48 protein-coding genes (1 of these 48 running past the window's edge) are annotated in these 57,005 nt (G+C 72.1%); 29 read left to right on the forward strand and 19 right to left on the reverse strand.

Translation table 11 applies throughout. The annotated features are described in order from the left end of the window. Nucleotides 1-4,596 (reverse strand): beta-ketoacyl synthase N-terminal-like domain-containing protein (locus ABZ919_RS00005; RefSeq protein WP_361240289.1); only part of this gene is annotated, 4,596 nt, incomplete at its 3' end. 433 nt (nucleotides 4,597-5,029) lie between these two features. Here ABZ919_RS00005 and ABZ919_RS00010 point away from each other — a divergent pair. Both ABZ919_RS00010 and ABZ919_RS00015 read left to right on the forward strand, forming a co-directional pair. Beyond that, nucleotides 5,030-6,130 carry a cytochrome P450 gene (locus ABZ919_RS00010; RefSeq protein WP_361240292.1) on the forward strand — a complete coding sequence of 367 codons (1,101 nt, stop codon included), beginning with the start codon at nucleotides 5,030-5,032 and terminating at the stop codon, nucleotides 6,128-6,130. Nucleotides 6,131-6,143: 13 nt separating this feature from the next. Continuing rightward, entirely contained in the window at nucleotides 6,144-6,332 is a 189-nt protein-coding gene (locus ABZ919_RS00015) for a ferredoxin (protein ID WP_361240295.1), read from the forward strand. 578 nt (nucleotides 6,333-6,910) lie between these two features. On the opposite strand, the gene ABZ919_RS00020 is transcribed toward ABZ919_RS00015, so the two are convergent. Both ABZ919_RS00020 and ABZ919_RS00025 read right to left on the reverse strand, forming a co-directional pair. Beyond that, on the reverse strand, nucleotides 6,911-8,161 hold the full coding sequence (locus ABZ919_RS00020) for a SpoIIE family protein phosphatase (RefSeq protein ID WP_361240298.1): 1,251 nt from the start codon (nucleotides 8,159-8,161) through the stop codon (nucleotides 6,911-6,913). Between the two features lie 423 nt (nucleotides 8,162-8,584). Then, nucleotides 8,585-9,190, reverse strand: a complete 606-nt coding sequence (locus tag ABZ919_RS00025) for a TetR/AcrR family transcriptional regulator (RefSeq protein ID WP_361240301.1) — start codon at nucleotides 9,188-9,190, stop codon at nucleotides 8,585-8,587. 126 nt (nucleotides 9,191-9,316) lie between these two features. On the opposite strand from ABZ919_RS00025, the gene ABZ919_RS00030 reads away from it, so the two are divergent. Both ABZ919_RS00030 and ABZ919_RS00035 read left to right on the forward strand, forming a co-directional pair. Further along, on the forward strand, nucleotides 9,317-9,775 hold the full coding sequence (locus ABZ919_RS00030; protein ID WP_361240305.1) for a cupin domain-containing protein: 459 nt from the start codon (nucleotides 9,317-9,319) through the stop codon (nucleotides 9,773-9,775). 70 nt (nucleotides 9,776-9,845) lie between these two features. After that, nucleotides 9,846-10,655 (forward strand): alpha/beta hydrolase, encoded by an 810-nt coding sequence (locus ABZ919_RS00035; protein ID WP_361240308.1) that lies wholly within the window; start codon nucleotides 9,846-9,848, stop codon nucleotides 10,653-10,655. Nucleotides 10,656-10,814: 159 nt separating this feature from the next. On the opposite strand, the gene ABZ919_RS00040 is transcribed toward ABZ919_RS00035, so the two are convergent. From ABZ919_RS00040 to ABZ919_RS00050, 3 genes are all read right to left on the reverse strand, one after another. Beyond that, nucleotides 10,815-11,657 carry an ATP-binding cassette domain-containing protein gene (locus tag ABZ919_RS00040; RefSeq protein ID WP_361240311.1) on the reverse strand — a complete coding sequence of 281 codons (843 nt, stop codon included), beginning with the start codon at nucleotides 11,655-11,657 and terminating at the stop codon, nucleotides 10,815-10,817. A gap of 95 nt (nucleotides 11,658-11,752) precedes the next feature. Continuing rightward, nucleotides 11,753-12,106 (reverse strand): hypothetical protein, encoded by a 354-nt coding sequence (locus ABZ919_RS00045; RefSeq protein WP_361240314.1) that lies wholly within the window; start codon nucleotides 12,104-12,106, stop codon nucleotides 11,753-11,755. Between the two features lie 73 nt (nucleotides 12,107-12,179). Beyond that, on the reverse strand, nucleotides 12,180-12,866 hold the full coding sequence (locus tag ABZ919_RS00050; RefSeq protein WP_361240317.1) for a TNT domain-containing protein: 687 nt from the start codon (nucleotides 12,864-12,866) through the stop codon (nucleotides 12,180-12,182). A gap of 833 nt (nucleotides 12,867-13,699) precedes the next feature. On the opposite strand from ABZ919_RS00050, the gene ABZ919_RS00055 reads away from it, so the two are divergent. Continuing rightward, complete coding sequence (locus ABZ919_RS00055) at nucleotides 13,700-15,670, forward strand: potassium transporter Kup (protein ID WP_361240320.1); 1,971 nt, start codon at nucleotides 13,700-13,702, stop codon at nucleotides 15,668-15,670. A 160-nt stretch (nucleotides 15,671-15,830) separates the two neighbouring features. Further along, complete coding sequence (locus ABZ919_RS00060; protein WP_361240323.1) at nucleotides 15,831-16,670, forward strand: SDR family oxidoreductase; 840 nt, start codon at nucleotides 15,831-15,833, stop codon at nucleotides 16,668-16,670. Nucleotides 16,671-16,837: 167 nt separating this feature from the next. On the opposite strand, the gene ABZ919_RS00065 is transcribed toward ABZ919_RS00060, so the two are convergent. After that, complete coding sequence (locus tag ABZ919_RS00065; RefSeq protein WP_361240326.1) at nucleotides 16,838-18,016, reverse strand: hypothetical protein; 1,179 nt, start codon at nucleotides 18,014-18,016, stop codon at nucleotides 16,838-16,840. Between the two features lie 840 nt (nucleotides 18,017-18,856). On the opposite strand from ABZ919_RS00065, the gene ABZ919_RS00070 reads away from it, so the two are divergent. The 5 genes from ABZ919_RS00070 to ABZ919_RS00090 all read left to right on the forward strand — a co-directional run bounded on the left by ABZ919_RS00070 (nucleotide 18,857) and on the right by ABZ919_RS00090 (nucleotide 25,090). Further along, nucleotides 18,857-22,606, forward strand: coding sequence for a family 78 glycoside hydrolase catalytic domain (locus tag ABZ919_RS00070; protein ID WP_361240329.1), 3,750 nt, complete (start codon nucleotides 18,857-18,859; stop codon nucleotides 22,604-22,606). Between the two features lie 107 nt (nucleotides 22,607-22,713). After that, nucleotides 22,714-23,202, forward strand: coding sequence for a MarR family transcriptional regulator (locus ABZ919_RS00075; RefSeq protein WP_361240332.1), 489 nt, complete (start codon nucleotides 22,714-22,716; stop codon nucleotides 23,200-23,202). Continuing rightward, nucleotides 23,199-23,654 carry a MarR family winged helix-turn-helix transcriptional regulator gene (locus ABZ919_RS00080; protein ID WP_361240335.1) on the forward strand — a complete coding sequence of 152 codons (456 nt, stop codon included), beginning with the start codon at nucleotides 23,199-23,201 and terminating at the stop codon, nucleotides 23,652-23,654. The genes ABZ919_RS00075 and ABZ919_RS00080 overlap by 4 nt, the downstream gene beginning before the upstream one ends. Nucleotides 23,655-23,760: 106 nt before the next feature. Beyond that, on the forward strand, nucleotides 23,761-24,108 hold the full coding sequence (locus ABZ919_RS00085) for a tetratricopeptide repeat protein (protein WP_361241750.1): 348 nt from the start codon (nucleotides 23,761-23,763) through the stop codon (nucleotides 24,106-24,108). A gap of 337 nt (nucleotides 24,109-24,445) precedes the next feature. After that, entirely contained in the window at nucleotides 24,446-25,090 is a 645-nt protein-coding gene (locus ABZ919_RS00090; protein ID WP_361240338.1) for a peptide deformylase, read from the forward strand. Nucleotides 25,091-25,098: 8 nt separating this feature from the next. Here the strand turns inward: ABZ919_RS00090 and ABZ919_RS00095 are convergent, their stop codons facing one another. Beyond that, nucleotides 25,099-26,529: an NAD(P)/FAD-dependent oxidoreductase gene (locus ABZ919_RS00095; RefSeq protein WP_361240341.1), complete on the reverse strand. Its 1,431-nt coding sequence runs from the start codon at nucleotides 26,527-26,529 to the stop codon at nucleotides 25,099-25,101. 141 nt (nucleotides 26,530-26,670) lie between these two features. On the opposite strand from ABZ919_RS00095, the gene trxA reads away from it, so the two are divergent. Next, a complete protein-coding gene (trxA, locus tag ABZ919_RS00100) occupies nucleotides 26,671-27,045 on the forward strand; it encodes a thioredoxin (RefSeq protein WP_361240344.1) in 375 nt (124 codons plus the stop codon). Nucleotides 27,046-27,049: 4 nt separating this feature from the next. On the opposite strand, the gene ABZ919_RS00105 is transcribed toward trxA, so the two are convergent. From ABZ919_RS00105 to ABZ919_RS00115, 3 genes are all read right to left on the reverse strand, one after another. After that, nucleotides 27,050-28,486 carry an aldehyde dehydrogenase family protein gene (locus tag ABZ919_RS00105; protein WP_361240347.1) on the reverse strand — a complete coding sequence of 479 codons (1,437 nt, stop codon included), beginning with the start codon at nucleotides 28,484-28,486 and terminating at the stop codon, nucleotides 27,050-27,052. A 752-nt stretch (nucleotides 28,487-29,238) separates the two neighbouring features. After that, nucleotides 29,239-30,252 carry a LacI family DNA-binding transcriptional regulator gene (locus tag ABZ919_RS00110; protein WP_361240349.1) on the reverse strand — a complete coding sequence of 338 codons (1,014 nt, stop codon included), beginning with the start codon at nucleotides 30,250-30,252 and terminating at the stop codon, nucleotides 29,239-29,241. Between the two features lie 203 nt (nucleotides 30,253-30,455). Next, complete coding sequence (locus ABZ919_RS00115; protein WP_361240352.1) at nucleotides 30,456-31,154, reverse strand: helix-turn-helix domain-containing protein; 699 nt, start codon at nucleotides 31,152-31,154, stop codon at nucleotides 30,456-30,458. 98 nt (nucleotides 31,155-31,252) lie between these two features. Here ABZ919_RS00115 and ABZ919_RS00120 point away from each other — a divergent pair, with 98 nt between their 5' ends. The 7 genes from ABZ919_RS00120 (at nucleotide 31,253) to ABZ919_RS00150 (ending at nucleotide 37,435) form a co-directional block, all read left to right on the forward strand. Further along, nucleotides 31,253-31,816, forward strand: a complete 564-nt coding sequence (locus ABZ919_RS00120) for an NAD(P)H-dependent oxidoreductase (RefSeq protein ID WP_361240355.1) — start codon at nucleotides 31,253-31,255, stop codon at nucleotides 31,814-31,816. Nucleotides 31,817-32,077: 261 nt separating this feature from the next. Further along, nucleotides 32,078-33,052 carry an alpha/beta hydrolase fold domain-containing protein gene (locus tag ABZ919_RS00125; RefSeq protein ID WP_361240358.1) on the forward strand — a complete coding sequence of 325 codons (975 nt, stop codon included), beginning with the start codon at nucleotides 32,078-32,080 and terminating at the stop codon, nucleotides 33,050-33,052. Between the two features lie 148 nt (nucleotides 33,053-33,200). Beyond that, entirely contained in the window at nucleotides 33,201-33,326 is a 126-nt protein-coding gene (locus tag ABZ919_RS00130) for a hypothetical protein (RefSeq protein WP_361240361.1), read from the forward strand. Then, complete coding sequence (locus ABZ919_RS00135) at nucleotides 33,326-33,577, forward strand: hypothetical protein (RefSeq protein ID WP_361240364.1); 252 nt, start codon at nucleotides 33,326-33,328, stop codon at nucleotides 33,575-33,577. The genes ABZ919_RS00130 and ABZ919_RS00135 overlap by 1 nt, the downstream gene beginning before the upstream one ends. Before the next feature lie 440 nt (nucleotides 33,578-34,017). Further along, nucleotides 34,018-34,719, forward strand: a complete 702-nt coding sequence (locus ABZ919_RS00140) for a LysM peptidoglycan-binding domain-containing protein (RefSeq protein ID WP_361240367.1) — start codon at nucleotides 34,018-34,020, stop codon at nucleotides 34,717-34,719. A 508-nt stretch (nucleotides 34,720-35,227) separates the two neighbouring features. Further along, nucleotides 35,228-36,649, forward strand: coding sequence for an amidase (locus tag ABZ919_RS00145; RefSeq protein ID WP_361240370.1), 1,422 nt, complete (start codon nucleotides 35,228-35,230; stop codon nucleotides 36,647-36,649). A 339-nt stretch (nucleotides 36,650-36,988) separates the two neighbouring features. Further along, nucleotides 36,989-37,435 (forward strand): type II toxin-antitoxin system PemK/MazF family toxin, encoded by a 447-nt coding sequence (locus ABZ919_RS00150; protein ID WP_361240373.1) that lies wholly within the window; start codon nucleotides 36,989-36,991, stop codon nucleotides 37,433-37,435. Here the strand turns inward: ABZ919_RS00150 and ABZ919_RS00155 are convergent. Further along, nucleotides 37,420-38,343: a TIGR02452 family protein gene (locus ABZ919_RS00155; RefSeq protein ID WP_361240376.1), complete on the reverse strand. Its 924-nt coding sequence runs from the start codon at nucleotides 38,341-38,343 to the stop codon at nucleotides 37,420-37,422. The two genes, ABZ919_RS00150 and ABZ919_RS00155, sit on opposite strands and share 16 nt — an antisense overlap. A gap of 277 nt (nucleotides 38,344-38,620) precedes the next feature. Here ABZ919_RS00155 and egtA point away from each other — a divergent pair, with 277 nt between their 5' ends. Genes egtA through egtD form a run of 4 tightly spaced genes read left to right on the forward strand, consistent with a single transcriptional unit; the run spans nucleotide 38,621 to nucleotide 43,042 of the window. Continuing rightward, complete coding sequence (gene egtA, locus ABZ919_RS00160; RefSeq protein ID WP_361240379.1) at nucleotides 38,621-39,973, forward strand: ergothioneine biosynthesis glutamate--cysteine ligase EgtA; 1,353 nt, start codon at nucleotides 38,621-38,623, stop codon at nucleotides 39,971-39,973. Next, nucleotides 39,970-41,307: an ergothioneine biosynthesis protein EgtB gene (gene egtB / locus ABZ919_RS00165; protein ID WP_361240382.1), complete on the forward strand. Its 1,338-nt coding sequence runs from the start codon at nucleotides 39,970-39,972 to the stop codon at nucleotides 41,305-41,307. Before egtA ends, egtB begins: the two co-directional genes overlap by 4 nt. After that, nucleotides 41,307-42,086, forward strand: coding sequence for an ergothioneine biosynthesis protein EgtC (gene egtC / locus ABZ919_RS00170; RefSeq protein ID WP_361240385.1), 780 nt, complete (start codon nucleotides 41,307-41,309; stop codon nucleotides 42,084-42,086). The genes egtB and egtC overlap by 1 nt, the downstream gene beginning before the upstream one ends. Continuing rightward, a complete protein-coding gene (egtD, locus tag ABZ919_RS00175) occupies nucleotides 42,083-43,042 on the forward strand; it encodes an L-histidine N(alpha)-methyltransferase (protein WP_361240388.1) in 960 nt (319 codons plus the stop codon). The genes egtC and egtD overlap by 4 nt, the downstream gene beginning before the upstream one ends. 78 nt (nucleotides 43,043-43,120) lie before the next feature. On the opposite strand, the gene fumC is transcribed toward egtD, so the two are convergent. The 3 genes from fumC to ABZ919_RS00190 form a co-directional block, all read right to left on the reverse strand. Then, complete coding sequence (gene fumC, locus ABZ919_RS00180) at nucleotides 43,121-44,602, reverse strand: class II fumarate hydratase (RefSeq protein ID WP_361240391.1); 1,482 nt, start codon at nucleotides 44,600-44,602, stop codon at nucleotides 43,121-43,123. Next, nucleotides 44,599-46,272 carry an NAD-dependent malic enzyme gene (locus ABZ919_RS00185; RefSeq protein WP_361240394.1) on the reverse strand — a complete coding sequence of 558 codons (1,674 nt, stop codon included), beginning with the start codon at nucleotides 46,270-46,272 and terminating at the stop codon, nucleotides 44,599-44,601. The genes fumC and ABZ919_RS00185 overlap by 4 nt, the downstream gene beginning before the upstream one ends. 493 nt (nucleotides 46,273-46,765) lie before the next feature. Beyond that, nucleotides 46,766-47,365, reverse strand: coding sequence for a helix-turn-helix domain-containing protein (locus ABZ919_RS00190; protein WP_361240397.1), 600 nt, complete (start codon nucleotides 47,363-47,365; stop codon nucleotides 46,766-46,768). Nucleotides 47,366-47,527: 162 nt separating this feature from the next. Between ABZ919_RS00190 and ABZ919_RS00195 the strand changes: the two genes are divergently transcribed. Both ABZ919_RS00195 and ABZ919_RS00200 read left to right on the forward strand, forming a co-directional pair. Beyond that, on the forward strand, nucleotides 47,528-48,487 hold the full coding sequence (locus tag ABZ919_RS00195; protein ID WP_361240400.1) for an SDR family NAD(P)-dependent oxidoreductase: 960 nt from the start codon (nucleotides 47,528-47,530) through the stop codon (nucleotides 48,485-48,487). A gap of 314 nt (nucleotides 48,488-48,801) precedes the next feature. After that, the gene (locus ABZ919_RS00200; RefSeq protein ID WP_361240403.1) at nucleotides 48,802-49,566 is read left to right on the forward strand and encodes an SDR family NAD(P)-dependent oxidoreductase; all 765 of its coding nucleotides are present in this window, start codon (nucleotides 48,802-48,804) and stop codon (nucleotides 49,564-49,566) included. A gap of 104 nt (nucleotides 49,567-49,670) precedes the next feature. Here the strand turns inward: ABZ919_RS00200 and ABZ919_RS00205 are convergent, their stop codons facing one another. Next, entirely contained in the window at nucleotides 49,671-50,717 is a 1,047-nt protein-coding gene (locus ABZ919_RS00205; protein WP_361240406.1) for an alpha/beta hydrolase, read from the reverse strand. A gap of 206 nt (nucleotides 50,718-50,923) precedes the next feature. Continuing rightward, complete coding sequence (locus ABZ919_RS00210) at nucleotides 50,924-52,177, reverse strand: extracellular solute-binding protein (protein ID WP_361240409.1); 1,254 nt, start codon at nucleotides 52,175-52,177, stop codon at nucleotides 50,924-50,926. A 216-nt stretch (nucleotides 52,178-52,393) separates the two neighbouring features. Here ABZ919_RS00210 and ABZ919_RS00215 point away from each other — a divergent pair, with 216 nt between their 5' ends. After that, a complete protein-coding gene (locus ABZ919_RS00215; RefSeq protein ID WP_361240412.1) occupies nucleotides 52,394-52,609 on the forward strand; it encodes a dodecin in 216 nt (71 codons plus the stop codon). A 12-nt stretch (nucleotides 52,610-52,621) separates the two neighbouring features. On the opposite strand, the gene ABZ919_RS00220 is transcribed toward ABZ919_RS00215, so the two are convergent. Beyond that, nucleotides 52,622-53,113, reverse strand: coding sequence for a hypothetical protein (locus ABZ919_RS00220; RefSeq protein ID WP_361240415.1), 492 nt, complete (start codon nucleotides 53,111-53,113; stop codon nucleotides 52,622-52,624). Nucleotides 53,114-53,178: 65 nt separating this feature from the next. On the opposite strand from ABZ919_RS00220, the gene ABZ919_RS00225 reads away from it, so the two are divergent. The 3 genes from ABZ919_RS00225 to ABZ919_RS00235 all read left to right on the forward strand — a co-directional run bounded on the left by ABZ919_RS00225 (nucleotide 53,179) and on the right by ABZ919_RS00235 (nucleotide 56,840). After that, nucleotides 53,179-54,186 (forward strand): LLM class flavin-dependent oxidoreductase, encoded by a 1,008-nt coding sequence (locus ABZ919_RS00225; protein WP_361240418.1) that lies wholly within the window; start codon nucleotides 53,179-53,181, stop codon nucleotides 54,184-54,186. Between the two features lie 72 nt (nucleotides 54,187-54,258). Beyond that, nucleotides 54,259-54,453 carry an antitoxin gene (locus ABZ919_RS00230; RefSeq protein WP_361240421.1) on the forward strand — a complete coding sequence of 65 codons (195 nt, stop codon included), beginning with the start codon at nucleotides 54,259-54,261 and terminating at the stop codon, nucleotides 54,451-54,453. A gap of 26 nt (nucleotides 54,454-54,479) precedes the next feature. Further along, on the forward strand, nucleotides 54,480-56,840 hold the full coding sequence (locus tag ABZ919_RS00235; protein ID WP_361240424.1) for an excinuclease ABC subunit UvrA: 2,361 nt from the start codon (nucleotides 54,480-54,482) through the stop codon (nucleotides 56,838-56,840). Between the two features lie 37 nt (nucleotides 56,841-56,877). On the opposite strand, the gene ABZ919_RS00240 is transcribed toward ABZ919_RS00235, so the two are convergent. Continuing rightward, on the reverse strand, nucleotides 56,878-57,005 hold the final stretch of the coding sequence (locus tag ABZ919_RS00240; RefSeq protein WP_361240427.1) for a hypothetical protein. It continues 379 nt past the right edge of the window; 128 of the gene's 507 nt are visible here — the last part of the coding sequence; the start codon falls outside the window, past its right edge; the stop codon is at nucleotides 56,878-56,880.

The following is a 57,005-nucleotide window of genomic DNA, read 5'->3' on the forward strand; positions in this document are numbered from 1 at the left end:
CAGGTAGGACAGCAGCCGGCCCGCCTGCTCCCGCAGCGCCACATCGCTCTTCGCCGACACCACCCACGGCACGACCCCACCCGAGGCCGGAGCCGAAGCCTCCTCCGCCACACCGGGTGCCTGCTCGACGATCACATGCGCGTTCGTGCCGCTGATGCCGAAGGAGGACACCGCCGCCCGGCGCGGCTGGTCACCCCCGGGCCACTCCACCGCCTCGGTCAGCAGTCGTACGCCGCTTGCCGACCAGTCCACATGTGGGGTCGGTTCGTCGACGTGCAGGGTCCGCGGGAGCACTCCGTGCCGCATCGCCATGACCATCTTGATCACGCCGGCCACGCCCGCCGCGGCCTGCGTGTGACCGATGTTCGACTTCAGCGAGCCCAGCCACAGCGGCCGGTCGCCGTCCCGTCCCTGGCCGTAGGCGGCGATGAGGGCTTCCGCCTCGATCGGGTCGCCGAGCCGCGTGCCCGTGCCGTGCGCCTCCACGGCGTCGACGTCCGCGGACGCGAGTGCGGCGGCCGCCAGGGCCTGGCGGATGACGCGCTGCTGGGAGGGGCCGTTGGGCGCGGTGAGCCCGTTGGACGCTCCGTCCTGGTTGACCGCGCTGCCCCGCACGACCGCGAGCACGCGGTGGCCGTTGCGCTCTGCGTCGCTGAGCCGCTCCACCAGGAGCATGCCGACGCCTTCGGCCCAGCCCGTGCCGTCCGCGCCCGCCGCGAACGCCTTGCACCGGCCGTCCGCCGACAGGCCGCGCTGGCGGCTGAACTCCACGAACATGCCGGGCGTGGACATCACGGTCACGCCGCCGGCCAGCGCCATCGTGCACTCGCCGCTCCGCAGCGACTGGACGGCCAGGTGCAGGGCCACCAAGGACGACGAGCAGGCCGTGTCCACCGTGACCGCGGGGCCTTCGAGGCCGAACGTGTAGGCCACGCGGCCCGAGGCGACACTGGTCGTCGTGCCGGTCAGCAGGTAGCCCTCGACTCCGTCGACCGGCTCGTGCAGCCGCGGGCCGTAGTCCTGTGCCGTCGCGCCGATGAACACGCCCGCCCGGCTCCCGCGCAGCGTGGCCGGGTCGATGCCGGCCCGCTCGAACGCCTCCCACGCGGTCTCCAGGACGAGCCGCTGCTGCGGGTCGATCGCGGCGGCCTCGCGGGGGCTGATGCCGAAGAAGCCGGCGTCGAACTCGGCCGCCCCGTGCAGGAAGCCGCCGTGCCGCGTCGAGGACTTGCCGGGCGTACCGGGCTCCGGGTCGTAGAGCGCTTCGAGGTCCCAGCCACGGTCCGTCGGGAATCCTGAGACGGCGTCGCCACCGGAGGCGAGCAGCCGCCACAGGTCCTCGGGGGAGCTCACGCCGCCGGGCAGGCGGCAGCTCATGGCCACGATGGCGATGGGTTCGTCGGGGTCGGCCACCGTCGCGGGCTCGGAGGCCGCCGTGCCCCCGCCGCCCTGGGACCGGGCGGCGAGGTGGCGGGCGAGCGCGGCAGGGGTCGGGTGGTCGAACAGCAGCCCGCTGGGCAGGCGCAGGCCGGTGGCCTCGCCGAGCTGGTTGCGCAGTTCCACCGAGCTCAGCGAGTCGAAGCCGAGGTCCTTGAACGTCCACTCTGTGTCGACCTGGCGGGCTTCGGCGTGGCCGAGGACGGCGGCGATGTGTGTGCGGACCAGGTCGAGCGCGGCCTCGGCGCGTTCGGTCTCGGGCAGTCCGGCCAGCCGCCGGCACAGAGGTCCGACGGGTGCACTGTCGGTCTCGGGTACGGCGTCCGGCTGCGGAGCCGCGGGAGTCCGGCCAGTGGCGACGACGGCGGGTGATGTGGTGTCGCCGTCCAGCCAGTACCGCTGCCGTTCGAACGCGTAGGTGGGGAGCGCGACCTTGCGGCGTGCGCCTCGCCCGCCGCCGAACAGGGCGTCCCAGTCCGGCTCCACGCCGTGGACGTGCAGCGAGGCGACCGCGGCCAGCAGCGCCTGCGGCTCGGGGCGGCGGGCGCGCAGGGCGGGGACGAACAGGGAGCCGCTGTCAGCGCCGGTGCGGGCCATGGAGGTGAGCACGCCACCGGGGCCGAGTTCCAGGTAGGCGCGGACGCCCAGCTGGTCGAGGCGGGCGACGCCGTCGGCGAAGCGGACCGCCTCGCGCACGTGGCGGACCCAGTACGCGGGCGTGCGCCCTTCGTACCCCGAGGGCTCCTGGGACAGCCGGCCCGTCACGTTGGAGACGATCGGGATGCGTGGGGCGTGGAAGGTGAGGCCCTCGGCCACGTCTCGGAACTCCGCCAGCATGGGTTCCATGTACGGGGAGTGGAAGGCGTGGCTGACCCGGAGCCGGCTGGTCCTGCGGCCCAGGGCGGCGAAGGCGTCGGCGATCTCGGTGACGAGGTTCTCGTCGCCGGAGACGACGACGGAGTCCGGGCCGTTCAGCGCGGCGATGCTCACGCGGTCCGTGCGGTCGCCGATGCGGCCACGGACCTCGTCCTCCGCGGCCTGGACTGCGATCATGGCGCCGCCGGCGGGCAGCGCCTGCATCAGGCGGCCGCGCGCGGCCACGAGGGCCGAGGCGTCGGCGAGCGAGAGCACACCGGCCACGTGCGCGGCGGCGAGTTCGCCGATGGAGTGGCCCATGAGTACGCCGGGGGTTACACCCCAGCTTTCCAGCAGCCGGAACAGGGCGACCTCGACGGCGAACAACGAGGTCTGCGTGTAGAGGGTCCGGTCGAGTTCGGCCGCTGCCCCGGTGCCTTCGGGGGCGAACATGACCTCGCGCAGCGGCCGCGTCAGCAGGGGGTCCAGGTGGGCGCACACCTCGTCCAGCGCGGTGGCGAACGCCGGGAAGGCCCCGGCCAGTTCGCGGCCCATGCCGGCTCGCTGGCTGCCCTGGCCGGAGAAGAGGAAGGCGAGCTCGCCGTGCGGACCGGTACGGCCCGTGGTGAGCGCGGCGTCGATGCCGCCGGTGGACAGCTCTCGCAGGGCGCGCAGGAAGTCGTCGCGGTCCTCGCCCACGACGACGGCCCGGTGGTCGAAGGCGGTGCGGCCGGTGGCCAGCGACCAGCCGACGTCGGGCAGGGCGAGTCCGGGGTACGCCTCCGCGTGTGCGAGCAGGGCGGCGGCCTGGGCGCGCAGCCCGGATGCGGTCTTGGCGGACAGCGGCCACAGGGTCGGAACCGCGCCCGTACCCGCCTTTCCCGCATCAGCGCCCGTACCCGCCTGCGCATCAGCGCCCGTACCCGCCTGCGCATCAGCGCTCGTACCCGCCGTCGCCCGGTGTTCCGCCAGTACGATGTGGCAGTTGGTGCCGCCCATGCCGAACGAGCTGACGCCGGCGAGCAGCGGGCGGCCGTCCTCGGCGGGCCATTCGCTGTGTTCGGTGTGCACCCGCAGGTTCAGCCGGTCCAGCGGGATCGCCGGGTTCGGCGTCTCGAAGTTGAGGCTCGCGGGCAGTTCACGGTGGTGGAGCGACAGGACCGCCTTGAGCAGGCCGGTGATGCCGGCGGCGCCCTCCAGGTGGCCGACGTTGGTCTTTGCCGAGCCGACCCGCAGCGGGCGGCCGGGTTCGCGTCCCGCACCGAGCACCGCGCCCAGCGCGGCCGCCTCGACGGGGTCGCCGACCTTGGTGCCGGTGCCGTGCAACTCGACGTAGCCGACGTGGGCGGGGTCGGTCCCGGCCCGTTCGTGGGCGAGCCGGAGCACCTGCTCCTGCCCGGACTGCAGGGGTACGGTCAGCCCGTCGCCGCCACCGTCGTTGTTGACGGCACTGCCGCGGATCACGCAGTAGACGGGGTCGCCGTCCGCGACGGCCCGGGCGAGAGGTTTGAGTACGACGATGCCGCCGCCCTCGCCGCGGACGTAGCCGTTCGCGCGGGCGTCGAAGGTGTAGCAGCGGCCGTCGGGGGACAGCCCGCCGAACTTGGCGGCGCCCAGGGTGCTCTCGGGGACGATGTTGAGGTTCACGCCGCCCGCGAGGGCGATCGTCGATTCGCCCTTGCGGAGGCTCTCGCAGGCCAGGTGGACCGAGACCAGGGAGGAGGACTGGCCGGAGTCCACGGTCAGGCTGGGGCCGTTCAGACCGAGGAAGTACGAGACCCGGTTGGCGATGATGCTGCGGTGCAGGCCGGTGACGGTGTGCGGGGAGATGGCCGTGAGTCCGGAGCGGTGGTGCAGGGTCGCGTAGTCGTCCCAGATGGCGCCGACGAACACTCCGGCGCGCGTGGAGCGGAGCGTCTCGGCGCGCACGTGCGCGTCCTCCAGCGCTTCCCAGGCCAGCTCCAGCACGAGCCGCTGCTGCGGGTCCATGGCGGCGGCCTCCTTGGGGGAGAGCCCGAAGAACCCGGCGTCGAAGTGGCCGATGCTCTCGAGGAATCCGCCCCGGCGGATGTCGGTCCTGCCGGGTGCGGACGGGTCGGCGTCACCCACCGCTGCCCCGTCCCACCGGTCCGCGGGGACGTCGGTGATCGCTTCCGCGCCCTCGCTGAGCAGCCGCCAGAAGGCAGCCGGGTCGGCGGCCCCCGGCAGCCGGCACGCCAGGCCGATGACGGCTATGCCATCGGCCGAGTCCGCCGAGGCCGAACCGGCCCGATTCCCCGATCCATTGAGCCCGGACTCGACCATATTGCGCTCCACCCACCCACACAGAGAATGAAAAGGCATCGCACCGCCGCGGCCACGGCACAGGGGATCTGCCCGGCCGGGCGGCAACAAGGTGCGGTGTGACCCCAGTTTCGGCCCCTCGGCCGCGCTGCGCCGCTGCGGCAGATCAGTTTTAGGGGAATCCCCAATGGTCGACGTGCACGAGCATGGAAGGCCGGGGACAGAGCATGGAAGGCCGGGGACATCTCTAAGGAGAACCCTAGGGACAGTTGTGGGAGAACTGCAGCTTATACAAGCCTCCCCCATTCTCTTCCGATGACGAGGTCCCAGGTCTTTCATGGTGGATTTACAAGCAGCCGATAATCAGTCGGCGCAGCCCTTTCCCACGGCGCGCCCCACAGGTTGTCCTTTCGACCCGCCTGCCGCCTTCACGCAAGCGCGCGAGGACTGGCCGATGACTCCGCTGCGGTATCCCGATGGGCACGTCGGCCACCTGGTGACCGGCCTGCAGACCGCGCGGTCCGTGCTCACCGACGCCCGGTTCAGCTCCTTGCCGGCCGGGAAGCGTTCTCCGGTGAAGGTGCCCGGCTCCGAGCTGAGCACCGACGCACTGCCCGCGGGCATGTTCGTCAATATGGACCCGCCCGAGCACACCCGTTACCGCCGGCTGCTGAGCAAGCACTTCACCATCCGTCGTGTACGCGAACTGCGCCCGCGCATCCAGGAGTTGGCGGATCGCCTGCTGGACGGGATGGCGAGCGGGGGCGGACCCGTCGATTTGGTACAGGCCTTCGCCAAGCCCCTGCCGACGCTGGTCACCTCGGAACTTCTCGGGCTGCCGGAGAGGGACCGTGCGCAGTTCGGGCATCACGTCGACGTTCTCTTCAGCCTCTCCAGCAGCGGAGAGGAGATGCAGCAGTCGATGACGGCCCTCGGCGGCATGCTCCACGCCCTGATCTCAGCCGCACGCAAGGATCCGGGCCCGGACATCCTCGGCAGGCTCACCGTGGAGACCGACCTGAACGACGAAGAGCTGCTCGGCATCACGATCGTTCTGCTCATCGCCGGGCTGGAGACCACCACCAACATGCTGGCGCTGGGCACGTACGCCCTGCTTCGCCACCCCGAGCAGCTGGCCGCTCTGCGCGCCGACTGGTCGCTGATCGACGACGCCGTCGAGGAGCTGCTGCGCTATCTCAGCGTGGTGCAGATCGGGCCGATCCGCGTCGCCGCCGAGGACTTCGCATTCGAAGGGCGGTCCATCCGCAAGGGCCAGGTCGTCACGGTGTCGCTGCCCGCGGCCAACCGTGACCCGCTGGGCTTCGAAGACCCCGACACCTTCGACATCCGTCGCGGCACGACCCGGCACGTGGCCTTCGGCAGCGGCCCCCACCAGTGCATGGGTCACCACTTGGCCCGCCTGGAACTCGCCATCGGCTACGAGTCGCTGCTCCGCCGCTTTCCCCGACTGGAGCTCGCCGTACCGGCCCAGGAGATCGGCACCCGGGAGATGATGGTGACGTACGGCGTCCTAGAGCTGCCCGTACGGTGGTGAGAGGACGCCGGTGATGAGGATCGAGATCGACAAGAACCTCTGCTGCGGCGCAGGCACCTGTGTGCTCGCCGCCCCTGCTGTCTTCGACCAGGACGACGACGGCACGGTGGTCCTGCTCCACGCCACCCCCGGCGCCGAGCAGCGGGCGGCGGTGCAGGAGGCCGCCGAGCGGTGCCCGACGGGGGCCATCACATACCTATGACCGCGGCGCTCTCGAAGGAGCTCTCGGCATCGCCGCCGCAGCCGCGCGCACGACCGGAGCGAGCACGGCACTGCAGGGCGTGGCCGACCGGATCCACGGGCCCACCTGCGCCTGCTGCCATGTGACGCCGTCTTCCCGGCGTCCGATGCCGACCTGTCGGTCGCGGCGTGCGAGATGCCCTCGTACCGCCGGTGACCCGGTCGCACGACTGCTCGCAGCCCGTGCAGGAACCGGCCGTCGGCGGGAGCGGGCAGGATCTGGCGGCGGACGGTCCCGCGGCCGCCACCAGGCCCGCGACACTGCACACGGTTGTCGAGGCCGCGCCCGGAATCGTCCGACCGGCCGGTCCGACGAGGGGGCCGAGAAGCGCCGGACGCACGGTTGCGTGCGCCGCACGGACGGTTCGGGCCGGCATCGTCGTCCTCAAGGTTGGTCGGCGGGACCACACCGCGAGGCAGTCGGCGTCGTACCTGTCCGCCGACGGCGACGGTCAGGCGGGCACGGCGACAGTCAGGGGGCGCTCACATACTCCTGGTCCACGGCGTGCACGCTCCTTGTCATCTCATCCCGGTGCGCGTTCAGAGCCGGGCGACGATCAGGGCGACGTCGTCGCGGCCGCCGCTGGCCACGCCGAGGCGCGCCAGAACGGTGTCGGCCAGCTGTTCGGTGTCAAGTTGAGCGCACTCGCCGATCACGTCGATCAGGCGGCCCAGGCCGGCGTCGATGTCCTCGCCCCGGCGTTCGATGAGCCCGTCGGTGTACAGCACGAGCGTGTCGCCGGGTCTGTAGGAGGCGCTCGCCTGGGGGCGGGGGACGTGCTGCGGACGGGTGCCGAGCGGTGGATCGGTGGCCTGGTCGAGCAGCTCCCTGTGGCCGTCGGGACTGACGAGCACCGGCGGTGGGTGGCCCGCACTGCTGTAGGTGATGAGACGGCTGCGGGTGTCGACGATCGCCTTGACGGCGGTGGTGCCGAGGGCCCCCTCGATGGACCGGGAGTACAGACCGAGCACTTCCAGAGCTTGGGCGGGTCGTTCCAGGGCGCGGATGGCGGCGGACAGGGCGCTGCGGAGCATGCCCATGACGGCTGCGGCTTCGAGGCCGTGGCCGATGACGTCGCCGACCGCGAGGGCGAGCCGGTCGGGCGGGATGTCGACGACGTCGTACCAGTCGCCGCACACGTTGAGGGAGCCGGTCGCGGGCAGGTAGCGCACCGCGACATCGCGGTGACGGGCCAGGTCAGGGGCATGCAGCATGGCCTGTTGCAGGGTGACGGCGACCTCTCGTTCGCGGGTGTGGGCCTGGCGCAGTTCGTCGTTCAGCCGCTGCAGCTCGCGTGCCCGGGCATACAGCTCGGCCTCGAGCACCTGGGTCTCGTCCAGGCGTTCGCTCACCAGAGCGGCGGCGGGGTGGGCGGCCCGGTGTGCCTTGACGAACGCGGTGACGTCCTCGACCCGGTGAATGATGTAGGTCACCTGGCCGTACGGGCCGAGAACCGGGGTGTTCACCGGGGACCACCAGCGCTCCTCGAACACCCCTGGCCTGCTCATGACGGGGATGTCGTACTTCTGCAACGCCATCGTGTCGGGCTCGTGCGTGGCGAGGACCCGGTGCAGGGAAGCGCCGAGGTTGCGGACCCCGTCGGCCTCCGGGTCGGCGGGGTTGTCGGGGAACGCGGCGAAGATGTGCCGGCCGAGCAGGTCCTCCCGGGTGCGGGCGGTGGCCGCCATATAGGCCTGGTTCACATCCACGATGACCAGGTCCGGACCCAGCACCAGGTAAGGGCTCGGTGTGGCGGCGAACAGCGCCGCGTGGTCGACCTGCAGCTCCACCGGCAGAACTCCCTTCCCGCCCCCAGGGCTCCATCCTCAATCTAGGCTCCGTCCTCCGGCCTCGCCCGCCCTCGCAGCCGCATCGACGGCGTGTGCCCGGCCGAGAGCCCGCGCCGGGGCCGGAGCCCTCCGCACGCCGTCGCGCCACACGGGCAGCCGTCCCACGTCCGAGCGCAGAGCGGCCTGCCCTCCGGGCGACTTCTCTCCCGCGCCTCGGGACCTGGCCGGGCTGGGTACCGGCGAGGACCGCCGGCGCAGCCGATTCGCCCGGTGTGGTACGCAAAGGGTCGGCGATCATGGCGCCTTGCCCGGGTGCGGTTCATTGCCCGAGTCCGGCTCCTCGCCCCAGTCCGGCTCCTCGCCCCAGTCCGGCCGGGCAGGCCGGTGGCCAAGCCGTCGGGCGGCCGGAGGCACGTCTGGCGACTACCCGACCCTTCGCACCGCGGCCTCGGTCAGGGTGGTCGCGGTGTGTACGGCGCTGGCGACGGCCTGCTCGGGATCGAGCCCGCACAGATCGGTCAGGGTGAAGAGCGCCTCGGCGCTCACCGCCACCGCGAGGTCCCGTTTGAGTTGGGTGAAACCGTCCGGATCCGCCGCCCCGAGGGTGCGTTCGAGCGGCAGGAGCGCATGGTCGATCAGGCCGAAGCGGATGCCCGGACGCGTGGACCCTGCCTCGGGCTGGGTGATGGTGGCCGCGATCATGGCTCGCACCGCGCCCTGGCGGGCGAGTATGCCCCGCAGCAGGAACTCGCAGGCGAAAGCGATCCGTTCGACGGGGTCGGCGGAATCGGCGACCGGCGCCAAGGCGTCGGCCGGCGGCGGCCAGACACCGGCCAGGGCCTCGCCGATCAGCGAAGGAAGGTCGGGGAAGTACCGGTAGGCGGTGGCTTCCGAGACCAGGGCCGCGCGGGCGACCCGAGGCATGGTCACCTCGGCGCCCGAGCCGATGAGCTCGCGCGCGGCCGCCACGATCGCCGTGCGCGTGCGCTGCTTCTGATTCGTGCGACCGGTGCCCGGCTGCGCCGCCATCCTGAGACCTCCCCATGTAAGCGCACCACCATATTAACACTTGGCTCTTTTCATGAGAGCGCACTTGCATGATGAGAGCATGACTGCATATCTTCATGAGAGTCAGCCCTCACGAAGGAGGCAGTCTTGAGTGACGTTTCCCTGGTCGGCCCCGACGACGGCGAGACCATCCGGCTGGGCCGCACGCGGATGCGCATCCTCGAGGACGGCAGCACCACCGAACACCGCCTCGGGATCGGGGAGATCACCCTCGCCCCGCACACCGAGGGCCCGCCACAGCACCGCCATGCCCAGCACGACGAAGGGTTCTACGTCGTCTCCGGCACCGTCCACTTCACCATCGGGGACACCACCCACGCGGCCCCGGCCGGCACGCTCGCGATGATCCCGCCCGGCGCACCGCACACCTTCGCCAACCTGGGCGACACGCCTGCGGTGATGCTGAACACCTTCACTCCCGACCTGTACGTGCAGTACTTCCGGGACCTGCGGGACATGATCGCCTCCGGCCGGGAACCGACCCCGGAGTCGACCGTCGCGGTGATGAGCCGCTACGCCACCGTTCCCGCCACCGACTTCGCCTGATGTCTCGTCCTGCGCCCCACCGCCCCCCTCCGACGTGGCCCGTGGCCACCTCCCCTTCCAGGAGCAGCGAATGACCGACAGCACCCACACCCTGGCGCTCGACCAGGGCGCGCTCGACATCTCCGTCGGCGTCGACGGTGAGCAGGGGCGTCCCTTCCTGCTCCTGCACGGAGGCGGCGGCCCGCAGACCGTCACCCCGTTCGCCGGACTCCTCGCCGATCAGCGGCCGGCCCGGGTGTTCACCCCCGTCCACCCCGGCTTCGGCGGCACCGCCCACCCCGACTGGCTGACCGACGTCCGCACCCTGGCCCAGGTCTACGCACGACTGCTCGACACGCTCGATCTGCGGGACGTGACCGTCGTGGGCAACTCCATCGGGGGCTGGATCGCCGCCGAACTGGCCGCACTGGGCAGCGACCGGATCAGCAGTGTCGTCCTGGTCAACGCAGTCGGGATCCGGGTCCCCGGCCACCCGATCGCCGACACGTTCTCCTTGACACCCGTGGAGTTGTCCCGGCTCTCCTTCCACGACCCCTCGAAGTTCCACTTCGACCCGAGCACGTTCACCGAGGCCCAGCGCGCGGTCATGGCCGCCAACCGTGCGGCGCTGCAGGTGTATGCGGGACCGCACGACATGGCTGATCCCACCCTCGTCGAACGCCTGGCCGAGATCACCCGCCCGACCCTCGTCGTGTGGGGCGCGAGCGACCAGGTCGTCGACGCCGACTACGGACGGGCGTACGCCGGGGCGATACCCGACGCGGAGTTCCGTCTGCTGGACGGCACCGGCCACCTCCCCCAGACGGAGACCCCCGAGAAACTCCTGCCCGTCCTCTGGGACTTCGCCGACGCCCACGCCGCCGGCCGGTCGCGGCACTGACGCAGGCGAGAACGGCCCGCCTCCCGGAACCCGTGTGCCGCAGACCGCCGTTGGTTCCGACCGCCCGCTGCACGCATGTGTTGCTCGCGCCGGACGCGAGCCCCTCAGGGCACCTGCGGGCCGAACGGGGGCTGGGCCGGATCTGCGCCGCGGCCGGTGTCAGGCGGTCGGGCGCCTCGTCCGTCGGGCCGAGTGCGCCGACCAGCGCCCGTCGCGCCGGGTCACCGTGATGTCACGGCCGAAGCACGCCGTCAGGTGTGCGTCGGTGAGCACCTCGGCGACCGGCCCCCGGGCGACGACTCGGCCCTCCTGCAACAGCAGGGCATGGCCGATCGCCGGGGAGAGCTCTTCCAGGTGATGAGTGACCGTCACGGTGGCCAGTCGCGGGCGCCCTTCGGCCAGCTGGAAGAGAGCCTCGACGAGGTCCTCCCGGGACGGCAGGTCCAACGCGTTGAAAGGCTCGTCCAGAAGCAGCAGCGCCGGGTCGGCCATCAGCGCCCTGGCGATCAGGACGCGAGCCCGCTGCCCGCCCGAGCACACCCCGTACGGCCGGTCGGTCAGCTCTTTGACACCCAGCTCGAGCAGGAGCGTGTGCGCCCGCTCCCGGACCTCGTCGCCGTACATCCGCCACAGCGGCTGAACGGTACCGGTGTGTCCGGTCAGCACCACGGCGTGGGCCGTCAGGTCCTCGGGGACCCGCTGGGCGGTGCCGACATGCCCGATCCGGGCACGCAGGTCACGGACGTCCACCCGGCCCAGCCTGCTGCCGAGGACGTCGACACTGCCGGTCGTGGGGTGCATCAGGGCACCGAGCAGCCGCAGCAAGGTGGTCTTTCCGGCACCGTTGGCCCCGAGAAGCGCCCAGTGCTCCCCGGGCCGGACCGTCCAGTCGACCCCGCCGAGAATCAGGTGGTCGCTCGTCTGCCGGCGAACGACGACATCGCGGAGACCGACGACGGCCGCCCTGGGGTCCTCCTCATGCTCCGCAGCCTGACTGGTCATCCGGGGCACCTCTCATCCTCGGGCCGGCGTCCGCGCCGAGGATAGATGCACGGACCACACAGTCGTCGAGGCGTCCAGAGTGTGAACCACCGTTCTCAGTCATCGCCGGCCGTTCCACGGTGACGGAAGAAATCCGCCCACGCCTGCCGCTGGATCTCGTCGGGGTCCGCGAGGAGTTTCTCCAGGGGCTCCGCTGCCTTTGAGGAGGGAGCGGGCAACTGGACGAGGGTGTCGTAGAGGTACTCGCAGGCTTCGGCCTCGGTGGGGAAGCGCCGGATCACGCTGTCCTGGGAGCGTTGCCGCAGCCCGACGGCCCAGGCGTCCGCCTCACGGCGCAGGAAGTAGAAGGCGTCCGGTTGCACGGGCACGTCGTGGACACCGGCGATCTCGTAGAACGCCTCGGGAATGCCCGACTCGCGGAGCCTTTCGACGAGTTCTTCGCTGTCCATCGGGTCCGTTCCGTCGCCTGCCTCAGAGGTGGCCCGGCCGGGAGGTACCGAGGCCACCTTGGGCATGGTCGCGTCAGGCGGGCAGCTCGACCAGTTTGTGTTCCTTGGCGAGCGTCGGGATGTTCTGCGCCGTCACGTACTGCAGTCCCAGGCCGGGTTGGTCGAACCAGGGCCGGATCGGGCCGGCCTCGACGGTGAACGGCTTGAGGATCCGGTAGAGGTGATAGCTGTACGCGCAGTTCTCGACGTACTGGTCGAGGTTGCTCGGCGGGATCGCTCGCTTGGCGTACGGCGTGCCCGCGGGGGCGAGGAAGTTGCCGAGACCGCTGCCGAAGAGGTCGACCAGCTGGCCCTTGCGGAGCGTCACCGGGTGCTCGACCGGCTTGCCGTTCTTCAGGACGAAGCCTTGGTTGTCGGGGTACCACCAGCCCGGCTTCCCCGTCGTGAGGTCCGTCTGCCAGTAGCACGCGAGGAACCGCTTGGCGGATGTGTGGTCGGTGCGCTGGTAGCCCTTCAGCATCTTGCCCAGAGCCCCTGTCCGGGGCAGGTACCTGGGTCCCAGCCGCCAGTCGTCGAGGTAGTAGGGCTGGTACTGCGTCGTCGGAGCGGTATTGGTCCCGCGGGTGCGGTGCGTGGTCGGGCAGTGGGCCTTGTGTCCTGCATGGGGGCCGTGGTCGGCGTGGGCTGTGGCCGGTGCGCCGCCGATCAGCAGGAGAAGCGAGGCGACAGCGCTCCCCACCAAGGCGCGTGGTACGCGCATTCGGTGTCCTTTCACTTCGGGCGCCAACCGGGCGCCGCGTGAAGCGGCGGGCGGCTGGTTTCGACGACCGCCTGCCCGCCTCATCGTGGTCCAGGGCCCATTTCAGGCGTGGCATATGCCTGTGCGGGGAAGGCGTCGCGGACAGTCACCCGATCCGATGAGCACATTTCCTCGGACGGACGATGACGTGCGGCGAGTGCCGTACAGGGCACCGAGACATCAGCGCACGGTGCGGGCCGCAGCCGGCCGAGGCGGTCGTCACCACCACGGCCGGCGACCACGGCGGCGCTCACTTCCGCCCCTGGTCGACAGCATCCCGCCCGTGGCCGGAAATCCGGCCGTCGACGTCACCGACCCGAGGCCGACCGAGCCGGCCGCCGGTCCCGTACGGCGCTTCACCCGCACCGGGCTGGGCACCCTGCACGCGCTGGGCGCCGGGTCCGAGCCGGGCCCTTGCACAGCGGTGGGCGGTGGATTCGCGGGTGGCACCCGGAGGAGCCGGACGGATCCGAAGGCCAACGGCCGCCCCTCTTCCACGGATTCGTGGCCGCCCGCGGCGAGATGACCCCACGCGGCCGGAGCCCCGTACCCGGGGTGCCGGGGCTCCGGCCGCGCGACGGTCGGACGCACCGGGCCTGCCGAGCCGTGGAAGCAGGTCTTCGAACGTCGACCTCCACGTCGCCGACGCGGTACGGCGCCGTCGGCTTCCCGGCGAGGGCCGGTGACGCCGTTCGAGTCCGAGCCGCACTCATGTACCGGTTTTCGCGGCGGTGATCGGTATCGTCCGCCCCAGCGGGTCTGCAGCACGACGGCCCACGAGGAGGAGGGTCGCCATGGCGGATCGCGCGCAGGGAACGCCGCCCGACGACGGATTCCTGGCCCGTACGGCGGAGCGCGGGCAGCCGAGCGCCCATGACGCGGTGCGTCTCGCCCTGGTGATCGGTGCCCTCGGTGTGGTCTTCGGCGACATCGGGACCAGCCCGATCTACACCCTCCAGACCGTGTTCAACCCGAGCGATCCGCACCCCGTCCCCGTCACCACCCAGAACGTGTACGGGGTGGTGTCGCTGGTGTTCTGGTCAGTGATGATCATTGTGACGGTCACGTATGTGCTGCTGGCGATGCGCGCCGACAACGACGGCGAGGGCGGCATCATGGCGCTGATCACCCTCGTACGGCGGTGGGGCTCACAGCGGAGCCGGCGGGTGACGGCCGCGCTGACCGCGCTGGGCGTCTTCGGCGCCTCGCTGTTCTTCGGCGACAGCATGATCACCCCGGCGATCTCGGTGCTGTCCGCGGTCGAGGGGCTCAAGGTCGTCCAGCCGTCGCTGGGCACCGCGGTCGTACCGATCACGGCGCTGATCATCGTGCTGCTCTTCCTGGTCCAGCGTCGGGGAACCGCGGCGGTGGGCCGGGTGTTCGGGCCGGTCATGATCGCCTGGTTCCTGGCCATCGGCGCCTGCGGTGTCGCCGGCATCGCCTCCCACCCGGCGATCCTCCGGGCCCTGTCACCCACCTACGCCCTGGGTTTCCTGTTCGGCCATTTCGGCACCGCCTTCTTCGCCCTGGCGGCGGTCGTGCTCGCGGTCACCGGCGCGGAGGCGCTCTACGCCGACATGGGGCACTTCGGCCGCCGGTCCATCACCCGCGCCTGGCTGTTCTGCGTCTTCCCCGCGTGCATCCTCAGCTACTTCGGCCAGGGCGCCCTGATCCTCGCCGACCCGCACAACATCAGCAGCCCCTTCTTCCTGCTCGTGCCCCACTGGGGCCGGTGGCCGATGGTCCTGCTGGCCACGGCGGCCACCGTCATCGCCTCCCAGGCAGTGATCACCGGCGCGTACTCGGTCACCTCCCAGGCCGCCCAGCTCGGCTACCTGCCCCGGCTGCGGATCGCGCACACCTCCGAATCCACCATCGGCCAGATCTACGTCCCCTGGATCAACTGGCTGCTCATGGTCTCGGTCCTCACCCTGGTCTTCGCCTTCCGCAGCTCCACCGCACTCGCCTTCGCGTTCGGCATGGCGGTCACCGGCACCATCACCATCACCACCCTGCTGTTCTTCTACGTCGCCCGCGCCAAGTGGGGCACGCCCAGGTGGCTGATCGGCATCGGCGCAGCCGTGCTCCTCTTCGTGGACCTGCTGTTCGTGGCGGCCAACATGACCAAGTTCGTCCACGGAGCGTGGCTGCCGCTGCTGATCGGCATCACCGCGTTCACCGTCATGACCACCTGGCAACGCGGCCGCGAACTCGTCACCGCCGAACGGGCACGGATTGAAGGCCCGCTGCCCGAGTTTGTCGACGAACTCCGCTCGGGCAAGGTGGCGACGCTCCGGGTCCCCGGCACGGCCGTCTTCCTCAACCGGGGCAAGCAGACCGCGCCCCTGGCCATGCGCGCCAACGTCCAGCACAACCACGTCCGGCACGACCAGGTCGTGATCCTCTCCCTCGAGACCCAGCCCGTGCCCCGCGTCCCGGCCGACCGGCGGGTCGTCGTCGACGACCTCGGTTACGCCGACGACGGGATCATCCACGTCACCGCCCGGTTCGGCTACATGGACACACCGGACGTGCCCGGCACCCTGGCCATGCTCGAACCGGCGCAGACCGAGGGACCGTTGCAGCTCGACCAGGCGTCCTACTTCCTGTCGAAGATCGACCTCCGGCGCGGCACGTCACCGACGCTGGCGCCCTGGCGCAAGCGACTGTTCATCGCCACCTCCTACATCACCGCAGACGCCGCCGAGCACTTCGGCCTCCCCCGCGACCGCACGGTCATCATGGGCTCGCACATCGAGGTGTAGGCCCGCCGGTCGCCGTAGGAGCGGCCGGTGACGTGGGCGGCGCCGCGGACGGGGGTGTGCGGCGTTTCGCCGGACCGTCGGCGGGAAACCCGGCTTCGCCCATCGGGGGACTCGCGACACGGCCCGCCGGACGCGGGGTCGTCGAGGGAAGGACCCGCGCATGGCATACGACGAGCCGCCCAGCACGGCCCTGGTGACCGGGGCGTCGTCCGGAATCGGCGCCGAGTACGCCGCCCGGCTGGCCCGGCGGGGCTGGGACCTGGTGCTGGTCGCCCGGCGCGCCGAACGGCTCGACGCCTTGGCGGGACGGCTGCGCGAGGAGACCGGGGCCGCGGTGGAGCCGATGGTGGCCGACCTGGCGCAGTCGTCCGGCCTCGCCCGGGTCACGGAGCGCGTCGCCGAAGCGGACGTGGGGCTGCTGGTGAACAACGCGGGGATCAACGGGTACGGGCCCTTCGCCGAGGCCGATTCCGCCCTGCTCACCAAGGTGGTCGAGGTGAATGTCGTGGCGCCGACGGTGCTGACCCGTGCCGCCGTCCCCCGGATGGTGACGCGCGGCCGTGGTGCGATCGTCAATGTCGCCTCGCTGCTGGCCTTCGCGGGCGGCCTGCCGCCCGGTCCGCTCCCCCACCGGGCCGTCTACGGGGGCACCAAGGGGTACCTGGTGACGTTCACCAGGACCCTCGCCGCCGAGCTGGGGGACACGCCGGTGCACGTCCAGGTCGTCTGCCCCGGGCTCACCGCCACCGAGTTCCACCTCGGCACGGGCGAGGCTCCCGTCGCCGGCGAGGCACGGGTGCACGACGAGGGCGGCATGCCGGCCGCCGACGTGGTCACCGCGTCCCTCGCCGCACTGGACACCCGGGAAGTGGTGTGCGTGCCGGGCCTGTCCGACCCCGGCGCCGTGACCCGACTGGCCGACGCGGAACTCGCCCTGCGCAACGGCTCCGGCGCCGGCTTGGCCCCCCGCTACCGCCCTGCGGAGCGCCCGTACGGCTGAACCCGCAACCCGGCGGCCCCCGGGAGATTGGGACGCTTGCCCTGGCGGCGGTCCCCGGATCCCATCGGCGTGGCGAGCCGGCCACCCGGCCGGCGGCCCTGCCAGACCGGCATGCCGCCGTCGACGGGAACGCGGCCGCCCACGGGTGAAGGGACCCGGTCGCCGGTTCAGGACGGGGACGCCCGCCTGCGCCTCCGCACCAGCAGCAGGGCGGCGGCGCCCAGTGCGAGGACCCCGGCGCCCGCACCCGCCCACAGGGCGGCCGGTGATCCGTCCCGGCCACCGTGGCCGACGGACCCCTGAGTGACGGTGAGGTAGCCCGTCCTCGTCACCCGCCCCTGGTGGCTGACGACGGTGACGGGGTAGGAGCCGGGCCTCAGGCCGGGCCTGATCCGCGCCGGACCCCAGAAGACCGGGTCCTCCTCCTCATGGCCCTTGACGACGTCGAACGTGAGCTTGGCCGGGGCCTGGAACGCGGGCGAGGTCGCGGTCATCCGCTCCTCCTCTCCGGGATCCGGGTTCGCGTCCTGCCACCTGACGTACACCGTCCTGCCCGCCGGGATCGCGAAGCCCTTGGCCCGGGCGCTGAACACGTAACCCTCCTTCCCGAAGAACGCGGGGCCCCTGGCCTTGCCCAGATAGTCGTCGTCACCGGGGCGGGCCGAGCGCACCTTCAGCGGAGCCTCGGCCCTCCTCCTCCCGTGGGCGTCGGTCACCCACACGGGGTAGGTCCCGTCCTTGAGCGTGCGCCGCAACGGCACGTCGAGGGCATGGAACGTGCGGGTGTTGTTCCAGGACTTCTTGTCGTGGGCGAGGCGGACCGGGGAGGTGAATGCCGCGCAACGGACCGTGAAGGAGGTACCGGTCTCCCCGGGGTACAGGTCGTCGAAGAACAGGTTCACCTTGACGCCCGGCCGGGCGTTGCCGCCTGAGTCCACCTCGATGGACGGACGCCTCGGCGGCTTGACCTCGATGGTGTCACGGGCCACGACCTTGCCTCGGGCCTTGACGACGAGTGGATACGTTCCGGGCCTGGCCGACGCCGGGATGGGCGCCCTGGTGCCTTCTCCGCCGGTGTCCCGCGCAGGGTCGCCCAGCCGGATCGGAGCCGCGAAGACCGGCGACTCGGCGACCAGGTGCACGCCCGGCTTCGTGTCGTAGTTGAGCACGTCGATACCGATGGCCTCGCCGGGGCGCGGGCCCGCGAACGCCTGGCTGATCGTCGGAGGGTCCTGGGCGGCCGCGGCCGGCCGGGCCAGGCCTCCACAACTCAGCACTCCACCGCATACGCCGACGGCCACGATGCACTGCCAGCTCGCCCGCATGGCGCCCCCTCTCTCGCTCACCGAGGAAGAGGGAAAGAGCGACGCGGCGGTTGTCCGTCATCGGCCGTCCGCACCGGGGCGGGCCTGTCGTTTTAGAGAGAACTTTTAGAGAGAACACAGAGCTTCCGGCTGCTGGCGCCGGCGTACGCCCGGCGCTACACCAGTTATGCCATGTCCAGTTATGCCATGGCCATGACAGAACCTGGCCGCCGCCAGGTTCCCCGGTCCGAGGAGTGACCCCCATGAACTTCTCCCTGGTACAGACGTTCCGCACCGGGCGCCCCGTCGTGCAGGCCATGTTCCGCCCGGTGAGCGGTTTCCTCTCCTCGTAACGCCCCCAGAAGGAAAGGAAGTTCTGGCACCGGCCGCAGGCACGAGAGCCCCTCCCGTCGGCGAGGGGCTCTCACGTGTGCCCTGCGGGCCGGAAGTCGCCCGCACACAGGGCCTCACCCCGGGAAGCCGGTGCGCATGGCCCCGCCGGGCGGACGGGTGCACGCCGGGCCTGCCGCCCGGCAAGGGTTCCGTTCAGCGCCCCGGAGCAACGGTCCGCACCGGCGGGCAGCCGGGCGCCTTCGCGCACCGCCGGGTCAGCTCGTCCCCCTTCGGGATTCCGCCGGGCCGGCCCTGCGCCGCAGAGAACAGAACGCCCCCCGCGACCCGTTGACGACTCTCCTGCGCGCCCCTACATTGCGGTCGCAGCCGTCGAAATGAAACGTTTCAATCACCCGCGACTGCCCACATCACTGCTCCGCATCGCTGCGGACATGTCAGCGGCACTGCACCGGCTCACCGCCCACCCGCCGCACCGGCTCACCCCCCACCCGCCCCGCATTCCGGCGGCCAGAGAGAAGGAGTACGGCCTTGAACAGTGACGCAACGCATCACAGAGCTCCGGCCCGGGCCGAAGCAGACCGCAGCCGTCCCAGCAGGCGATCCTTCCTCAGTACCGGCTCGGGCGTCGCGGTCGGCGTCGTGGCCGCCGGCGTGCTGTCGCCTCAAGGTGCCGCGGCAGCGGACGCGCGCACTGCCGCCCCCGTGCCCGTCGGCCTGACGAGTGCCCACTGGATCTGGCATGCCGAGGGCGATCCCCGCGTCACCGCTCCCGCCGCCTTCCGGTACTTCCGCACGACCTTCGACGTCCCGGCGGGCAACGCCAGTGACGCCCGACTCCTCATCACCGGTGACGACACCGTGGATGTCTGGCTGAACGGGCAGCACCTGGCTGCTTCCGCCCGCACCACGGACTCATGGCAGAACGCGCTCTACGTGGACCTGAGTCCCGCGCTCACCGCCGGGGGCAACACGATCGCGGTCGCCTCCCGGAACAACGGCGGACCGGCCGGGCTCCTGGGCTACGCCCACGTCACGACGGACAGCGGCACGGCCGACTTGATCACGGACGGCAGTTGGCGGTCGGCGCAGACCGTCCCCGCAGGGTGGGAGAAGCCCGCCTTCGACGACTCCGGCTGGTCGGCCGCCGTGGACCTGGGCGCCTACGGCATCTCCCCGTGGTACTCCGACGTCACCGTCCCCGATCTCCCGGCGGCGTCGCCGCTGAGCGTCACGGGCCTCACCGTCGAGCACCAGACCACTCCTGTGGGGGTTGACGTTGCTCAGCCGCGGTTCGGCTGGACCCTGCAGTCCACGACGCCTCAGCAGCACCAGGCGGCCTACCAGATCCAGATCTCCTCGACCAGCGCTCCCACCGGCGACGTCTGGGACAGCGGACGCGTCCCTTCGGCCCAGCAGATCGACATCGCCCCCAACGGATCCTCGCTGAGCAGCCTCAGCCGGTACTACTGGCGGGTGCGCGTATGGGACACCCACGCCCGGTCAAGCGCCTGGAGCGACCCGCAGTGGTTCGAGACCGGCTTGCTCGACTCGGCCGGCGAATGGCGCGGAGCCTTCGTCGGGCAGGCCCCTGCACCGAACTTCGCGGGAGCGAGCTGGATCTGGTACCCGGAAGGGAGCCCGGCGTCCTCGGCACCGGCCGGCACCCGTTACTTCCGTCGCACTCTCACACTCGCCGGTGCCCCGTCCAGCGCTCTCCTGGCCATCACCGGCGACGACACGGCCGACGTCTGGGTCAACGGCGTCCTGGTCAGCTCCTCGCCGAGGGTCGGTGACTCCTGGCAGAGCGCCGCTCTCATCGACCTCACCTCGCACCTGACGGCCGGCGCCAACACCCTCGCGGTCTCCTGCACCAACACCAGCGTCTCCCCCGCCGGCCTGCTCGCCAAGCTCATCCTGCCGGCCGGTCAGGTCGTCAACAGCGACGCCTCCTGGAAGGTCTCCCGGTCCGGGCCGACGGGCTGGAACACCACGGGCTTCGACGACAGCGCCTGGACCACGGCGATGCCCGTCGCGCCGGCCGGGAGCGGCCCATGGGGCGTCCACGTGCGAGTGACCACACCCGCGCCCATGCTCCGCAAGCGCTTCACTGTCTCACAACCCGTCACCTCCGCCCGGCTCCTGACGACCGCGCTGGGTCTGCACGAAACGCGCCTGAACGGCGCCAGGATCGGCTCCGAGGTCCTGGCGCCGGGCTGGACCGACTACAAGAAGCGTCTGCAGTACAAGGTCTTCGATGTGACCTCCCACATCCAGCAGGGCGCCAACGCCCTTGCGGCCTGGCTGGGCAACGGCTGGTACAGCGGCAGCATCGGCTTCGCCGGCACCGGGCTCTACGGATCGCAGCCCTGGTACTCCGCCCAGCTGCTGCTCACCTTCGCCGACGGCTCCACCCGGACCATCGCCACGGACAGCAGCTGGAAGACCACCACCGGAGCGATCAGGACCGATGACCTGTACAACGGCGAGACCTTCGACGCGCGTCTGGACATCGCCCACTGGGACGACGCCGACTTCGACGACACTTCTTGGGCCGCCGTCACCGTGGCGTCGTTCTCTCCGCCCGTCCTGGTGTCCCAGGTCGACGCCGGCGTCACCGTGCAGGCGGAGTTGTCGCCCACAGCCATCAGCCAGCCGCAGCCCGGCGTGTGGATCCTGGACCTCGGGCAGAACTTCGCGGGCTGGAACCGGCTGTCACTGACCGGCCCGGCGGGCACCACGATCACGATGCGACACGGCGAAGTCCTCAACCCCGACGGCACTCTCTACACCGCCAACCTGCGCAAGGCCCAGGCAACAGACCGCTTCGTCCTCGCCGGCACCGGCTCCGCCGAGACGTACGAGCCCCGGTTCACCGTCCACGGCTACCGCTACGTCGAGCTCACCGGGCTCCCCGCCGGCGTCGTCCCGACGAAAAGCACGCTCACCGGCCGGGCCGCCTGGACCAATGCGGACCGGCTCGGCACGTTCACCGCCTCGAACCCACTGCTCGACAAGCTTCAGCACAACATCACGTGGGGCCAGCGCAGCAACATGCTCTCCCTCCCCACGGACTGCCCCCAGCGCGACGAGCGGCTCGGCTGGACAGGAGACATCGCCGCCTTCTGCGCCACCTCCACATTCAACCTGGACACTCACCGGTTCCTGGCCAAGTTCGTCGACGACCTGGTCGACGACCAGCAGTCCAGCGGAGCCTTCACCGACGTCGCACCGGCCGTGACAAGCGGGTCCGGCACGGCCGGCTGGGGCGACGCAGGCGTGATCGTCCCGTACACCCTGTGGCAGCGCTTCGGGGACGTACGCATCGTGGACCGGCACTTCCCTGCGTTCACGCGCTGGGTCGACTACCTGCACAACACCGCGGGCAGCAACCTGATCCGCAACCAGCAGACGTACGGCGACTGGCTCAACGTCGGCGACGAAACACCCCACGACCTCGTCTGCACCGCGTACTTCGCCTGGGCCGCCCGCCTGGTGGCGCGGATGGCCGAAGCCACCGGCCGTGCGGCCCAGGCCACCTCCTACGGGCAGTTGGCCGACCGGACGGCAGCCGCCTTCGCGGGCCGCTACATAGGACCGGACGGCTCCATCGGCACCAACACCCAGACCGGGTACGTGCTCGCGCTCGCCTTCGGCCTGGTGCCCACCGCCCTCGTCCAGCGGGCCGCGGACAAACTCGCCGCCAAAGTCGCAGCCTGCAACGGGCATCTGACCGTCGGCTTCCTCGGGGTGGAGAACCTCCTGACCGTCCTGGCGGACAACGGCCACCCGGATGTCGCCTACGACATCCTGCTCCAGACCGACTACCCCGGCTGGGGTTACATGATCGACCGGGGCGCCACCACCATCTGGGAGCGCTGGGACGGCATCCGCACCGACGGCTCCTTCCAGGACCCGGGCATGAACTCCTTCAACCACTACGGCCTCGGCTCCGTCGGTGACTTCCTGTACCGGTACGTCGCCGGGCTGAGCCCGGCCGCCCCGGGCTACCGGGCCCTGCGCATCGCCCCCCGGCCCGGCGGCGGACTGACCTCGGCCTCGGGTACCTACCGGACACCGTTCGGGACCGCCGAAAGCAGCTGGTCCGTCTCGGGAGGCACGGTGACGCTCAACGTCACCGTGCCCGTGAACGTCACCGCAACCGTGGTCGTACCCACCTCGCAGCCCGGTTCGGTCGACGCTCCCCCGCAGGCCGTGCCGGCCGGCACCGCCACATACCACCTTCCTGCCGGCAACTACACCTTCACCGCGGCGACCTGAATCCGTCCCAGGACCGGGGCTGGGCGCTCATCCGGCTCAGCCCCTCCTGCACCACCGGTGGAAAAAAATAGTAGCCATGTACATAGTAGCCATGTACTGTATTCGCCATGAGCAAGGATCTCGAAGGAGCCACGCCCGGCTTCCTGGTGTGGCGGTTGTCGATGAAGTGGCGCGTCGCCGTGGACCGGGCGGTGGCCCCGCTGGGGCTGACCCACGCGCAGTACGCACTGGTGGCGTCGCTCCACGGCATGCACCGCTCCGGCCTGCGCCCCAGCCAGCGACTCCTCGCCGACCACACCGGACTGGAGGCGCTCTACGTCTCCAAGCTGGCCCGCGCCCTGGAGTCGGCCGGCCTGGTGGAACGCACCCGGGACCCCGCCGACCCGCGCGCGGTGCAACTCGCGCTCACCGAACGGGGAGGCGAGGTGACCCGGAAGGCGATCGACGTGGTCCAGGGGCTGCTGCGGCAGCTGCTGGCACCCCTCGGCGGACCCGGGAGTCCGCGCGCCCGGGAGTTCACCCGGGAACTGACGATCCTGCTCGACGCACCACTCGACCCGTTCGGCACCACCGACCACGAGACGGAGCAGTCATGACCACCACCGCCCCCCTCGCCGACCCCCGCACCATCGCCCTCGCCCACTACGCCTCGCGCGCCGTCCTGGAGCGCACACTGGCCCCCTACGGCACCACTTTCCTGCAGAACGTCACCCTGCGGCTCGTCGCCGTCTCGGACGGTCCGCTCGAGCGGGCGGCGCTGGCCGACGGCGTCACCGGCGCGGTGAAGGTCGATGCGGCGGAAGCGCACGGGGTGATCGACGAGCTGATCGCCACTGGGCTGCTCGTGGCAGCGGACTCATCCCATGTGGACATCACCGACGCGGGCCGGGAGCTGTACGCCAGGACATCCGCCGAGGTGGGACCGGTGTCGGCCAGGATCTGGGCCGGCATCCCGGACGAGGACCGCGCCGTGGCCGGCCGGGTACTCGCCCTGGTCGCCGAGCGGGCCGACGCGGAGCTGGCCGCGCTGGAGAGCCGCCAGGGCTAGAAAGGGACCGGGTGCGCGGGAAGCCCCGAGCGGCCTGCAGATAGTGGAATATTGAACGAACGCGTTCCGTTGTGGCCGTCGAAGGAGGTCACGAGTGGAGGCGCAGGTGGAGACCACGTACTACGGCCACGGCACGCCGGCCGAGCGCTGGGAGCGCGCGCAGCAGTTCTTCGACGCGAAGGACTACGCGAGCGCGGCGCGGGTGCTGACCGGGCTGGTCGAGGAGGTGCCGGAGCAGACCGGGCCGCGGCTCCTGCTGGCCCGTGCCTACTACCACTCGGCCCAACTGCGCAACGCGGAAGCCGAGTTGCGGGTCATCGTGGAGCGCGACCCGGTCGAGCACTACGCCCGGCTGATGCTGGGGCGAACGCTGCAGCGGCAGGCCCGGCACGCGGAGGCGGAGCCGCATCTGCGGATCGCCTCGGCGCTCGCGGGCGACTTCCCGCAGGAGTGACGCCGCACGGCGTGGGCCCGGTTCCCGGCAGGGAGCCGGGCCTTCGGCACGCCCGGACACGGTGAAGCCCCGGCTCTTGCAGATAGCTCCCCGCCGTGCCGCCGCCGAGCCGGTCGGGGCCGGTGTGGCCGCCTCGTAGGCGCGGCGGGCTCGATCCGGGGCGGTTCCGCGGGCGGGCCGAACCGGATGGCAGTGCACCGGCAGCCGCCCCGCACTCTCCGTGGCTCGGTGCGAAGGTGCCGGCGGCCACTGGCCGGACCGCGAAAAGACTGAGTTCCCCGGGGTGTTGGTGGTGCGAGCCACAGAGGCCGACGGGGTGGCATGGCATCCTGACGCGATGGCACCTCCCCGTGATCACGCACCGCTCGCCGAGCGCGTCGAGGAACTCCTCGCCGCCGGCGGCCCCTTGCCCATCGTCGCCGCCGGGCAGCCGGTGCTGCGGCGCCGCACCGAGCCGTACGACGGCCAGCTCGGTCCCGCCCTGCTCGCCCGTTTCATCGAGGCCCTGCGCGTCACCATGCACGCTGCGCCCGGCGTGGGTCTCGCCGCACCCCAGGTCGGCGTGGAGCTGCGGATCGCGGTCCTCGAGGATCCGGCGCCGGTGCCCGAGGAGGTGGCGGTGGCCCGGGGCCGGGTGCCGCAGCCGTTCCGCGTTCTGGTCAACCCGGTGTACGAGCCCGTGGGCACCGTACGCGCAGCTTTCTTCGAGGGCTGCCTCAGCGTGCGGGGCTGGCAGGCGGTGGTGTCCCGGCACGCCGAGGTGCGGCTGCACGGCGAGGACGAGCACGGCCACGCGCTGGACGAGGTGTTCACCGGGTGGCCCGCCCGGATCGTCCAGCACGAGACGGACCACCTCGACGGCACCCTCTACCTGGACCGCGCCGAACTGCGCTCCCTGTCCACGAACGAGGCGGTCGCCGCGCTGTGGAACCGGCCGACGCCCCGGGCGGCGGCCGATGCGCTCGGCTTCGAACTGCCGTAGGACGTAGGTCAGTTGTCCCGGTACGCCTCGAGCAGTCGCAGCCACACCTCGCTCAGCGTCGGGTACGACGGGACCGCGTGCCACAGACGGCCGACCGGGACGCGGCCGGCGACCGCGACGGTGGCCGAGTGGATGAGTTCGCCGACGCCGGGGCCGACGAAGGTGACACCCCGCAGGATCTCGTCCTCCAGGTCGACCACCATGCGGGCGCGGCCCTTGTAGCCGTCGCCGTACAGGCCCGCGCCCGCGACGGCGGAGAACTCGACGTCGACGGCGCGGACCCGGTGGCCCGCCTGTTCGGCCTCGGCGAGGGAGAGGCCGACCGCGGCGGCCTCGGGATCGGTGAAGACGACCTGGGGTACGGCGTGGTGGTCGGCGGTGGCCGCGTGCGCGCTCCAGGGCTCCTCCAGCACGGGGTCGCCGGCCGCGCGGGCGGCGATGGCGGCGCCCGCGATGCGGGCCTGGTACTTGCCCTGATGGGTGAGCAGGGCGCGGTGGTTGACGTCGCCCACCGCGTACAGCCAGTCCGTGCCGGTCACACGGAGGGTGTCGTCGACGTCCAGCCAGGAGCCCGGTTCCAGGCCGACGGTGTCGAGGCCGATGTCGTCGGTGTGCGGGACGCGGCCCGTGGCGAAGAGGATCTCGTCGGCCTCGAACCGGTCGCCCGCGGCGGTGACGGCCACGACCGTGCCGTTCTCGCGGGTGACGGACTCGACGGAGGTGCCGGTGCGGACGTCGACACCCGCCTCCATGAGGGCGTCGGCGACCAGCTCCCCGGCGAAGGGTTCCATGCGGTTCAGCAGGCCCTTGCCGCGCACCAGGAGGGTGACCCGGGAGCCGAGGGCCTGCCAGGCGGTGGCCATCTCGGTGGCGACGACACCGCCGCCGACGACGATCAGCCGGCCGGGGGCGGCCTGGGCGCTGGTGGCCTCGCGGCTGGTCCAGGGCCGGACGTCGGCGAGGCCGGGCAGGTCGGGCAGCTGGGCGCGGGTTCCGGTGGCGACGGCGACGGCGTGCCGGGCGGTGAGGGTCGTGACGGTGCCGTCGGGGGCCGTCACGGTGACCGTGCGGGGGCCGGAGAGCCGCCCGTGGCCGCGGTGGAGGTCGGCACCGATGCCGTCCAGCCAGGCGACCTGGCCGTCGTCCTTCCAGTGGGAGGTGTACTCGTCCCGGCGGGCGAGGACGGCCGGGGTGCCGAGCGGGCCCTGGACCGCCTGGGCGAGGCCGGGCAGCCGGCGTGCGTCCGCCTGGGCGATGACCGGCCGGAGCAGGGCCTTGCTGGGCATGCACGCCCAAAAGGAGCACTCCCCGCCGACCAGTTCGCTCTCCACGACCGCGGTGGTGAGACCGGCCGCACGGGTGCCGCCGGCGACGTTCTCCCCCACGGGCCCGGCCCCGAGCACCACGACGTCGTACGCGATGGATTCCGTTTCCGTCATGGGGTCAGTCTGGTGGGTGGTGTGCGGGACGGCCACATGGGTACGTGCGCGGAACACAGACGTGCACGTGTGGAATAGGCGGCCCGGCGGTCGTGTTTCCGCCCTCGGCACACCCCCACCCCAGGAAGAGGGACTGACGCCATGACCACCACCGTGGAGCTCACCAAGGAGAACTTCGACCAGACGGTCACCGAGAACGGGTTCGTTCTCATCGACTTCTGGGCGTCCTGGTGCGGGCCCTGCCGCCAGTTCGCTCCCGTGTACGAGAAGGCCGCCGAGGACAACCCGGACCTGGTCTTCGGCAAGGTGGACACCGAGGCCCAGCCCGAGCTGGCGCAGGCCTTCGGCATCCAGTCCATCCCGACGCTCATGATCGTCCGCGACCAGGTCGCCGTCTACGCCCAGCCTGGGGCACTGCCCGAGGCCGCGCTGACCGACATCATCGGGCAGGCCCGCAAGCTGGACATGGACGAGGTCCGCAAGAGCATCGCGGCCCAGGAGGGCACCGCGCAGTAGCCCGCTAGAACGGGTACGGCGCCACGTCGCCGCGTACGGTCGTCCAGCGCAGCTCGGTGAAGGCGTCCAGGTTCGCCTCGCCGCCGAAGCGGGCGCCGGTGCCGGACGCGGCGACGCCGCCGAAGGGGGCCACGGCCTCGTCGTTCACGGTCTGGTCGTTGACGTGCACGATGCCGGTCGGGATCCGCTCGGCGAGGTCGAGGGCCCGGGCGGTGTCCCGGGTGACGATGCCGAGGGAGAGGCCGTAGGGGCTGTCCGCGGCGAGCGCGGCCGCCTCGTCGGGGGTGGCGAAGGAGCGCACCGGTGCGACCGGGCCGAAGACCTCCTCGGCGTACGCCGGGGTGCCGTCGTCGGCGCCGGCCAGCACGGTGGGCCGGTAGAAGAGCCGTTCGTGGGTGCCGCCCGCGGCGATCTTGGCGCCGCGGGCGGCGCTCGTGCGCACCAGGCCGTCGATCTTGGCGAGCTGTCCCGCGTCGATGACCGGGCCGAGGTGGACCTGCTCGCGGTGGGGGTCGCCGACGGCCAGCGAGTCGGCCTTGGCGGCGAGCCGCTCGACGTACTCGTCGTAGAGCGAGGCGTGGACGAGATGGCGGCCGGTGGTCATGCAGATCTGCCCCTGGTGGAAGAACGAGCCCCAGGCCGCGGTGGAGATCACGGCGTCGAGGTCGGCGTCCTCCAGCACGATCAGGGCGGAGTTCCCGCCGAGTTCCAGATGGGCCCGCTTGAGGTGGCGGCCGGCCGCCTCGCCGACGGCGCGGCCCGCCGCGGTCGAACCGGTGAAGGAGATGACGGGCACGAGCGGGTCCTCGACCAGTGCCCGGCCCGTCTCCGCGCCGCCGGGCAGCACATGCAGCAGGTCCTCGGGCAGGCCGGCCGCCGCGAAGACGGCGGCGAGGGCGAGACCACCGCAGACGGCGGTGCGCGGATCCGGCTTCAGCACCACCGCGTCGCCGAGCGCGAGGGCCGGTGCGACGGAGCGGATGGACAGGATCAGCGGCGCGTTGAACGGGGAGATCACGCCCACCACGCCGACCGGGACCCGCCGGGTGTACGACAGCCGCGGTGCCTCGCTGGGCAGCACCTGGCCCGTGGGGCGGGAGGCCAGCGCGGCCGCCTCGTAGCACTCCTGGGCGGCCATATGGAGCTCGAAGTCCGCCTTGCCCGGTACCGATCCGGACTCCCGCACCAGCCACTCGCGCAGTTCGCCGGCGTGCTCGGTGAACAGGTCGCCCGCCCGGCGCAGCACCTGGGCCCGCTGGAAGTGCGGTGCGCGGCCCCAGGCCGCCTGCGCGGCCCGTGCGGCTCGCGCGGCACGGCCGACGTCCTCGGGCGCGGCGAGGGTGATGGTTCCGAGCGCGTCGCCGGTGGCGGGCTCGGTCACGGTGTGAGCGGATCCGGCCAGGATGCGGTCCTGCCACGTCTTCGGGTCGAGCAGCGGCATACGGCTCTCCGATCGATCGCCGGGCGGTACGGCTGCGGTCTGAGCAGGCTTCCCGACACACCGGGGGGACGCCCTCGGGCGCACCGGACCAGGGCACAGGTTCAGCCTCCCGCACCACCAATTCGTTGAGCGCGAAACTACATCCGGCGCGCGCCCCTTGGGAAGTGGAGACCGGGCCTCGCAGGGACGCGAGTCCGGGGCCCGGCGGCTGGGGCCGACCAGGCGATGGGCGGGACTACAGGGCTGGGGAGGGAGCTTCGGCGGTGGGTCAGCGGGGACAGCAGGACCCCGAAGCACTGGGACGGCGGGCTCAGGGGCCGACGCGGTGAGGGGGCTTCGGGAGGGGCACGTCGCCACTGCCGAGCCGGAGGCCGCGGGCCGGCCCGGCCCCGGGGCCGGAACTGCGGGAGCCGACCGGGCTCCGGGACCCCCACGGAGCGGCTTCGAGACCGGGCCCGTCGACGCTCCCGAGCCGCGGACCGCGGGCCGGCCCGGCCCCAGGGCCGAGACGGTGGGGCCGACCGGCTCCGGCACTGGGACGCGGCGCCCACGAGACCGGGCACGTCGCCACTCCCGAGCCGGAGGCCGCGGGCCGGCCCGGCCCCAGGCCCGGGACAGTGGGGGGCCGGCCGAGCCCCGGGAGCCCGACGCGGCGCCCGCGAGACCGGCCCGTTCACGCTCCCGAGCCGGGGCCGCGAAGCCGAGCCGGGTGCGGGGCCACAGCGGCGGAGGCGACCGGGCTGCGGACAGGGTCAGCTGGAATCGCGGTGGATCACCGAGGCGCCCAGGACCTTGTGTGCCTCCGGCTCGGCGCCGGGGTCGCGGACCGCTCGGTCGACGAGTTCGGCGAGTTCGCGGCCCGAGGGCAGCTCGACGTGCACCGTGCTGAGGCGGGGCCGCAGCAGCCGGCCGAGCATCAGGTCGTCGGCACCGATCACCGCCACGTCCTCGGGGATACGCAGACCCTCGTCCTGCAGGGCGCGCATCAGCAGCATCGCGTACTCGTCGTTGTAGGCGAACACCGCGTCCAGCCCCGACTCCCGCCAGTACGCGGCGAGTCGAGCGGCCGATTCCTCGGTGTACGCGAGCGGCAGCTCCGTGACGGCGGCGTCGGTGCCGCGCAGCGCCTCGCGCACGCCGGCGAGCCGGGGACGTGAGTAGGCCTCCAGGCCGGACTCCTCGGGCACCACGACGCCGATCCGGCGCCGCCCGCGCGTGTACAGATGGGCGCCCGCGCAGTGGCCGACGGCGTGGTGGTCCATCAGCAGGGCATGCGCGCCGTCGACGCGTCCGGGACCGAGGGTGACCACCGCCCGGGCGCCGGAGCGCTTGAGGACGCCGACGCCCTGCGGCCCGAGTCCCTCGCCGGGCACCAGGACGGCGACCGGCCGCAACTCCGCCCAGGCGCGGGCGGCTTCGTCCCCCTGGAGGCCGACGGTGCCGTACTGCACGACGGTGTAGTCGAGCCGGCCGAGCGCCCACTGCAGCTCGTTGAGGAACCTGCTGTAGAGGGGGCCCACCGGGATCGCCGGGGCGGGCATCAGGACCAGGCGGCTGTGTCCGGCGCGCAGGCTGCGGGCGCCGGCGTGGGGGACGTACCCCAGCTCCCGCGCGGCCTCGTGCACGCGCCGGCGTGTCGGTTCGCTGATCCTTACGGCGCTGGTGTTGTTGAGGACGTAGGACACGGTCGCGCGCGAGACGCCGGCCAGGCGGGCCACATCGGCACTCGTGGGCGTGTTCGGTATCTGCACCATGACAGACCGCATCTTGGCAGAGGGGTGGGGGCCGCGAGGAGGCGGGGCGACGTGGTTCAGCGTTCGACGAGATCCGGCCCCGGTGAGGCGTCCCGGTGCGGCGCGGTGACGAACCGGGCGGGGCGAGCGGCGGAGATGCTCGTCATGAACTGGTTCACCGGACCGGGTGCCAGGGGTCATGCCGCTCGGGGAAAGCGGCCCACCCGATGCCGCCGTCAGCGGCCGAGGGCGTCCACGCCGGGCGGCCGGGTGGCGGTCACGCGGGCGACCAGGTCGATCCAGCCGGCCTCCAGCCGCTCCATGGGCATCCCGCACGTCCTGGTCTGGTGGTAGATCAGGGCCGGGTCGAGCGAGGCCATCAGGGTCTGCGACAGCAGTTCGCAGTCGGCCTCCGGCACGATCCGCCGCAGCAGCATCATGACGTGCGTGCGCAGCGCGGTGACCGCGGGATGGGAGAGCCGGCGGGTGGGCTCCGTCTGGGCGGCCAGCTGGAGCTCGAGCCGCTCGGCCGAGCGGTACAGCACCGCCACCCCGAACGCCCGCAGCCGGTCCAGGGGCGGCGCGCCGGGTCCGAGCGGCGGTGGGCCGCCCAGGAAGTCGGCCTGCAGCTTCCGGTCCGAGTGGTCGAGCAGGGCCATCAGCAGTCCGGTGCGGTCGCCGAAGCGGCGGAAGACCGTGCCCTTGCCCACCTGGGCCGCCACCGCCACCGCCTCCATGGTGACCCCGGCGACCCCGTGCTCCGCGATCAGGCGGGCGGCGGCCTCCAGCAGCCGGGCCCGGTTGCGCGCCGCGTCGGCGCGCAGGCACGGCTCCTCCGGCCCCGCACCGACCTCCAGCAGCTGGGGCGCGTCGAGGGGCTCCTTGGGGGGCGGGAAAGGTGGCAGGGCGCTGGACATGAAGACAGGGTAAAGCACCCGGAACAAAACTGGACCGCGGTCCGCTTGCAGTGGTAGAAAATAAACGGACCTCGGTCCGGATCGTAACGGCGACGTTTCAGCCCCTTGGAGTTTCCATGTCTGTTCGCATCCTCGCGCTCGTCGGCAGCCTTCGTGCCGGTTCCACCAACCGCCAGCTCGCCGAGGCCGCCGTCAAGCTCGCTCCCGAGGGCGCCGAGGTCGTGGTGTTCGAAGGCCTGGCCGACATCCCCTTCTACAACGAGGACATCGACGTCGAGGGCGGCGTCCCGGCCACGGCCGCCAAGCTGCGTGCGGCCGCGCAGGACGCCGACGCGTTCCTCCTCTTCTCCCCCGAGTACAACGGCACCATCCCGGCCGTCCTGAAGAACGCCATCGACTGGCTGTCCCGCCCCTACGGCGCCGGCGCCTTCGGCGGCAAGCCGGTCGCCGTCATCGGCACCGCCTTCGGCCAGTACGGCGGCGTGTGGGCCCAGGACGAGGCCCGCAAGGCCGTGGGCATCGCCGGCGGCAACGTGATCGAGGACATCAAGCTGTCCATCCCGGGCTCCCTGACCCGCTTCGCCGAGACCCACCCGGTCGACGACGCCGAGGTCGCCGCCCAGCTCACCGAGGTCGTCGCCCGTCTGCACGGCAACGTGGGCGAGGCCGCGGCCGCCTGAGCCGTACCCGCCGTGAAGGGGCCGGATCCCTCCGGCCCCTTCACGCGTTCACGCGGTGCGCTCGGCGACTCGCGGCCGCGGCCCCACCCGGTACGTCACCCGGGAGCCCGGGCCGGCCGGGGGACGGCTCCGGTCGCCGGTCGGTCTCCGGCCGGCACGGGGTAGAGGGACCGATGGGCGCGTACGCGGCCCGCGAGCCGCTCGTACGGCAGCGGCAGCGGCCCGGCACTCGTACGACACCGCGCCCCGTGAGGAGAACGCATGCCGCCCCTGGTCCCGCCGCCTTTCGACCGGGAGCTCTCCGCCGCGCTGGAGCTGCTCCGGGACCCGTCCGCACCCGGATTCGCCCTGGACGAGCTGGAGTCCGTCCGGGCCACGAGCAGCGAACTGCTCGGGCTGCTCGACCTCACCCTGGACGGCGCCTTCGAGGTGGAGGACCGTAAGGTGCCGGGCCCGGAGGACGCCCCGGACGTCTCCCTCCTGATCTGCCGCCCTGCCCACACCGAGTCCACCGCCCCGCTCCCGGTGCTGTACCACGTGCACGGTGGCGGCATGATGATCGGCACCGACCGGGCCGGAGTGGACCAGCCCCTGGCGTGGGCGCGTGAACTGGGCGCGGTCGTGGTGTCGGTGGAGTACCGGCTCGCCCCCGAACACCCGTATCCGGCGCCGCTGGAGGACGTGTACGCCGGTCTGCTCTGGACCGCCGGTCACGCGCGGGAGATCGGCGGGGACCCGGACCGGATCGTGGCGGTGGGCGCCAGCGCGGGCGGCGGGCTGGCCGCGGCGCTCGCCCTGCTCGGCCGGGACCGGCAAGGCCCGCGCCTCCTGGGACAGTTGCTGATGGCCCCGATGCTCGACGACCGCAACGACACGGTCTCCAGCCACCAGATGGCCGGCGCCGGTGTCTGGGACCGTGCCGCCAACGAGACGGCGTGGACGGCGCTGCTCGGCGACCGCCGCGCCGGTTCCGACGTGCCGCCGTACGCCGCACCCGCGCGGGCCGGCGACCTGTCCGGACTGCCCCCGGCCTACCTCGACGCCGGGTCCGCGGAGACCTTCCGGGACGAGGTGGTCGCCTACGCGTCCCGGATCTGGCGGTGCGGCGGCGAGGCCGAACTCCACATCTGGCCGGGCGGCTGTCACGGCTTCGACGTCCTCGCCCCGGAAGCCGCCCTTTCCCGCGCCGCGCGGGCGGCCCGGCTGGCCTGGCTGAGGCGGCTGCTGCGGACGTGAGGGACCCCGCGCCCCCTCCTGGCGGGGATCGGGAGAGAAGGGGCGGGGGCGGTGTTGCCGACCTGCTGGAAGATCATCGATCCGGCGCGCGACGGCCGACGCGCTCGGCGCGGCATGGTGCGCCCCGCAGGACATCCTCACCGAGGACGTGGACATCGTCGTCCCGGCGGCGCCCGGCTCGCTGCTCACCGCGGAGGTGGCGCCCCGGCTGCGCCGCAAGGCCGTGGCCGGGCCCGCGAACGAGCAGCTCGCCACGTCCGAGGTGCCGGCCTGATGCACCGTCAGGGCGTCGTCCGGGTGCCGGACCATGTCACCGGCGCGGGCGGAGCCGTCCATGCCGTCAGTACGGAACTCCACCGCCTCGGGCCGGGCGAGGCCGGCGCGCGGGTCCTCGCCATCGAGGAGACCGTCGGGAATCTGCTCGGCACAGCGGAGCGCGACGGCGTGAGTCCGGCGCGCGCGGCCCGGGAGACGGCCCGTCGACGCCTGCGCGCGACCCGGCTCCCATCCGCCCCCCGGCCGTAGAGGTGCGCTGACCGCCCACACCCGGGGGCGGTCAGCGACGCCACCGCCACGCGGCCGGGGTACGCCTGAGGCGGGATCTGCGCTGCGCCGCGAAACAGGCAGGGATTTTGGAGTGTATGTCCGATTTGCACTATAAGCACTAAAAGCTTGACGCGTCGCTATTTCTAACCATTAGGAAGCTTCACCCGAGACAGGTGACTCAATTCACTTACGACGCACCTTAGTGCTTTAAAACCGTCTTGCCTCCCCTTATTCGCATGGATCCGGACGCGCGAAGTCGATCAGGCCACGAAGCCAGGTAGTAAAGGGGGGAATTGTCGATTTATTCCCGGCGGATTAAGAATGTGCCCGCCGCAGCGCATCACTAAACGAAACGTGGTGCAGCTTGCCGAGGGAACCGGCAACTGCGGGTCATGCAAATTCTGGAAGAGGACCGCTCCATGCCCCTTCACGCCCGCAAGCGCCCCTCCGGGGCCCGCCGATTCATCGCCGGCGGCGTCGTCACCGTCGGTGCCCTCGCCCTGGTCTCCACCGCCGCACTCGGCACGGCCCAGGCCGCCACCGCCGCGACCACCTACACGGTCCAGTCCGGCGACCACCTGGCCTCCATCGCCCGCACCCAGCACGTGCCCGGCGGCTGGCCCGCCATCGCGACCGCCAACCACCTCGCCAGCCCGTACACCGTCCAGCCGGGACAGGTCCTGACCCTGCCCGCCGGATCGACCCCCAGCACGAAGACGGCAACCGCCGCGAAGCCGGCGGCCACCACGAAGGCCGCGTCCACCAAGGCCTCCACCACGACCGCCGACGGCCAGACGTACACCAACAACCTGGACGGCTGGATCAAGCACTCCCTGGCGATCATGGCGAAGAACAACATTCCCGGCACCTACGACGGGATCCACCGCAACGTGATGCGGGAATCCTCCGGCAACCCCAAGGCCATCAACCTCTGGGACTCCAACGCCGTCGCCGGCCACCCGTCCATCGGCCTGCTCCAGGTGATCCAGTCCACCTTCAACGCCTACCACGTGGCGGGCACCTCGACGGACATCTACGACCCCGTCGCCAACATCACCGCAGCCTGCAACTACGCCTACCACCGCTACGGATCCATCGACAACGTCAACGGACCCTACTGACAGGCGATCACCGCGCCACACCCTGCGCGAATCGCGGTGGCGACGGCACTTGGCCGCCGCCACCGCGATGTGCACCGGCACATACATGAGCGCGGGCTTTTTCCGGTCGCGGCCGGGGATCTGCGAGTCGACGCCGGCAAGTGTTCGTCGACAAGGAACGGGCCGGCCGCGGGCTCGCACCGCTGGAATGGGATCAGGGCACGCTGTCGCGGCAGGCAGCCCATCACTGCCGGGAGATGGTGAATTGCAACTGGCCCGGCTGAGTCGCTCGCCGGTGTCCAGGGACGTCGACTCCGGCACGCATACCGAAAGGGCGTCGAGAGCACCGACCTGGCGGCCGTCTTGGCGCTCGCGCCGCCGGCCGCCGCCGGGCCGGGGCCATCGGCGCTGCGGGACCGGACACGGCGGGTCGTCGCTCAGACATCCGTGCGAAACCCGTACGGTCGGCCCGCTCTGACGTTACCGTTCGGTAGACATCGTTCCCGGCGTCCCCCGGAGGTGCCCGTCCATGACGCACTACCGTTCCGCCGGTCTCCTCGAGACCCGGCGTGCGCTCATCGAGGGGGAGGTGACCTCGCGAGCGCTGGTGGAGCGGGCGCTGGCCCGGATCGAGGCGACGCAGGGGACGCTGAACGCCTTCCGGATCGTGCGGGCCGAGGCGGCTCTCGCCGAAGCGGACGCCGCCGACCGGGAGCTGGCCGCGGGAGTGCGGCGCCCGCTGCTCGGGGTTCCGGTGGCGGTGAAGGACGACATGGACGTGGCCGGCGAGCCGACGGCGTTCGGCTGTGCGGGCGATTTCCCTCCGGTCGCCGAGGACGGGGAGGCGGTACGGCGGCTGCGCGCGGCCGGCGCGGTGATCGTCGGCAAGACGAACACGTGCGAGCTGGGGCAGTGGCCCTTCACCGAGGGAAGGGCGTTCGGGGACACCCGCAATCCGTGGAACACCGCGCACACGCCCGGGGGTTCGTCCGGGGGCTCGGCCGCGGCCGTCGCCGCCGGCCTCGTCCCCGCCGCGCTCGGCTCCGACGGCGCGGGCTCCGTGCGCATCCCGGCGTCATGGACCCATCTGGTCGGCATCAAACCGCAGCGCGGCCGTATCTCGACCTGGCCGCGCGGCGAGTCGTTCCAGGGCATCACGGTCAACGGCACCCTCGCCCGGACGGTCGCCGACGCGGCCCTGCTGCTGGACGCGGCGAGCGGCAACCACGACCGGGATCCGCACCGGCCGCCCGCACTGACGGTGGCGGACGCGGTCGGCCGGGACCCGGGCCGGCTGCGGATCGCCCTCTCCCTGAAGCCGCCGTTCACCGCCGTACCCGCCCGGCTGCACCCCGGGATCCGCGCCCGGCTGGTCGAACTCGCCGAGCAGCTGGCCGCGTCGGGGCACGACGTGGAGGAGGCCGATCCGCCGTACGGGCAGATCGGGCTGACCTTCGTGCCCCGTGCCACCGCCGGCATCGCCGAGCATGTCCGCGACGCCCCGGATCCGGCGCTGCTCGATCCGCGCACCCGGGACGCGGCCCGGCTGGGCCGGCTGCTCGGCGGGGCCCCGCTCAGGGTGGCCCGGCGCGCGGAGGCGGTGCTGCACCGGCGGATCGGCCGGTTCTTCGGGCGTTACGACGTCGTCCTCGCCCCCACGACGGCCGCTCCCCCGCCCCGTATCGGCGCCCTGTACAGCCTGCGCGGACTGGCCACGGACCGCGCGATGATCGCCGCCTGCCCGTACGCCTGGCCGTGGAACGTGCTGGGCTGGCCGGGCGTGAACGTGCCCGCCGGGTTCGTCGGCGGCGGTCTTCCGGTGGGCGCGCAGCTGCTCGGGCCCGCGCACAGCGAACCGCTGCTGGTGTCCGTCGCCGCCCAGTTGGAGGCGGAGCTGCGCTGGCACGAACGGTGGCCGCCTCGGCCGGCGCCGGCGACACGGGCCGCCTGACGGCCGTTCCCCGATCGCGGGCGGGAGCCGCGGATCGCTGCGTCACACCGTGATGTCCGGCCCGCGCAACCGGTCACCCACCCTCCCGGCCCCGCACAGCCGGACCGTCAGTCATGGGCCCGCTCACCCCGGCCGCGACGACTAGGCAGGCACCGCACCGGTCGCACTCCGGCACGGCCTCGTCCGACCATGACCATGCTGGCGGCCGCCGTCCCGCACGGTCCCGCACGCCGCCGTGTCCGGCCGTACCCGGTGCGGCATCGCCGGCCACAACGGGCGCACCACGTGCGCACGGCGGCCGCCTCTTGCCGCCCGCGAACCGCCCACTAGGGTGCCCCCGTGACCACGTTTACCGATGAGAACGTCCCGGGCCGGTACGGCCCCCACGCCACCGCCGAGGCCGACCCGCGCCGGGTCGGCCGGGTGCGCACCGAGTACTCCCCCGCGCACGACGGCGACCCGGATCCCGGTGAGATCGTGTGGACCTGGGTGCCGTTCGAGGAGAACGACGGCCGGGGCAAGGACCGCCCGGTGCTGGTCGTCGCCCGGGAGGCGACCGGCACCTTTCTCGCCGTGCAGCTGTCCAGCAAGCGGCACGACGGCGACCGGGAGTGGGTCGCGCTCGGCCGCGGCCCGTGGGACCGGTCGGGCCGGGACTCGTGGGTGGACGTGGACCGCGTCCTGAGGCTGCACGAGGAGGGCATGCGCCGGGAGGCGTGCGCGCTGGACCGGATGCGGTTCAACCTCGTCCGGCAGCGCCTGCACGAGCGCTACGGCTGGACCTGACCGGCGTACGACGCGACGGCCCGGGACTGCGGGAACGCGCGGGTGAACGCCTCCCGCACCACCGTTCCCGGTGTCCGGTCCAGCACCCCGAACACCACCCGCTCGAAGGTCCGGGCGAACCGGCCGCCCGGGCCGAGCAGCCCCCGGAACGCGTCCGCGACCTGGGCCGGGTCGTTCTGGAAGACTCCGCAGCCCCAGGCACCGAGCACCACGCGCCGGTAGCCGTGGGCGGCGGCCGTCTCCAGCACCCGCTCGGCCCGTACCGCGAGGGCGTCCGGCAGCCCGGCGGCGCGCTCCGGTCGCGTCCGCCGTACGACGCCCGCGTTGGGTGCGGCCGCGGTCAGGAAACCCGCCGGGTACGGCTCGGCCAGCAGCCGGCCCCGGTCGTCGCGGAAGACCGGGACGGCCGGTGAGTGGATCACCCGGTCCGTGTAGAACGGGTCGCGGTGGGCGCGGTGGTGGTCGTAGAAGGAGCGGGCCGTCAGCAGGCAGGTGTGCAGCGCGGAGGCCCGGCACAGGGCCTCTTCCTGGGCCTGCGCGCCGTTGAGATAGCCGCCGCCGGGATTCCGGGCGGAGGCGAAGTTCAGGACGGCGACCGGGGCGCCGGCCAGCCGGCGGGCGGCCTCCAGGCTGCTCTCCCCGGTGACCTCGAGAACGGTGCCGACCGCGAGTTCCGGGCCGGCCAGGCCGGCGTGCCCTGAGCCGGACACGTCCGCGCCGGCGACGTCCTCGCCCTCCACGCCCGGCTGCCGTAGCGGCACCGGGTCCGGACCGAACATCCGTGTACCGCTGCGCGCGGTCTCGATCCGCGCCCCGAGGAACACCTCGCGGCCGTCGGGCGTGCGGTACCGGCCCGCCGCCACGATCTCCTCCGTCTCCGCGGCGATTCCGCGCAGGCGCGCGCTCACGGCGCCACCCCCGTGGACGCCGTGACCGCGGCCCGCGCGGTCTCCCCCGTCGTGCTCATGCACGCATCCTGGGCGATGCTGGTGATGCGGTGCAACGGAGTTTCCCGCACCCGGAACGGTCCGGAGAACGCGTACGGAAACGGAGATGACCGAACCGGAACGTCCCGAGGTGCACCCTTGTGCTAACCGGCTCGAGGGTCTTGGGTGGAACGCGCGCCTGCCCGGCCCCACGTCGTACCGGGCCGGTGGCATGGTGGAATCTCAGGAGGATCCCTACATGTCAGATACACAGAGTGACGGTGGCGACTGTACGAAACACCGCAGCGCCGTCACCGAAGCCGAGGTGGAGGCCCTGGTCAGGGGCATCTGCTTCAAGACCGGGCCGCCCCGCGCGCTCGGTGTCGAACTGGAGTGGCTGGTCCATGAGCTGCGGATGCCGCAGCTCCCCGTGACACCCGAACGGCTCGAGGCGGTGTACGCCGCGCTTCGGGCCGTACCCCTGCGGTCGCCGCTCACCGTGGAACCCGGCGGCCAGCTGGAGCTGAGCTCGCCGCCCGCCGCCTCCCTGATGGAGTGCGTGGGCACCGTCTCCGCCGACCTGGACACGGTCCGGGCCGTCCTCGCCGAGAAGGGTCTGGGTCTGGTCGGCATCGGCCACGACCCCTGGCACACACCCCGCAGGTTCCTGCACGAGCCGCGCTACGACGCGATGGAGACCTGCCTGGACCGCACCGGTCCGGCGGGCCGTCACATGATGTGCGCCTCCGCCTCCGTGCAGGTCTGCGTGGACGCCGGCCACGAGGAGCCGGGCCCGCTCGGACACGGGCGGCGCTGGTGGCTCGCCCACCATCTGGGCGCGGTCCTGGTGGCCGCGTTCGCCAACTCCCCGCTGATCGGCCGCGAGCCCACGGGCTGGTTGTCCAGCCGGCAGCTCATCTGGACGGAGATCGGCGCCGGCCGCGCCGGTGCTCCCCCGCTGGGCGGCGAACCACGGGCCGCCTGGGCCCGGCATGTGCTCGACGCGCCGGTGATGTGTGTGCGCCGGGACACCGGCCCGTGGGAGGTGCCCGACGGGCTCACCTTCCGGGAGTGGACCCGTTCCCGTTCGCCCCGGCCGCCCACCCGGGCGGACCTGGACTACCACCTGACCACCCTGTTCCCGCCGGTCCGGCCGCGCGGCCATCTCGAGCTGCGGATGATCGACGCGCAGCCCGGAGAGGACGGCTGGATCGTGCCGCTGGCGGTGACGGCGGCCCTGTTCGACGACCCGGAGGCCGCCGAGACGGCGTACCGGAGCGTGAAACGCCTCGCGGAGCGGGCCCTGAACCTGCCCGCCCCGCACAACCCGCTGTGGACCGAAGCGGCCCGGCGCGGGATCACCGACCCGGAGCTGCGCGAGGCCGCCGCCCTGTGTTTCGCGGCGGCGCTGGAGGCCCTGCCCCGGCTCGGGGCCACCGCCGAGGTGACCGAGGCGGTGGCCGCGTACCGGGACCGCTATGTCGCCCGGGGCCGCTGCCCGGCCCACGACCTGCTGGACCGGCTGGACGGCAGGGGCCGGCCCCCGTCCCGGCCCCGCCACCGCATCGGGGGCACCCCCACCGCCCATGGGAGGAAGGACATCCGCACATGACCGCCCCCGAGACCGGCACCGCGCTGACCGAGGCGGACGCCGAGACGCTGCGCGAGCGGGTGCTCGCCACCCTCACCACCGCCCGTGCCCGCACCACGCTGCTGACCAGTTGCGTCGAGGACCCCGACCTCACCGCCCAGCACTCGCCGCTGATGTCCCCGCTGGTGTGGGACCTCGCGCACATCGGCAACCAGGAGGAGCTGTGGCTGCTGCGGGCGGTCGGCGGCCGGGACGCCCTGCGGCCCGAGATCGACCGCCTCTACGACGCCTTCGAGCACCCGCGGGCCGAACGGCCCTCGCTGCCGCTGCTGCCGCCCGCCGAGGCCCGCCGGTACGCGGCCGAGGTGCGCGGCCGCGTCATGGACCTGCTGCAGGGCGCGGACTTCCACGGCACCCGGCTGACCGAGGCCGGATTCGCCTTCGGGATGATCGCCCAGCACGAACAGCAGCACGACGAGACCATGTTGATCACCCATCAGCTCAGAAAGGGCCCGCAGGCCCTGACCGCCCCGGACCCGCGGCCGGCGCCGCTGTTCACCGGCCCGTCCGAAGTCCTCGTGCCCGGTGGCCCGTTCACCATGGGCACGTCGGCCGAGCCGTGGGCGCTGGACAACGAACGCCCGGCCCATGTCAGGGAGGTGGCGCCGTTCTGGATCGACACCACGCCGGTGACGAACGCGGCGTACCAGGCGTTCATCGACGACGGCGGCTACGACACCGAGCGCTGGTGGACCCCGGAGGGCTGGGCGCACGTCAAACAGCACTCGATCACCGCGCCGCTGTTCTGGCGCCGGGACGGCGACCGCTGGCTGCGGCGCCGCTTCGGGGCGACCGAGGCGGTCCCGCCCGACGAGCCGGTGGTGCACGTGTGCTGGTACGAGGCCGACGCCTATGCCCGCTGGGCCGGGCGCCGGCTGCCCACCGAGGCGGAGTGGGAGAAGGCCGCCCGGCACGACCCGGCCACCGGCCGCTCGCGGCGCTACCCGTGGGGCGACGCGGACCCGGCGCCGGAACACGCCAACCTGGGCCAGCGGCACCTCAGGCCCGCGCCGGCCGGCAGCTATCCGGCGGGTGAATCACCGCTCGGCGTCCGGCAGCTGATCGGTGACGTGTGGGAGTGGACGGCGAGCGACTTCCTGCCCTACCCGGGGTTCAGGGCCTTCCCGTACAAGGAGTACTCGGAGGTGTTCTTCGGCTCCGACCACAAGGTGCTGCGCGGGGGTTCGTTCGCCGTGGACCCGGTGGCCTGCCGGGGTACGTTCCGCAACTGGGACTACCCGGTCCGGCGGCAGATCTTCTCCGGTTTCCGCACCGCCCGGTCGGAGGCCGTCTGATGTGCCGTCACCTGGCCTACGTGGGACCGGAGGAGCCCCTGGGGCGGCTGCTCGTGGAGCCGCCGTACAGTCTGCTGCGGCAGTCGTGGGCCCCCCGGCGGCAGCGCCACGGGACCGTCAACGCCGATGGTTTCGGGGTCGGCTGGTACGTACCGGGCGACCCCGTACCGGCGCGCTACCGGCGCGCCGGGCCGATCTGGGCGGACCTGTCCTTCGCCGACCTGGCCCGGGTGGTGCGCTCCGGCGCCGTACTCGCCGCCGTGCGGGACGCGACGCTCGCGGGGGCCGACGCCGAGGCCGCGGCCGCGCCCTTCGCCTCGGGCCGGTGGCTGTTCAGCCACAACGGCGCCGTCGCGGGCTGGCCGGACTCGGCGGCCTCGCTGGTGTCCACGCTGCCCCCGGTCGACCTGCTGTCGCTGCAGGCCCGTACCGACTCGGCGTTCGTCTGGGCGCTGGTCCTGCACCGGCTGCGCTCCGGGGACGACCCGGACCAGGCCCTCGGAGAAACGGTTCGCCAGCTCGCCGCGGCGGCGCCCGCCTCCCGGCTCAACCTGCTGCTGACGGACGGCACGACCATCGCCGCCACCGCCTGGGGCGACTCCCTGTGGTACCGCACGGAGCCCGGCCGCGGCACGGTCGTCGCCTCCGAACCCCACGACGACGACCCTCTCTGGCAGGAGGTCCCCGACCGCACCGTGCTGACCGCGAGCCGCGCCGGCGTGCTGCTCGCCCCGCTGGAGGATCCTGCTTCCGCACCGTCGAAGGAGCCCTGTACGTGAGCCCCTTGTTCGTCACCCGCACCCTCCCCGAGGACGCGACGGAGGCCGCGCTGCGCGCCGACGTCCTGCACGGCCTCACCGTCCAGCCCAAGTGGCTGCCGCCCAAGTGGTTCTACGACGCCCGCGGCAGCGAACTGTTCGAGCAGATCACCGAACTGCCCGAGTACTACCCCACCCGCGCCGAGCGGGAGATCCTCGCCACCCGGTCCGACGAGATCGCCGCGGCGAGCGGAGCCCGTACGCTGGTCGAACTCGGCTCGGGCTCCTCGGAGAAGACCCGGTATCTCCTCGACGCGCTCGCGCCTTCCGCGTACATCCCGGTCGACGTCAGCGAGAGCGCCCTCACCCAGGCCGGCAAGGCGCTCGTCGCGGACCACCCGGACCTGGAGGTGCACGCGCTGATCGCGGACTTCACGGCCCCGCTGACCCTGCCCACCACTCCCGGACCCAGGCTGGTGGCCTTCCTCGGCGGCACGGTCGGCAACCTGCTGCCCGACGAGCGTGCGAGGTTCCTGGCCTCCGTACGCGCGCTGCTCGCGCCGGGCGACGCGCTGCTGCTCGGCACGGACCTGGTCAAGGACGAGCGGGTGCTGGTCCGGGCGTACGACGACGCGGCGGGGGTGACGGCAGCGTTCAACAAGAACGTGCTGACCGTCGTCGACCGTGAGCTGGGCGCCGACTTCGATCCGGACGCGTTCGATCACGTGGCCCTGTGGGACGCCGAGCGCGAGTGGATCGAGATGCGGCTGCGCTCCCGCACCGCGCAGACCGTGAAGGTGCCCGCGCTGGACCTCGCCGTGGACTTCGCGGCGGGCGAGGAGCTGCGCACCGAGGTGTCCGCGAAGTTCCGCAGGGGCGGCGTGAGCAAGGAACTCGCCGCTGCCGGCCTGGAGCTGACCCACTGGTGGACGGACGCGCAGAGCCGCTTCGCGCTGTCGCTGAGCGTCGTGCGATGAGTGTGGCCCGGTGAGTGCGGGGGTCGCCCGTCCGTGTGCCGCACCCGCGGCCGTGGCGGCGGCCCCCGCACTGTGTTGTCATGCCTGAGCGACCATGGCGGCGGGCCGGACGATGCGGTCGAAGTCCTCGGCGCTGATGTAACCGGAGGCCAGAGCCGCCTCGCGCAGGGTGGTGTCCTCGTCGTCGGCCTTGTGGGCGATGGCGGAGGCCTTGTCGTAGCCGATCACCGGCGAGAGGGCCGTGACCAGCATGAGGGACCGGTCGACGTAAGCGTCGATCTGGTCCCGGTTGAGCTCCGTGCCCTCGATGCAGTACTCGCGCATCTTGGTGCAGGCGTCGGCGAGGATGGTCGCCGCGTGCAGAAAGTTGTTGATGATGACCGGGCGCATGGCGTTGAGCTCGAAGTTGCCCTGGGTGCCGGCGAAGGCGATGGCCTCGTCCTCGGACAGCACCTGGATGCAGACCATGACCATCGCCTCGCACTGGGTCGGATTGACCTTGCCGGGCATGATCGAGGAGCCGGGCTCGTTGGCCGGAAGGATGAGTTCGTCGAGGCCGCAGCGGGGTCCGGAGGCCAGCCAGCGGATGTCGTTGGCGATCTTCATCAGCGGCACGGCCAGGGCCCGCAGCCCGGCGGATGCGCCGGCCATGGCGTCCAGGCCGCCCTGGGCGGCGAATTTGTTCCGCGCGGTGGTGAACGGGTGACCGGTCGCGTCGGCGATCTCGGCTGCGACCTGCTCACCGAATCCGGGTGGGGCGTTGAGCCCCGTGCCCACCGCGGTGCCGCCCATGGCGAGCTCGTAGAGGCCCTCGGCGGATGCGGTGACCCGGTCGACGGCTTGCTGCAGTTGGTGGGCGTAGCCGGACCATTCCTGCCCCACAGTGAGGGGGACGGCGTCCTCCAGGTGGGTGCGGCCGATCTTCACCACGTCCTGCCACTGCCGTGCCTTCGTCGCGATGGCGTGCTGCAGCGCCTTGACACTGGGCAGCAGGTGCTCGTGGATCTCCTTGACCGCGGCGACGTGCATGGCGGTGGGGAAGGTGTCGTTGGAGGACTGCCCCATGTTGACGTGGTCGTTGGGGTGGACCGGGGATTTGCTGCCCAGTTCACCGCCGGCGAGTTGGATGGCGCGGTTGCTGATCACCTCGTTGGTGTTCATGTTGGACTGCGTACCGGACCCTGTCTGCCACACGTACAGCGGGAAGTGCTCGTCCAGCTCACCCGCGATGACTTCGTCGGCCACCCGCTGGATCAGCTCGGCCTTCCAGGCGGGGAGCCTACCGGCGCGCCCGTTGACGGCGGCCGCGGCCTTCTTGACGTAGCCGTAGGCGTGGTACACCGCTTTCGGCATCCGGTCGTCCCCGATGGAGAAGTGGATCAGGGACCGTTGGGTCTGGGCGCCCCAGTAGCGGTCCGCGGGGACGTCGACGGCTCCCATGGAGTCGGTCTCCCGTCGGGTGCCGCTCGCGTGCACCCCGATGGGGACGTCGACGATCTTCGGGGCTTCGTCCTGACCCGCCGACCCGGTCCGGCGGGCGGCGGAGTGGGGCGTGTTCATGCCGCGGCTCCGTCCGTGTAGACCGGCTGCCACATGGCCTCCCGGACGGCCTCCGCGATGTCGATCGGCTTGGAGGTGGCCACGCCGTCGTCGAGGGCCGCCTTGACCACCGCGGTGGCGGTGATCGCGGAGGACTCCCTGAGGTCGTCCACGGGTGGCAGCAGAGAGGCGCCCGGCCCGAACGGGGCGACCTGGTCCGCCACCGCCTGTGCGGCCGCGAGCAGCATGCCGGCGGTCACCTGGGACGCACCCGACACGATCGTGCCCAGGCCCAGGCCCGGGTACAACAATGCGTTGTTGGCCTGCCCGATCCGGTAGGTCACGCCCTCGTATTCCACGGGCTCAACGGGAATCCCGGTCGCGACGAGCGCCTTTCCCCTGGACCAGGCGATGACATCGGCGGGCATGGCCTCGATCCGGGAGGTGGGATTGGAGATCGGGAAGACGACCGGCCGCTCGGTGCCCTCGGACATGGCCTCGACGACCTCCCGGGTGAACGCTCCGTGCGCGGTCGAAGTGCCCAGCAGGATCGTCGGCTTGACCCGGCGAACCGTTTCCAGCAGCGAGATCGCGCCGTCGTCCCTGGCCCAGTCCGCGGCCTCGGCCGGATCCCGCGCGTAGGGCTGCTGGAAGTCACGCAGGTCGGACATGTCCCGGGTGAGCAGCCCCTGCTTGTCGATGAGCCATACCCGGGCGGCGGCCTGCTCCGGATCCGCGCCGTCGCGGACCATCGCGTCGCGCAGCTGGTCGGCGATGCCCACCCCGGCTGTTCCGGCACCGAAGACGACCAGCTTCTGCTCCCGCATCCGCACGCCGCTGACTCTGACGGCGGACAGGGCGGCGGCCAGCGTGATGGCTCCGGTGCCCTGCATGTCGTCGTTGAAGATGCGGTAGCGGCCGCCGTACTGCTCCAGGATCCGCCGCGCGTTGCTGGGCCCGAAGTCCTCGAAGTGCAGGAGCGCGCCGGGGAACGCGGACGACACCGTCTCCAGGTACTTCTCGATGAATGCGTCGTAGGCGGCGCCGCGGACGCGGGGGTGCCGGTTGCCCAGGTAGAGCGGGTCCTCCAGCAGCGATGTGCGGTCCGTGCCCACGTCCAGCGACACGGGTACGACCCGGCGCGGGTCGATGCCCGCGGCCGCCGTGTAGACAGCGAGTTTCCCGACCGAGATCTGGATCCCGTTCACGCCCCAGTCACCGATGCCCAGGATCTCCTCCGCGTCGGTGCACACGATCAGGTCGACGTCCTCGGGCCCGAGTTGCAGCGTGGCGAAGGCCTTCTCCATGTCGTCGGGCCGGTCGATGGACAGGAAGATGCCACGCGGGTGCCGGTACTCGTGGGAGTACTTTTCGATCGCTTCGCCCACGGTCGGGTCGTAGACGATCGGCAGCAGTTCGACGAGGTGGTCGGTGAGTACCTTGAAGTACAGGGTTTCGTTGCGGTCGTGCAGCTGTTCCAGGTAGACGTTCTTGGCGAGGTCGCTGCTCTGTGCCTGCATCTGCTGATAGGAACGCTGGGCCTGCCGCGCGAGCGTGAGCACCCCGGACGGCAGACGCCCGGTGAGGCCGAGGGCGTCCCGTTCCTCGGGGGTGAAGGCCACGCCACGGTTGCGCAGTGGATCGAGGAGGACGCCGGGGATGGCCGGGGTCCGCGCCTGGCTGTCGGTCATGACGATCTCCCTGTGTGCGAAAGCCGAGTCGGCTCTGCCCGGGGTGACGGCGCGGACGCACTCCATGCCACTCGGAAGTGCGATCTCGAGGAGGACTTGTGAGGGTCGGACCGACCCCGGGTCCGGCGGAATATGGAGGTCTGAGGCCGCGTCCCGCGAAGGCGACCACTCGCCGCAGACTGTCGGCGGATCCGCCCCGCGCGCGCATCGCGGTGGGGATCTCATCGGTGCCGTGGTATGGATTCAGGCTAACGACGCGCGGAGGTGCCGGGCGACTTCGCCCGTCGCCGCACCGGACGACCCGTACCGCCACGTCACCGTGACTGGTCCACCGTGGACGCGGTGTCGAGTACGCGGTCCGCCGTCGCCTCGGCGGCCGGCCCGTCGTGCGAGGCCCGGGCGACGGCGACGGGTCAGCGCTGCCAAGGAGATCGTCCGAGCGCTCCGTCCGCCGCTCCTCGGCCATCGCCGAGCGGCGGACGGAGGGCGCGCATCAGGAACCGGTACGGGCCGGGAGAACGACGCCGTACAGGAGCAGGTCGATGAGCCTGGTGGCCAGGTCGCGCCGCCCTTCGCCGGCGGCCATGAGGCTGATGCCTCCGAGGGCCATCAGCACGTCCTGCGCCTCGACCCCCGACCGTGCGACCGACTGCCCTTCCAGGGCGCCGAGCAGGTGGGCGATGGCGTCGGCGAGCAGCGCCCGGGTGTGCATCTTCTCGCTCTCGTCGGTCAGCACCACGGCCAGCGCGTCGGCCATGCCCTGTTTGGCGGCCATGAAGTCGATGAAGTGCTCCATCCACATCCTCAGCGCGTCGACCGGTGACTGTGTGGCCGTGAACTCCTGCGCCGCCTCGCACAGGCGCTGCACTTCCTGTCGGTAGATCGCCTCGATCAGGAGCTCCCTGGAAGGGAACCGGCGGTAGAGGGTGCCGACGCCGACACCGGCCGCGCGTGCGATGTCCTTGACCGAGGCGCCCGCTCCCTCACGGGCGAAGGCGGCCGCCGCCGCCTCCAGCAGCCGGTCCTCATTGCGCTGCGCGTCGGCGCGCAGCGGCCTGCGGGGTCGCGCCGGGCCCCCCTCGATGCCGGTCACTCCCGGCTCCTTTCCTCGCCACACTTGCAACCGGAACCGGTTCCGCTTAGTCTCGGGAACGTAACCGGAACCAGTTCCGGATATGAGGGTACGACGTCCCCCGCCACCGCGCCACCGGACGCGCCCTCGCCTGCCCGCCCCGCCCCCTTTCTGGAGATTCCCATGACCGACAGCCTCCTCACGACCCCTTTCGGCGCACGGACCACCGCCGCGGAGGTCCTGGCAGGTCTCGGCCTCAGCGGCCGGCGCGCCGTCGTCACCGGGGGAGCCTCCGGCATCGGACGGGAGACCGCCCGGGCCCTGGCGGTCGCCGGCGCCGAGGTCACCATCGGCGCCCGCGACCCGGTCGCGGGCGCACGGGCGGCCGGGGAGATCACACCGCCGGGCGGCCCGGGAACGGTGCGGGCCGCGACACTCGACCTCGCCGACCAGACCTCGGTACACGCCTTTGTGCAGGCGTGGCGGGGGCCGCTGCACATCCTGGTCCTCAACGCCGGCGTGATGGCCTCGCCGCTGGAGCGGACGAAGGAGGGCTGGGAAATGCAGTTCGCCACCAACCACCTCGGCCACTTCGCCCTCGCCACCGGCCTGCACAGCGCCCTGACGGCGGCGCACGGCGCACGTGTGGTCGCCGTCAGCTCGGTCGGCCACGTCAACGGCGATGTGATCTTCGACGACATCAACTTCGAGCGGCACCCCTACGCCCCCTGGGCGGCATACAGCCAGTCCAAGACCGCCAACGTCCTGTTCGCGGTCGAGGCGGGACGACGCTGGGCACCCGACCTCATCGCCGTCAACGCCCTCAATCCGGGCCGCATCACCAGCACCCGGCTCGGCCGTCACATCGGGGACATCTCCCACAGCCCGGCCTCGTTCGAGGCCACCAGCACCGACGTGTCCTGGAAGAACATCGAGCAGGGTGCCGCGACCTCGGTGCTGCTCGCCGCCTCCCCGTTGACCGAGGGCGCGACCGGCCGGTACTTCGAGGACTGCAACGAGGCCGGCCCGCACCGGCCCGGAGTACGCCGGGGCGTCGCCGCCCACGCGATCGACCCTCACCACGCGGCCCGCCTGTGGCAGGTCTCCCTCGGCATGCTCATGAACACCGCTACGACCGCCTGACAGAGCGGCCCGCCACCAGAACCGGCGAGCCCGGCACGCCCCTGGACCACCCCTTCACCGGCTCGCCGACCGGGCCCGCGAGCCCGCCCCGGGCCGCCCATGCCCCCGAGATCGCACAGCACACTGCCATGGAGACCGCGCGGCGCCTCACGATGCCGCCGACGGCCCCCATGAGCCCCGCCGACGGCCTGCTGAACAGCGCAGCCGCGCCGCAGCCGTCGAGCCCTTCAGACCCCGGGCTGTCACCGCCCCGGACCCGCAGGTCCGCGCAACCTCGGCCCGGAACCCCTCTCGATTCGATCAAGGAGACAACCATGTCCGCACGTCTGCAGCACGCCGTTGCCCTGGTGACCGGCGCCAGCAGCGGCATCGGCGCGGCAACCGCCCTGAGCCTCGCCGCGGAGGGCGCCGCCGTCGCGGTGGCCGCCCGCCGCCGGGACCGGCTGGAGGAGTTGGCCGGGAAGATCCGCGCCGAGGGCGGGGCGGCGCTCGTCGTCGACGCCGACATCACGGAGCAGGAACAGGCCGCCGCAGCCGTGGAACGTGTGGTGGCCGAGCTCGGCCGCCTGGACATCCTCGTCAACAACGCCGGTGTGGGCATGGCCGGACCGGTCCTGAACGCGCCCGTCGAGGAATGGGAACGCATGCTGGCGGTGAACCTCCAGGGCCTGCTGCATGTCACCCACGCGGCGCTGCCGCACCTGCTGAGCGCGGCGGAGGACTCCCCCCGCCGGGTCGCCGATCTGGTCAACATCAGCTCCACCGCCGGGCGTGTGGCCCGTCCGGGCACGGCGGTCTACAGCATGACCAAGTTCGGCGTGAACGCGTTCACCGAGGCCCTGCGTCAGGAGGTCATGCGGCAGCGCCTGCGCGTGAGCGCGATCGAACCGGGGACGGTGGACACCGAGTTCGCCACGCACTCGCGGGACGAGATCAGGGCGTCGCTGGACCAGCAGCTTGCCGGGATGGAGATGCTGCGCCCCGAGGACATCGCGGACGCGGTCGCCTTCGTCGTCACCCGCGACCGCCGGGTCTCCGTCAACGAGGTCCTCGTCCGCGCGTCCGAGCAGACCTGGTAAGTCCCCGGCGGTACAGGGCCGTCCAGCGGACGCCACCCGCCCCCGGCGATCCCCCGTGCAGGGCTTCGGCCCTGTCGCGGGAGTCGACTCGGGGGCCGGCGCGGTCAGAGCCCGTCGGCCTCCACGACAGCGGCTGCGAAGCCCTGCGGGTCCTCCTGCGGAACGTTGTGACCCACGTCCAGGGTCCGGTGCGCATAGGCGCCTGCGAACTTCTTGCGGTAGGCGGATCCGTTTCCCGGAGGGGTGAACGGATCGTGCGCCCCGTCGATGGTGACCGTCGGGACCTTGATGACCGGCCCGGCGGCCAGGCGCTTCTCCAGCCCCTCGTACCGGGGCCGGCCCTTGGCGAGGCCGAGCCGCCAGCGGTAGTTGTCGATCACGATGCCGACGTAATCGGGATTGCTGAAAGCCGCTGCCGTGCGATCGAAGGTCGCCTCGTCGAAGTGCCAGGTCGGAGAGTTGAACTTCCAGACCAGTTCGGCCAGATCGCGCCGGTACTCCTGGAGTCCGAGCACGCCTCTTTCGGTGCAGAAGTAGTACTGGTACCACCACGCCCATTCCGTCTTCGGCGGAGTCGGCATCTTGTTGGCCTCGACGTTCGCGATCAGATAGCCGGTCACGGAGACCAGCGCTTTGCAGCGCTGCGGCCACAGGGCCGCGATGATGTCGCCCGTCCGCGATCCCCAGTCGTATCCGGCGAGGATGGGTCTGTCGATCCTGAGGGCGTCCATCAGCGCGACGATGTCGACGGCGAAGGCCGACTGCTGTGCGTTCCTGGGTGTCCGGCTCGACAGGAATCGCGTGGTGCCGTGGCCGCGCAGATAGGGGACAATCACCCTGTACCCCTTCGCCGCGAGCAGCGGCGTGACCGCCTCGTAGCTGTGGATGTCGTAGGGCCAGCCGTGCATCAGAATGACCGGCTGCCCGTGCGCCGGTCCGGCTTCGACGTACCCCACGTCGAGAACCCCGGCGTTGATCTGCTTCACCGGGCCGAAGGACGTCCGCGCCGCGGGCCCGTCCGCGGGATGGGTCACATTCCGTGGCGAACCCGACTGCGCTTGCGCACCCAAGCCCAGCGGGGCCGCCGCGGCAACCGCGGCCGTGGCACCGAGGAACTGACGACGGCTGTGCAGGGGCTCAGGCATTTCCATCGGGAGTCTCCCTGTTCGAGACGGCCCCGGAAGGCGACGCACGGCATGGCACCGAGTGGTCGGGCCGGTGATGGGACGTGCCTGATGTCCGTGGCCGAGCGCCTTCATCGACGGGCCCTCGTGCTGCTCTCCTCCTCTGCCATGCAACACCCGTCGGAGTGACAGCGCAACGTGACGGGTCATGCACACAGCGCTCCACTCAGGTCTCACACGTCCGGCGCGAGCTCCTGGGTGATCTTCGCGGAGGCCCGGCGGGCCTCCACCACGGGGTCCGCCCCCTCGATCACCCGGGTCATGTACTCCTTGATCGGGTTGTCGGCCTCGACGTCGGCCCACTGAGGGGTACTGGGGGTCGCCCGGCCGTGCGCCGCTCCCACGGCCATGGCGGCGACCCCCTCCTCGCCGGCGACCGCGCTCGCCAGTGAGCTCTTGTTCGGCACGTAGTTCATGGTGCGGGCCAGTTCGGTGTCCCACTTGGCGCCGACGAGCGCCCCGACGACGGCGGTCGCGGCGAACTGGTCCTCGGTGTTCTCCGGAACGACGAGGTCCGAGCCGCCGGTGAACACCGCGCCCGGCCGCGCGGCCGTCCTGCCCGGCACCGGGAAGAAGCCCAACTTGCCCTTCAGAGCGGGGTTCTGTTGCACGATGGACTGAGCGAGCCCCGGTACGGCGACGATCTGTGCCACCTTGCCGGCGGCGAACACCCCGGCCTGCGGCGGGTGGTCCTCGTCGGCGTCCACCGGACCGCGGCCCAGCGCCTGCAGCCGCCGGTAGAAGTCCATGCCGCGCAGCGCGGCCGGTGAGCCGAGCGCGCCCTCCCACTTGTAGTCCTTCCGCAGGGCGAGGTCGCCGCCCTCGTCCCAGATGAATCCCGAGAGGGTGTACCAGTCCTGTCCGGCAAGGTAGATGCCCTGGTTGCCACCGGAGTCGAGCTTCCCGGTGTCGGCGAGCCACTCCTCGCGGGTCTTCGGCGGGCGGGTGACGCCGGCGGCCTCGAACAGGTCCTTGCGGTAGATCACGACGCGGTTGGCCGCGTACCAGGGGATGCCGTACTGCGCGTTGCCGTCCTGGCCGGGCTGGGCGAGACCCGGCAGCCACTCGTCCTTGCCCCAGTCGCGCATCGACTCCAGGGTGAGGTCGGCGAGCCTGCCGCCGTCCGCGTACAGCGGCACCTGGGTGTTGCCGACCTCGATGACGTCCGGTCCGTCGCCGGAGCCGTCGCCGAGCGCCTTGCGGACCTTGTCGACGATGCCGGTCCATTCCTGGATGCGGATGTCGAGGCGCAGATCCTTGTGGGTGCGCTCGAAATCCGCGGTGAAGCGCCGCAGGAACGCCGGGGAGGCGCTGTCCTTCATCAGCCACACGGTGACGGTCTTGCGCTCGTGGTGCCCCGGGAGCATCCCGCAGGCACTCACGAGGGATCCGGTGACACAGACGAGGGTGAGCAGACGACGTCTCACGAGGGGTCCTGTTCTGTCTGGCAGGGGGTGCGGACAGGGGTGGGGGCCCGACGTGGGGGGACGAGTGGCACCGCTCGTACGGGTGTGCTGGATTTTGGTATGTACCAATGCGGAGGGTCAAGGGGGCACGGGCTGCCCGCGGTGTGTGCGACACCGTGCGGGCGGCAGGGGGATGGGGCACGGTGGAGTACGGCGTGACACGAGAGGAGCACCCTGATGACGAATCACACCTACCGGGTCACCGAGATCGTCGGCACGTCGCACGAGGGCATCGACCAGGCCATCCGCAACGGCATCGCCCGTGCCGACCAGACGCTGCGCAATCTGGACTGGTTCGAGGTGACCCAGGTGCGCGGCCAGATCGAGAACGGGCGGATCGAGCACTACCAGGTGGGGCTGAAGGTGGGCTTCCGCCTCGAGGCGGCGGACTGACCGGCCCCGGCGTCAGGTCCGGCCCTCCCGCTCCTGAGCCTCCTGAAGCACCTCGGACTTCGCGGCCCAGCGGGCCCGTACGACGGTGAACCCGGCGCGTTCGGCGTCGTCGCAGACCAGTTCGTCGTCGTCCACCACGACGCGGACCTCGCGGTCCCGGGCGAGCCGGCGCAGGATCTCCAGCTTGGCGAACCGGGCAGGCCTGCGGTCGGCGTTGCCCCGCATGTGCACGCGTCCCTCGGGCAGCCCCTGGGCCGCGAGCCACTCCAGGGTGTCGCGCCGCCACCGCTCGGGGCGTCCGGTGAGATACACGACCTCGCACTCAAGGGCACTGTCCGCGGCGAGCGCGATGCCCTCGGCGAGCGGCGGGTCGGCGGGCGCCGCGGCGAAGAACGCGGCCCAGTCCTTCGGCCGGGTCTGGAGGAAGTGCTGCCGGTGAGCGGTGTCGGCCAGGGTGTTGTCGAGGTCGAAGACGGCCAGTGGACGCCTGGTGCTGTCGGTCACAGGCCCACCTTAGCCAGGTGCCGGCGGGCCCGGAATTCCCCGCACGCCAGGGCGTTGAACCCTGGGTGAGCAGCACACCGACCGCCCGGACCCGGTTCTCCGTACTCGACCGTTCCCGCACCCGTGAGGGGCATCCGCCGGGCGAGGCCCTGCGGGACACGGTCGCGCTGGCACGGGAGGCGGAGGCGCTCGGCTATCACCGTTTCTGGGTGTCCGAGCACCACGGCGTGCCCGGCGTCGCGGGTTCCGCGCCGACCGTGCTCGCCGCCGCGGTCGCCTCGGCCACCCGTACGATCCGGGTCGGCACCGGCGGAGTGATGCTGCCCAATCACCAACCCTTGGTGGTGGCCGAGCAGTTCGGCGTCCTGGAGTCCCTGTTCCCCGGCAGGATCGACATGGGGCTCGGGCGTTCCGTCGGCTTCACCGACGGAGTGCGAAAGGCCCTTGGACGGGACAAGGAGGTCACCGAGGACTTCGCGGCCCAGCTCGTCGAGCTGCTGGGCTGGTTCGAGGGCGGCTCACCGACCGGGGTGCGGGCGCGCCCCGCAGAAGGGCTGCGGGTGCCGCCGTTCGTCCTGGCCATGGGCGAGGGCGCACGGATCGCGGCGCGGACCGGGCTGCCGATGGTGATCGGCGATCTGCGCGGCCGCGAGAAGATGCTGCGCGGCATCGACCAGTACCGCTCCCTGTTCCGTCCCTCCGCCTGGGCGGAAGAGCCGTACGTGGTGATCTCCGGCACGGTCGCGGTCGCCGGCACCGAGCAGGAGGCGCGGCGGCTGCTGGTGCCGGAGGCCTGGTCGATGGCGTACGCGCGCACGCACGGCACCTTCCCGCCCCTCGCCCCGCCCGAGGGCGTGGAGGCCCGCCCGATGACCTCGAAGGAGCGCGGCTTCTACGAGGCCGGTCTCGCCGGGCACCTCGCCGGCACCGCGGACCAGGTCGCCCACGGGCTGGAGACGGTGCTGAAGGAGACGGGCGCCGACGAGGTCCTGGTCACCACGAGCACCTACGACCGTGTGGCGCTGCTGGACTCCTACCGGCGGCTCGCGGCCCTCTTCACGGCGGACCGCTGACGGCTCGAGATGCGTAGCCGGCCCCGGCCGGTGACCCTGGGAGAGGAGCCGCAAGCGACGAGGAGGGCTGCCATGTCCTTCATGGACAAGATCAAGGGCATGCTCAAGGGCCACGAGGGCATGGCCGGCAAGGGCATCGACAAGGGTGGTGACTACGTCGACCAGCGCACGGGCGACAAGTACCGCTCGCAGGTCGACACCGGTCAGGACAGGATGAGGGACGAGTTCGGCACCCGGCCGAACCGGGACAACCCGCCCCAGTCGTAGCGCACGGGGGCGGATAGAGTCCCCCCATGCACAGCCCCCACGACCCGCACGATCCCTACGTCCGTGTCCGTGGCGCCCGTGAGCACAACCTCAAGGGTGCCGACGTGGACATCCCCCGGGACGTGCTGGCCGTGTTCACCGGCGTGTCCGGCTCGGGCAAGTCGTCGCTGGCGTTCGGCACGATCTACGCCGAGGCGCAGCGGCGGTACTTCGAGTCGGTCGCGCCGTACGCGCGCAGGCTGATCCACCAGGTCGGGGCGCCCAAGGTCGGTGAGATCACGGGGCTGCCGCCCGCGGTCTCGCTGCAGCAGCGTCGCGCGGCCCCCACCTCGCGTTCCTCGGTGGGCACGGTCACCAATCTGTCCAACTCGCTGCGCATGCTGTTCTCCCGCGCCGGGGCCTATCCACCGGGCGCCGAGCGGCTCGATTCGGACGCGTTCTCGCCGAACACGGCGGCCGGTGCCTGCCCGGAGTGCCACGGCCTGGGCCAGGTGCACGACACCACCGAGGAGTTGCTGGTCCCGGATCCCTCGCTGTCCGTCCGCGAGGGCGCCATCGCCGCCTGGCCCGGTGCCTGGCAGGGCAAGAACCTGCGTGACATCCTCGACGCACTCGGCCACGACGTGGACCGGCCCTGGCGCGAACTGCCCGCCGACCAGCGGCGGTGGATCCTGTTCACCGACGAGCAGCCGGTCGTCACCGTCCACCCCGTGCGAGACGCGGACCGTATCCAGCGACCGTACCAGGGCACCTACATGAGCGCCCGCAGGTACGTCATGAAGACCTTCTCGGACACCAGGTCGGCGTCGCTGCGGGCGAAGGCGGAACGGTTCCTGACCAGCGCGCCCTGCCGCGTCTGCGGGGGCAGCCGGCTACGGCCCGAGGCGCTCGCGGTGACGTTCGGCGGCCGGACCATCGCGGAACTCGCCGCGCTGCCGCTGACCGACCTGGCCCGCCTCCTCGACAGCGGCGACGGCGACGACGGCAACCGCACCGAGACCGCGCGGGTCCTCACCGCGGACCTGAGGTCGCGGATCGCACCGGTGGTCGAGCTGGGCCTCGGCTATCTGAGCCTGGACCGCTCCACCCCCACCCTGTCGGCCGGCGAGCTGCAACGGCTGCGGCTCGCCACGCAGTTGCGCTCCGGGCTGTTCGGCGTCGTGTACGTCCTGGACGAACCGTCCGCCGGGCTGCACCCGGCGGACACCGAGGCGCTGCTGGCCGTGCTGGAGCGGCTGAAGTCCGCGGGCAACTCGGTGTTCGTGGTGGAGCATCACCTGGAGGTGGTGCGCGGCGCCGACTGGCTGGTGGACGTGGGCCCCGGCGCCGGCGAGCACGGCGGACACGTCCTGTACAGCGGGCCCCCGGCCGAGCTGGCGTCGGTCGAGGAGTCGGCGACGGCCGCGTACCTCTTCGACGAGGCTCCCGGCCCGGCGCGTCAGGTCCGCGAGCCCCGCGGCTGGCTGGAGCTGGGGCCGGTGACCAGACACAATCTGCGCGCGGTGACGGCCGAGTTCCCCATCGGCGCGTTCACCGCGGTCACCGGCGTGTCCGGATCCGGGAAGTCCACGCTCATCGGCGCGTTGACGGAGGAGCTGGAGGGCGTGGACCGGCTGGTCCGGGTCGACCAGAAGCCGATCGGGCGCACCCCGCGTTCCAATCTGGCCACTTACACGGGCCTGTTCGACGTCGTGCGCAAGGTGTTCGCCGACACCGAGGAGGCGCGGGCGCGCGGGTTCGGCGTCGGCCGGTTCTCCTTCAACGTGGCCGGCGGACGCTGCGAGACCTGTCAGGGCGAGGGGTTCGTCAGCGTCGAGCTGCTGTTCCTGCCTAGCACCTACGCCCCCTGCCCGGACTGCGGGGGTGCCCGCTACAACCCCGAGACGCTGGAGGTGGCGTACCGGGGCCGGAGCATCGCCGAGGTGCTCGATCTGACGGTGGAGGCCGCGGCGGAGTTCTTCGCCGGCACCCCGGCCGCCTCCCGCAGTCTGGACACCCTGCTGGACGTGGGCCTCGGCTACCTGCGGCTCGGGCAGCCGGCGACCGAGCTGTCCGGCGGGGAGGCCCAGCGGATCAAGCTGGCCGGCGAGCTGCAGCGCGGCCGGCGCGGCCACACCCTCTACCTGCTGGACGAGCCGACGACCGGACTGCACCCGGCCGACGTGGAGGTGCTGATGGACCGGCTGCACGGGCTGGTCGACGCCGGGCACACGGTCGTGGTGGTCGAGCACGACATGACGGTGGTCGCGGACGCCGACTGGGTGATCGACCTGGGCCCCGGCGGCGGTGACCGCGGTGGCCGGATCGTGGCGTCGGGGCCACCGGAACGGGTGGCTCGGGCGGCGGACAGCGTCACGGCGCCCTACTTGGCGCGGGTCATCCCCTGAGACCAGCAGGGCGCCTTACGGGTGGCGGACCGGTGTCTCAGGTACTGAGCAGGCGATTGAAGAAGGAGCGGTAGCGCCGCAGCGCTCCCCGGAGTTCCTCCGTGTCGACCTTCTGGCCCTCGCCCCACTGGCTCTCCAGGTCCTTCTTGTGCTGGGCGAAGGTGG

Source organism: Streptomyces sp. NPDC046759, from assembly GCF_040645475.1.
GTDB lineage: Bacteria > Actinomycetota > Actinomycetes > Streptomycetales > Streptomycetaceae > Streptomyces.

What these genes read in the sequence shown, in the direction of transcription:
- ABZ919_RS00010 (WP_361240292.1), top strand. Translation starts at nt 5,030, where the DNA reads ATGACTCCGCTGCGGTATCCCGATGGGCACGTCGGCCACCTGGTGACC.
- ABZ919_RS00015 (WP_361240295.1), top strand. Translation starts at nt 6,144, where the DNA reads ATGAGGATCGAGATCGACAAGAACCTCTGCTGCGGCGCAGGCACCTGT.
- ABZ919_RS00025 (WP_361240301.1), bottom strand. Translation starts at nt 9,190, where the DNA reads ATGGCGGCGCAGCCGGGCACCGGTCGCACGAATCAGAAGCAGCGCACG.
- ABZ919_RS00035 (WP_361240308.1), top strand. Translation starts at nt 9,846, where the DNA reads ATGACCGACAGCACCCACACCCTGGCGCTCGACCAGGGCGCGCTCGAC.
- ABZ919_RS00040 (WP_361240311.1), bottom strand. Translation starts at nt 11,657, where the DNA reads ATGACCAGTCAGGCTGCGGAGCATGAGGAGGACCCCAGGGCGGCCGTC.
- ABZ919_RS00045 (WP_361240314.1), bottom strand. Translation starts at nt 12,106, where the DNA reads ATGGACAGCGAAGAACTCGTCGAAAGGCTCCGCGAGTCGGGCATTCCC.
- ABZ919_RS00050 (WP_361240317.1), bottom strand. Translation starts at nt 12,866, where the DNA reads ATGCGCGTACCACGCGCCTTGGTGGGGAGCGCTGTCGCCTCGCTTCTC.
- ABZ919_RS00055 (WP_361240320.1), top strand. Translation starts at nt 13,700, where the DNA reads ATGGCGGATCGCGCGCAGGGAACGCCGCCCGACGACGGATTCCTGGCC.
- ABZ919_RS00060 (WP_361240323.1), top strand. Translation starts at nt 15,831, where the DNA reads ATGGCATACGACGAGCCGCCCAGCACGGCCCTGGTGACCGGGGCGTCG.
- ABZ919_RS00075 (WP_361240332.1), top strand. Translation starts at nt 22,714, where the DNA reads ATGAGCAAGGATCTCGAAGGAGCCACGCCCGGCTTCCTGGTGTGGCGG.
- ABZ919_RS00080 (WP_361240335.1), top strand. Translation starts at nt 23,199, where the DNA reads ATGACCACCACCGCCCCCCTCGCCGACCCCCGCACCATCGCCCTCGCC.
- ABZ919_RS00090 (WP_361240338.1), top strand. Translation starts at nt 24,446, where the DNA reads ATGGCACCTCCCCGTGATCACGCACCGCTCGCCGAGCGCGTCGAGGAA.
- ABZ919_RS00095 (WP_361240341.1), bottom strand. Translation starts at nt 26,529, where the DNA reads ATGACGGAAACGGAATCCATCGCGTACGACGTCGTGGTGCTCGGGGCC.
- trxA (WP_361240344.1), top strand. Translation starts at nt 26,671, where the DNA reads ATGACCACCACCGTGGAGCTCACCAAGGAGAACTTCGACCAGACGGTC.
- ABZ919_RS00105 (WP_361240347.1), bottom strand. Translation starts at nt 28,486, where the DNA reads ATGCCGCTGCTCGACCCGAAGACGTGGCAGGACCGCATCCTGGCCGGA.
- ABZ919_RS00110 (WP_361240349.1), bottom strand. Translation starts at nt 30,252, where the DNA reads ATGCGGTCTGTCATGGTGCAGATACCGAACACGCCCACGAGTGCCGAT.
- ABZ919_RS00120 (WP_361240355.1), top strand. Translation starts at nt 31,253, where the DNA reads ATGTCTGTTCGCATCCTCGCGCTCGTCGGCAGCCTTCGTGCCGGTTCC.
- ABZ919_RS00125 (WP_361240358.1), top strand. Translation starts at nt 32,078, where the DNA reads ATGCCGCCCCTGGTCCCGCCGCCTTTCGACCGGGAGCTCTCCGCCGCG.
- ABZ919_RS00135 (WP_361240364.1), top strand. Translation starts at nt 33,326, where the DNA reads ATGCACCGTCAGGGCGTCGTCCGGGTGCCGGACCATGTCACCGGCGCG.
- ABZ919_RS00140 (WP_361240367.1), top strand. Translation starts at nt 34,018, where the DNA reads ATGCCCCTTCACGCCCGCAAGCGCCCCTCCGGGGCCCGCCGATTCATC.
- ABZ919_RS00145 (WP_361240370.1), top strand. Translation starts at nt 35,228, where the DNA reads ATGACGCACTACCGTTCCGCCGGTCTCCTCGAGACCCGGCGTGCGCTC.
- egtA (WP_361240379.1), top strand. Translation starts at nt 38,621, where the DNA reads ATGTCAGATACACAGAGTGACGGTGGCGACTGTACGAAACACCGCAGC.
- egtB (WP_361240382.1), top strand. Translation starts at nt 39,970, where the DNA reads ATGACCGCCCCCGAGACCGGCACCGCGCTGACCGAGGCGGACGCCGAG.
- egtC (WP_361240385.1), top strand. Translation starts at nt 41,307, where the DNA reads ATGTGCCGTCACCTGGCCTACGTGGGACCGGAGGAGCCCCTGGGGCGG.
- fumC (WP_361240391.1), bottom strand. Translation starts at nt 44,602, where the DNA reads ATGAACACGCCCCACTCCGCCGCCCGCCGGACCGGGTCGGCGGGTCAG.
- ABZ919_RS00185 (WP_361240394.1), bottom strand. Translation starts at nt 46,272, where the DNA reads ATGACCGACAGCCAGGCGCGGACCCCGGCCATCCCCGGCGTCCTCCTC.
- ABZ919_RS00195 (WP_361240400.1), top strand. Translation starts at nt 47,528, where the DNA reads ATGACCGACAGCCTCCTCACGACCCCTTTCGGCGCACGGACCACCGCC.
- ABZ919_RS00200 (WP_361240403.1), top strand. Translation starts at nt 48,802, where the DNA reads ATGTCCGCACGTCTGCAGCACGCCGTTGCCCTGGTGACCGGCGCCAGC.
- ABZ919_RS00205 (WP_361240406.1), bottom strand. Translation starts at nt 50,717, where the DNA reads ATGGAAATGCCTGAGCCCCTGCACAGCCGTCGTCAGTTCCTCGGTGCC.
- ABZ919_RS00215 (WP_361240412.1), top strand. Translation starts at nt 52,394, where the DNA reads ATGACGAATCACACCTACCGGGTCACCGAGATCGTCGGCACGTCGCAC.
- ABZ919_RS00230 (WP_361240421.1), top strand. Translation starts at nt 54,259, where the DNA reads ATGTCCTTCATGGACAAGATCAAGGGCATGCTCAAGGGCCACGAGGGC.
- ABZ919_RS00235 (WP_361240424.1), top strand. Translation starts at nt 54,480, where the DNA reads ATGCACAGCCCCCACGACCCGCACGATCCCTACGTCCGTGTCCGTGGC.